Source organism: Glutamicibacter ardleyensis (assembly GCF_014644555.1).
GTDB lineage: Bacteria > Actinomycetota > Actinomycetes > Actinomycetales > Micrococcaceae > Glutamicibacter > Glutamicibacter bergerei.
The window spans coordinates 57,672-112,657 of the sequence record NZ_BMKX01000003.1 but is presented as its reverse complement, the minus strand read 5'-3'; the positions used below and the strand labels follow the sequence as shown (position 1 = coordinate 112,657).

The 54,986-nt window shown below is 54.9% G+C and carries 67 protein-coding genes and 1 tRNA gene (1 of these 68 only partly in view); 47 read left to right on the top strand and 21 right to left on the bottom strand.

The features are described 5' to 3' along the window. The 27 genes from IEX04_RS08360 to IEX04_RS08230 all read left to right on the top strand — a co-directional run. Positions 1–174, top strand: the 3' portion of a protein-coding gene (locus IEX04_RS08360) for a head decoration protein (protein WP_188685047.1). Its footprint begins 228 nt before the window's first position; 174 of the gene's 402 nt are visible here — the last part of the coding sequence; its start codon lies off the left edge, out of view; it ends in the stop codon at positions 172–174. 18 nt (positions 175–192) lie between these two features. Further along, positions 193–1,230: a major capsid protein gene (locus IEX04_RS08355; RefSeq protein ID WP_188685045.1), complete on the top strand. Its 1,038-nt coding sequence runs from the start codon at positions 193–195 to the stop codon at positions 1,228–1,230. 68 nt (positions 1,231–1,298) lie between these two features. Next, the gene (locus tag IEX04_RS08350; protein ID WP_188685043.1) at positions 1,299–1,727 is read left to right on the top strand and encodes a hypothetical protein; all 429 of its coding nucleotides are present in this window, start codon (positions 1,299–1,301) and stop codon (positions 1,725–1,727) included. A gap of 12 nt (positions 1,728–1,739) precedes the next feature. After that, the gene (locus IEX04_RS08345; RefSeq protein WP_188685042.1) at positions 1,740–2,156 is read left to right on the top strand and encodes a Gp19/Gp15/Gp42 family protein; all 417 of its coding nucleotides are present in this window, start codon (positions 1,740–1,742) and stop codon (positions 2,154–2,156) included. Then, positions 2,153–2,497, top strand: a complete 345-nt coding sequence (locus tag IEX04_RS08340) for a hypothetical protein (protein ID WP_188685040.1) — start codon at positions 2,153–2,155, stop codon at positions 2,495–2,497. The genes IEX04_RS08345 and IEX04_RS08340 overlap by 4 nt, the downstream gene beginning before the upstream one ends. A gap of 2 nt (positions 2,498–2,499) precedes the next feature. Beyond that, a complete protein-coding gene (locus IEX04_RS08335) occupies positions 2,500–2,745 on the top strand; it encodes a hypothetical protein (RefSeq protein WP_188685038.1) in 246 nt (81 codons plus the stop codon). After that, entirely contained in the window at positions 2,735–3,130 is a 396-nt protein-coding gene (locus tag IEX04_RS08330; RefSeq protein ID WP_188685036.1) for a hypothetical protein, read from the top strand. The genes IEX04_RS08335 and IEX04_RS08330 overlap by 11 nt, the downstream gene beginning before the upstream one ends. A gap of 36 nt (positions 3,131–3,166) precedes the next feature. Next, positions 3,167–3,700, top strand: a complete 534-nt coding sequence (locus IEX04_RS08325) for a phage tail tube protein (RefSeq protein WP_188685034.1) — start codon at positions 3,167–3,169, stop codon at positions 3,698–3,700. Positions 3,701–3,799: 99 nt separating this feature from the next. Further along, on the top strand, positions 3,800–4,156 hold the full coding sequence (locus tag IEX04_RS08320; RefSeq protein ID WP_188685032.1) for a hypothetical protein: 357 nt from the start codon (positions 3,800–3,802) through the stop codon (positions 4,154–4,156). Between the two features lie 71 nt (positions 4,157–4,227). Then, positions 4,228–4,629 carry a DUF5361 domain-containing protein gene (locus tag IEX04_RS08315; RefSeq protein ID WP_188685030.1) on the top strand — a complete coding sequence of 134 codons (402 nt, stop codon included), beginning with the start codon at positions 4,228–4,230 and terminating at the stop codon, positions 4,627–4,629. An 84-nt stretch (positions 4,630–4,713) separates the two neighbouring features. Further along, complete coding sequence (locus IEX04_RS08310) at positions 4,714–8,325, top strand: phage tail protein (RefSeq protein WP_188685028.1); 3,612 nt, start codon at positions 4,714–4,716, stop codon at positions 8,323–8,325. Then, positions 8,325–9,086, top strand: a complete 762-nt coding sequence (locus IEX04_RS08305; RefSeq protein WP_188685026.1) for a phage tail family protein — start codon at positions 8,325–8,327, stop codon at positions 9,084–9,086. The genes IEX04_RS08310 and IEX04_RS08305 overlap by 1 nt, the downstream gene beginning before the upstream one ends. 468 nt (positions 9,087–9,554) lie before the next feature. Then, positions 9,555–11,747: a phage tail protein gene (locus tag IEX04_RS08300; RefSeq protein WP_188685025.1), complete on the top strand. Its 2,193-nt coding sequence runs from the start codon at positions 9,555–9,557 to the stop codon at positions 11,745–11,747. 8 nt (positions 11,748–11,755) lie between these two features. Further along, complete coding sequence (locus IEX04_RS08295; RefSeq protein WP_188685023.1) at positions 11,756–12,478, top strand: hypothetical protein; 723 nt, start codon at positions 11,756–11,758, stop codon at positions 12,476–12,478. Then, positions 12,478–12,882 carry a hypothetical protein gene (locus IEX04_RS08290; RefSeq protein ID WP_188685021.1) on the top strand — a complete coding sequence of 135 codons (405 nt, stop codon included), beginning with the start codon at positions 12,478–12,480 and terminating at the stop codon, positions 12,880–12,882. The genes IEX04_RS08295 and IEX04_RS08290 overlap by 1 nt, the downstream gene beginning before the upstream one ends. Further along, a complete protein-coding gene (locus IEX04_RS08285; RefSeq protein ID WP_188685019.1) occupies positions 12,879–13,262 on the top strand; it encodes a hypothetical protein in 384 nt (127 codons plus the stop codon). Before IEX04_RS08290 ends, IEX04_RS08285 begins: the two co-directional genes overlap by 4 nt. Further along, positions 13,262–13,639: a hypothetical protein gene (locus IEX04_RS08280; RefSeq protein ID WP_188685017.1), complete on the top strand. Its 378-nt coding sequence runs from the start codon at positions 13,262–13,264 to the stop codon at positions 13,637–13,639. Before IEX04_RS08285 ends, IEX04_RS08280 begins: the two co-directional genes overlap by 1 nt. A gap of 2 nt (positions 13,640–13,641) precedes the next feature. Beyond that, positions 13,642–14,004, top strand: coding sequence for a hypothetical protein (locus tag IEX04_RS08275; RefSeq protein WP_188685015.1), 363 nt, complete (start codon positions 13,642–13,644; stop codon positions 14,002–14,004). Then, positions 14,001–14,369, top strand: coding sequence for a hypothetical protein (locus IEX04_RS08270; protein WP_188685013.1), 369 nt, complete (start codon positions 14,001–14,003; stop codon positions 14,367–14,369). The genes IEX04_RS08275 and IEX04_RS08270 overlap by 4 nt, the downstream gene beginning before the upstream one ends. Continuing rightward, positions 14,366–14,758: a hypothetical protein gene (locus IEX04_RS08265; RefSeq protein ID WP_188685011.1), complete on the top strand. Its 393-nt coding sequence runs from the start codon at positions 14,366–14,368 to the stop codon at positions 14,756–14,758. The genes IEX04_RS08270 and IEX04_RS08265 overlap by 4 nt, the downstream gene beginning before the upstream one ends. Beyond that, complete coding sequence (locus IEX04_RS08260) at positions 14,755–15,141, top strand: hypothetical protein (RefSeq protein WP_188685009.1); 387 nt, start codon at positions 14,755–14,757, stop codon at positions 15,139–15,141. The genes IEX04_RS08265 and IEX04_RS08260 overlap by 4 nt, the downstream gene beginning before the upstream one ends. Positions 15,142–15,150: 9 nt before the next feature. Further along, a complete protein-coding gene (locus IEX04_RS08255) occupies positions 15,151–15,621 on the top strand; it encodes a hypothetical protein (protein WP_188685007.1) in 471 nt (156 codons plus the stop codon). Then, a complete protein-coding gene (locus IEX04_RS08250; RefSeq protein ID WP_188685006.1) occupies positions 15,621–17,702 on the top strand; it encodes a glycosyl hydrolase family 18 protein in 2,082 nt (693 codons plus the stop codon). The genes IEX04_RS08255 and IEX04_RS08250 overlap by 1 nt, the downstream gene beginning before the upstream one ends. 96 nt (positions 17,703–17,798) lie before the next feature. Next, entirely contained in the window at positions 17,799–18,254 is a 456-nt protein-coding gene (locus IEX04_RS08245; protein ID WP_188685004.1) for a hypothetical protein, read from the top strand. A 67-nt stretch (positions 18,255–18,321) separates the two neighbouring features. Continuing rightward, entirely contained in the window at positions 18,322–19,674 is a 1,353-nt protein-coding gene (locus IEX04_RS08240) for a peptidoglycan-binding protein (RefSeq protein WP_188685001.1), read from the top strand. A 9-nt stretch (positions 19,675–19,683) separates the two neighbouring features. Beyond that, the gene (locus IEX04_RS08235) at positions 19,684–20,067 is read left to right on the top strand and encodes a holin (protein WP_188684993.1); all 384 of its coding nucleotides are present in this window, start codon (positions 19,684–19,686) and stop codon (positions 20,065–20,067) included. Positions 20,068–20,148: 81 nt separating this feature from the next. Beyond that, a complete protein-coding gene (locus IEX04_RS08230) occupies positions 20,149–20,553 on the top strand; it encodes a hypothetical protein (protein WP_096256948.1) in 405 nt (134 codons plus the stop codon). Positions 20,554–20,605: 52 nt separating this feature from the next. On the opposite strand, the gene IEX04_RS08225 is transcribed toward IEX04_RS08230, so the two are convergent. The 4 genes from IEX04_RS08225 to IEX04_RS08210 all read right to left on the bottom strand — a co-directional run bounded on the left by IEX04_RS08225 (position 20,606) and on the right by IEX04_RS08210 (position 22,415). Next, positions 20,606–21,133 (bottom strand): hypothetical protein, encoded by a 528-nt coding sequence (locus IEX04_RS08225; RefSeq protein ID WP_188684991.1) that lies wholly within the window; start codon positions 21,131–21,133, stop codon positions 20,606–20,608. Between the two features lie 51 nt (positions 21,134–21,184). Then, positions 21,185–21,619 carry a hypothetical protein gene (locus IEX04_RS08220; RefSeq protein WP_229677069.1) on the bottom strand — a complete coding sequence of 145 codons (435 nt, stop codon included), beginning with the start codon at positions 21,617–21,619 and terminating at the stop codon, positions 21,185–21,187. A gap of 163 nt (positions 21,620–21,782) precedes the next feature. Further along, complete coding sequence (locus IEX04_RS08215; protein WP_188684989.1) at positions 21,783–22,106, bottom strand: helix-turn-helix domain-containing protein; 324 nt, start codon at positions 22,104–22,106, stop codon at positions 21,783–21,785. A gap of 48 nt (positions 22,107–22,154) precedes the next feature. Then, positions 22,155–22,415: a hypothetical protein gene (locus tag IEX04_RS08210; RefSeq protein WP_188684987.1), complete on the bottom strand. Its 261-nt coding sequence runs from the start codon at positions 22,413–22,415 to the stop codon at positions 22,155–22,157. A 355-nt stretch (positions 22,416–22,770) separates the two neighbouring features. On the opposite strand from IEX04_RS08210, the gene IEX04_RS08205 reads away from it, so the two are divergent. Then, positions 22,771–23,160, top strand: coding sequence for an HIRAN domain-containing protein (locus tag IEX04_RS08205; RefSeq protein WP_188684985.1), 390 nt, complete (start codon positions 22,771–22,773; stop codon positions 23,158–23,160). An 11-nt stretch (positions 23,161–23,171) separates the two neighbouring features. On the opposite strand, the gene IEX04_RS08200 is transcribed toward IEX04_RS08205, so the two are convergent. Both IEX04_RS08200 and IEX04_RS08195 read right to left on the bottom strand, forming a co-directional pair. Next, positions 23,172–24,398 carry a tyrosine-type recombinase/integrase gene (locus tag IEX04_RS08200; RefSeq protein WP_188684983.1) on the bottom strand — a complete coding sequence of 409 codons (1,227 nt, stop codon included), beginning with the start codon at positions 24,396–24,398 and terminating at the stop codon, positions 23,172–23,174. Between the two features lie 230 nt (positions 24,399–24,628). Next, positions 24,629–25,387: a GTP pyrophosphokinase gene (locus tag IEX04_RS08195; RefSeq protein ID WP_096257079.1), complete on the bottom strand. Its 759-nt coding sequence runs from the start codon at positions 25,385–25,387 to the stop codon at positions 24,629–24,631. Between the two features lie 212 nt (positions 25,388–25,599). Here IEX04_RS08195 and IEX04_RS08190 point away from each other — a divergent pair, with 212 nt between their 5' ends. From IEX04_RS08190 to IEX04_RS08165, 6 genes are all read left to right on the top strand, one after another. Then, the gene (locus tag IEX04_RS08190; protein ID WP_229677068.1) at positions 25,600–26,541 is read left to right on the top strand and encodes a DUF2797 domain-containing protein; all 942 of its coding nucleotides are present in this window, start codon (positions 25,600–25,602) and stop codon (positions 26,539–26,541) included. Positions 26,542–26,605: 64 nt separating this feature from the next. Continuing rightward, a complete protein-coding gene (locus IEX04_RS08185; protein ID WP_096256940.1) occupies positions 26,606–26,866 on the top strand; it encodes a hypothetical protein in 261 nt (86 codons plus the stop codon). 30 nt (positions 26,867–26,896) lie between these two features. Next, complete coding sequence (locus IEX04_RS08180; protein WP_096256939.1) at positions 26,897–27,343, top strand: MaoC family dehydratase N-terminal domain-containing protein; 447 nt, start codon at positions 26,897–26,899, stop codon at positions 27,341–27,343. Between the two features lie 3 nt (positions 27,344–27,346). Beyond that, a complete protein-coding gene (locus IEX04_RS08175; RefSeq protein WP_188684981.1) occupies positions 27,347–27,787 on the top strand; it encodes a MaoC family dehydratase in 441 nt (146 codons plus the stop codon). After that, a complete protein-coding gene (locus IEX04_RS08170) occupies positions 27,763–28,971 on the top strand; it encodes an MFS transporter (RefSeq protein WP_229677067.1) in 1,209 nt (402 codons plus the stop codon). Before IEX04_RS08175 ends, IEX04_RS08170 begins: the two co-directional genes overlap by 25 nt. A 10-nt stretch (positions 28,972–28,981) precedes the next feature. After that, positions 28,982–30,061, top strand: a complete 1,080-nt coding sequence (locus IEX04_RS08165) for a UDP-N-acetylmuramate dehydrogenase (protein ID WP_268236916.1) — start codon at positions 28,982–28,984, stop codon at positions 30,059–30,061. Positions 30,062–30,111: 50 nt separating this feature from the next. On the opposite strand, the gene asd is transcribed toward IEX04_RS08165, so the two are convergent. The 9 genes from asd to IEX04_RS08120 form a co-directional block, all read right to left on the bottom strand. After that, positions 30,112–31,230: an aspartate-semialdehyde dehydrogenase gene (asd, locus tag IEX04_RS08160; protein ID WP_188684977.1), complete on the bottom strand. Its 1,119-nt coding sequence runs from the start codon at positions 31,228–31,230 to the stop codon at positions 30,112–30,114. Between the two features lie 112 nt (positions 31,231–31,342). Then, positions 31,343–31,570, bottom strand: coding sequence for an NF038396 family protein (locus IEX04_RS08155; RefSeq protein WP_096256935.1), 228 nt, complete (start codon positions 31,568–31,570; stop codon positions 31,343–31,345). A 5-nt stretch (positions 31,571–31,575) separates the two neighbouring features. Beyond that, entirely contained in the window at positions 31,576–32,124 is a 549-nt protein-coding gene (locus tag IEX04_RS08150) for a dihydrofolate reductase (protein WP_096256934.1), read from the bottom strand. Next, positions 32,121–32,936 carry a thymidylate synthase gene (locus IEX04_RS08145; RefSeq protein WP_188684975.1) on the bottom strand — a complete coding sequence of 272 codons (816 nt, stop codon included), beginning with the start codon at positions 32,934–32,936 and terminating at the stop codon, positions 32,121–32,123. Before IEX04_RS08145 ends, IEX04_RS08150 begins: the two co-directional genes overlap by 4 nt. Before the next feature lie 64 nt (positions 32,937–33,000). Then, complete coding sequence (locus IEX04_RS08140) at positions 33,001–33,330, bottom strand: GNAT family N-acetyltransferase (protein WP_188684973.1); 330 nt, start codon at positions 33,328–33,330, stop codon at positions 33,001–33,003. A gap of 81 nt (positions 33,331–33,411) precedes the next feature. Next, complete coding sequence (locus IEX04_RS08135) at positions 33,412–34,413, bottom strand: NUDIX hydrolase (protein ID WP_096256931.1); 1,002 nt, start codon at positions 34,411–34,413, stop codon at positions 33,412–33,414. After that, positions 34,413–36,629: an RNA degradosome polyphosphate kinase gene (locus IEX04_RS08130; RefSeq protein ID WP_096256930.1), complete on the bottom strand. Its 2,217-nt coding sequence runs from the start codon at positions 36,627–36,629 to the stop codon at positions 34,413–34,415. Before IEX04_RS08130 ends, IEX04_RS08135 begins: the two co-directional genes overlap by 1 nt. 85 nt (positions 36,630–36,714) lie before the next feature. Next, positions 36,715–37,674, bottom strand: coding sequence for a mycothiol synthase (gene mshD / locus IEX04_RS08125; protein WP_188684972.1), 960 nt, complete (start codon positions 37,672–37,674; stop codon positions 36,715–36,717). A 50-nt stretch (positions 37,675–37,724) separates the two neighbouring features. After that, positions 37,725–38,381 (bottom strand): winged helix-turn-helix transcriptional regulator, encoded by a 657-nt coding sequence (locus IEX04_RS08120; RefSeq protein ID WP_188684970.1) that lies wholly within the window; start codon positions 38,379–38,381, stop codon positions 37,725–37,727. A 128-nt stretch (positions 38,382–38,509) separates the two neighbouring features. On the opposite strand from IEX04_RS08120, the gene IEX04_RS08115 reads away from it, so the two are divergent. The 3 genes from IEX04_RS08115 (at position 38,510) to ygfZ (ending at position 41,203) form a co-directional block, all read left to right on the top strand. After that, on the top strand, positions 38,510–39,244 hold the full coding sequence (locus tag IEX04_RS08115; RefSeq protein WP_188684968.1) for a hypothetical protein: 735 nt from the start codon (positions 38,510–38,512) through the stop codon (positions 39,242–39,244). A gap of 256 nt (positions 39,245–39,500) precedes the next feature. Further along, complete coding sequence (locus tag IEX04_RS08110; RefSeq protein ID WP_188684966.1) at positions 39,501–40,115, top strand: heme-binding beta-barrel domain-containing protein; 615 nt, start codon at positions 39,501–39,503, stop codon at positions 40,113–40,115. Positions 40,116–40,117: 2 nt separating this feature from the next. Further along, positions 40,118–41,203: a CAF17-like 4Fe-4S cluster assembly/insertion protein YgfZ gene (gene ygfZ, locus IEX04_RS08105; protein WP_188684964.1), complete on the top strand. Its 1,086-nt coding sequence runs from the start codon at positions 40,118–40,120 to the stop codon at positions 41,201–41,203. A gap of 71 nt (positions 41,204–41,274) precedes the next feature. Here the strand turns inward: ygfZ and IEX04_RS08100 are convergent, their stop codons facing one another. From IEX04_RS08100 to IEX04_RS08085, 4 genes are all read right to left on the bottom strand, one after another. After that, positions 41,275–42,303, bottom strand: coding sequence for an ATP-dependent 6-phosphofructokinase (locus tag IEX04_RS08100; RefSeq protein WP_096256924.1), 1,029 nt, complete (start codon positions 42,301–42,303; stop codon positions 41,275–41,277). Positions 42,304–42,524: 221 nt separating this feature from the next. Beyond that, entirely contained in the window at positions 42,525–42,767 is a 243-nt protein-coding gene (locus IEX04_RS08095) for a PspC domain-containing protein (protein WP_096256923.1), read from the bottom strand. A gap of 14 nt (positions 42,768–42,781) precedes the next feature. Continuing rightward, positions 42,782–43,024 (bottom strand): hypothetical protein, encoded by a 243-nt coding sequence (locus tag IEX04_RS08090; protein ID WP_096256922.1) that lies wholly within the window; start codon positions 43,022–43,024, stop codon positions 42,782–42,784. Positions 43,025–43,036: 12 nt separating this feature from the next. After that, a complete protein-coding gene (locus IEX04_RS08085) occupies positions 43,037–44,383 on the bottom strand; it encodes a PspC domain-containing protein (RefSeq protein WP_188684962.1) in 1,347 nt (448 codons plus the stop codon). Between the two features lie 124 nt (positions 44,384–44,507). Here IEX04_RS08085 and IEX04_RS08080 point away from each other — a divergent pair, with 124 nt between their 5' ends. Both IEX04_RS08080 and IEX04_RS08075 read left to right on the top strand, forming a co-directional pair. Continuing rightward, on the top strand, positions 44,508–45,779 hold the full coding sequence (locus IEX04_RS08080; protein ID WP_188684960.1) for an ATP-binding protein: 1,272 nt from the start codon (positions 44,508–44,510) through the stop codon (positions 45,777–45,779). Continuing rightward, positions 45,772–46,449 (top strand): LuxR C-terminal-related transcriptional regulator, encoded by a 678-nt coding sequence (locus IEX04_RS08075; protein WP_188684958.1) that lies wholly within the window; start codon positions 45,772–45,774, stop codon positions 46,447–46,449. Before IEX04_RS08080 ends, IEX04_RS08075 begins: the two co-directional genes overlap by 8 nt. A gap of 65 nt (positions 46,450–46,514) precedes the next feature. Here the strand turns inward: IEX04_RS08075 and IEX04_RS08070 are convergent, their stop codons facing one another. Further along, positions 46,515–47,714, bottom strand: a complete 1,200-nt coding sequence (locus tag IEX04_RS08070) for a pyridoxal phosphate-dependent aminotransferase (RefSeq protein WP_188684956.1) — start codon at positions 47,712–47,714, stop codon at positions 46,515–46,517. A 261-nt stretch (positions 47,715–47,975) separates the two neighbouring features. On the opposite strand from IEX04_RS08070, the gene IEX04_RS08065 reads away from it, so the two are divergent. The 8 genes from IEX04_RS08065 to IEX04_RS08030 all read left to right on the top strand — a co-directional run bounded on the left by IEX04_RS08065 (position 47,976) and on the right by IEX04_RS08030 (position 53,770). After that, positions 47,976–48,048: transfer RNA gene (locus IEX04_RS08065), tRNA-Trp, on the top strand. 116 nt (positions 48,049–48,164) lie between these two features. Continuing rightward, the gene (gene secE / locus IEX04_RS08060) at positions 48,165–48,419 is read left to right on the top strand and encodes a preprotein translocase subunit SecE (RefSeq protein WP_096257076.1); all 255 of its coding nucleotides are present in this window, start codon (positions 48,165–48,167) and stop codon (positions 48,417–48,419) included. A gap of 72 nt (positions 48,420–48,491) precedes the next feature. Continuing rightward, a complete protein-coding gene (nusG, locus tag IEX04_RS08055) occupies positions 48,492–49,364 on the top strand; it encodes a transcription termination/antitermination protein NusG (protein WP_188684954.1) in 873 nt (290 codons plus the stop codon). Between the two features lie 128 nt (positions 49,365–49,492). Then, positions 49,493–49,924, top strand: a complete 432-nt coding sequence (gene rplK, locus IEX04_RS08050; protein ID WP_096256916.1) for a 50S ribosomal protein L11 — start codon at positions 49,493–49,495, stop codon at positions 49,922–49,924. Between the two features lie 136 nt (positions 49,925–50,060). Then, entirely contained in the window at positions 50,061–50,762 is a 702-nt protein-coding gene (gene rplA / locus IEX04_RS08045) for a 50S ribosomal protein L1 (protein ID WP_096256915.1), read from the top strand. A 715-nt stretch (positions 50,763–51,477) separates the two neighbouring features. After that, on the top strand, positions 51,478–52,002 hold the full coding sequence (gene rplJ, locus IEX04_RS08040) for a 50S ribosomal protein L10 (RefSeq protein ID WP_096256914.1): 525 nt from the start codon (positions 51,478–51,480) through the stop codon (positions 52,000–52,002). Between the two features lie 71 nt (positions 52,003–52,073). After that, complete coding sequence (gene rplL / locus IEX04_RS08035; RefSeq protein WP_096256913.1) at positions 52,074–52,448, top strand: 50S ribosomal protein L7/L12; 375 nt, start codon at positions 52,074–52,076, stop codon at positions 52,446–52,448. A 146-nt stretch (positions 52,449–52,594) separates the two neighbouring features. Then, positions 52,595–53,770: an acyltransferase family protein gene (locus IEX04_RS08030; RefSeq protein ID WP_188684953.1), complete on the top strand. Its 1,176-nt coding sequence runs from the start codon at positions 52,595–52,597 to the stop codon at positions 53,768–53,770. Here the strand turns inward: IEX04_RS08030 and IEX04_RS08025 are convergent. Then, positions 53,724–54,221: an aminoacyl-tRNA deacylase gene (locus IEX04_RS08025; protein WP_096256911.1), complete on the bottom strand. Its 498-nt coding sequence runs from the start codon at positions 54,219–54,221 to the stop codon at positions 53,724–53,726. The genes IEX04_RS08030 and IEX04_RS08025 overlap by 47 nt on opposite strands. Positions 54,222–54,986: the final 765 nt, after the last annotated feature.

Genomic DNA, 54,986 nt, shown 5'->3' with positions numbered 1-54,986 from the left:
GCCCCTGCCGGCTTCTTGTTCAGCTCGTTGCCAGTTGCAGACGGCCAGACCGTCGTTGGTGGCGCACTGTTCGATCACGGCTATGTGAATGCCGACCGCCTACCTGTGGATTCCGGTAAGGGCGCGCTTGATGAAGCGGCGCGCACCGCACTGACCCACATCATCTTCGACTAGAAAGGACGGTGACAGAAATTGATCGTATTTGATGCACCTGTCAGCCCTGATGCTGGCACCGAGTTCAGCCGTGCTGTGCCTGTCAATCAGGAAAACCGACTGCTGACCGCCGCGCCATTCCGAAACATTGGTAGCAATACCATCAACTTTGCGGAGATTGTGCGCCGTAATCGTACTGCCCGTTACCGTTCGTTCGATGGCCGCGTGCACGTCTCCGAGCGTGACCAGGTTGGTGGCGGTTCGGTGGGTTTGATCCCGCTGTCCACTAGCTCGAACATGGGCGAATATGAGCGCTTGCAGCTCGAATTTGCTCGCACGGAGGGCACCAACAAGGCCGCGCTGGTTGACGCTATCTATGATGACGTTGAGCAGTTGACCCTTGAAGTTCAGGCGCGCCTTGAGCAGGCTTGGGGTGACGTTCTCACCGATGGTGTTCTTACCATCAACGAGAACGGCCTTGTTGGCTTCGAAGCTGATTTTGGGGTTCCTGCCGAGCACAAGGTGACCGCTGGTGTTGCATGGGCCGGCGCTTCGACCTCCAAGCCTCTCACTGATCTGACCTTGTGGAATGACCAGTACCGCGAGACTAACGGCATCGGTGCTGGCGTGGTTCGCACTTCGCAGGCTCAGATCCGCAACGTGCTTCGTTCGCAGGAAGTCATTGGCGCTCTCTACGGTTCGGCTGCTGGCCGTACTGTGGCGCGTTTGGTGGACTTGAACGATTACCTGTCGGGCGAGGGTCTGCCGGTGTTCGCTGAGCCGTACGACACCACTGTTGATGTGGATGGCGTACTGACTCGCACGATCCCAGAAGATCGCGTGTTGCTGACTCCGGCCAGCATTGCGGATCTGGGATACACCGCATGGGGTGTCACTGTGACCGCTCTTGAGCTGGTCAATTCCAAGAAGGCTGAAATGTCCTTCCAGGAAGCTCCGGGCCTTGTGGGCATCGTAGTGAAGTCGGATGGCGTGCCATTCCGTCAGTTCACCTACGTTGATGCTGTCGCAATGCCTGTCCTGAACGCTCCTAAGCGCCTGCTGACCGCTCAGGTTTAGTGGCCATTTGCTGGCGGGCGTGCATCTTTCGAGGTGTGCGCCCATTGGCTTATCTGGAAGGTTTTGTTATGCAGATCAATAATTTTGTTCACGTGTTGCACCCCGAACTTGGTTCGAAGTGCTTGCCTCCGGGCGAGGTTCCTGAGTGGGCCGAACCGCTCATCACTAACCCGAAGCTGATTGTTGCCGGGTCCGTGGCGGTTCAGCCGAAAGAGCCTCTGACCATTATTGAAACGGGTAATTCCGGCGATGGAGAAGGCGACGATCCGGAATTGACCGCAGCGGAGTCGGAGGGTCTACCTCCTGCCGGTGACGGTGAGGGTGAAACCGAAGACCCAGATGCCGTTGAGATTCCGATCCCACCTAAGGGCGGTCGTGGCGGCTCTGCTGCCAAGTGGGCCGAGTATGCGGCAAGCAAGGGCTTTGAGATTGACGACGACGCTACAGCGTCCGATATTCGCGAAGCGCTTGAGGCCGAGGGCATACCAACCGAATAAGGCGGTACTGTCATGGCTGAACCGTTTGCTAATTCGGATGATGTTGAAGCGGTCTGGGGCGAGTTGACCGTTGCTGAAACGGTAACCGTTGATGCTTGGCTGTTGACTGCTTCGAATAATCTTCGGCTTATCGGACGCAAGAGGGGAATTGATATTGACGCGTTTATTCGCGGCGATGAGATTCTCGAGCAGGCAGCGAAGGACGCGGTTGTTGAGTCCGTTCGCCGTCGCCTGAGTAACCCTCGTGCCATTCGTCAGCGGTCAACTAATCAAGGCGCTGGCCCGTTCTCCAATACATCGTCAGAAACGGTTGATTCATCGGCTGCATCCGGCCTCCTGTACTTCACTGAGGGGGAGCTTATGTGGTTGCCCCTGCCGCGTAAAGGGCGGTTTCGAACGATTCACGCGAAATCTGGGTACTACAAATGAGCGAATTTCCTGAGCCATTTACGGTGCTGCATGAAGCGGTTTTAGTGGGTGCGGAAGACGATTGGGGAAACCCTGTTGAGGGTTTCGCTGATCCGGTCGAGGTGAATGTTTACGGGTGGGGGCCGTCTGCTCCGGATGATCCTCTGCGTGATCTTGGCACTGGCCTTGACCATGACATTGACCTGTATTGCGCTACCTCGTTTTGTGGGCATCTTGACCGGGTGATTTTGCCGAATGAGCCTTTGGCTTTGATAGTGCAGGGCAATCCGGATGATTTCAACCATGGGCCATTTGGTTTCATGCCTGGGTACCGAGTGAAGCTCAAAAGAGCGGAAGGGTAGTCGTGGCTAAAACAAGGATCAAACTCAACTTGGCGGGATTCAACGAACTTCGCAAGCGTGCGGAGGTGGAGTCAATAGTTACTTCGGAAGCCGAGAAAATCTCAGCTATCGCCGGGGAAGGGTTCGCATCTTCGACACACCAATACGGGAGCCGTGTGGTTGCGCGAGTCTATCCGATTACGGCTAAAGGCATGGCGCGTGAGGCGAAGCATGGTCTGTTGTCTAAGGCGGTGGGTGGTGGCGGGTGAGGTTATTCGCTATGGCAATCATCCGGCTTCAATTCGTGAGTATTTGCTTGGTGCTGTTGGGGTTCCGGTGGTGGTTGCTGGTGTTCCGAAGCAGCGGCCTAAATCGTTCGTGGTCTTGGAGCCGTCTGGTGGTTCGGATTCGTCGGTGGTTCATGGTTGGCGGTCGATGATCGTTGATTCGTGGGCTGAATCGCAGGGCGACGCGTTCGACTTGGCGTTGGACGTTGAAGCGCATTTGCGTGCACTCAGAAATGAGCGCATCCGGGGTGTGCTGATTTATAAGGCTCGCCCGTTGGGTGGGATTGTGTGGATGCCTGACCCTGACGCGAAGGTTCCACGTTTTAGACAAAATTTTGAATTCCTGACAAGGGGAGAAGCTATCTAGCTTCTCCCCTTTTTTATACCCAAAAGGGGGTTAGTAATGGCTAATAATGCTCAGAATGTCCGCGTTGGTACTACTGGCGCGGTGACGTTTGCGCCGATGGGAACAGTGTTGCCTACTGGTGCTGTGACTGCTTTGCCAGCGGCACACGTTGATGTTGGTTACCTTGGGCCTGATGGGGTTACCCAGTCGATTGAGACTGATGTTACCGACATTACGGCTTGGCAGAACGGTGACACTGTTCGCAAGGTTCAGACTTCGCATGACGTGACTTTCCAGCTGGTCATGCTGGAAACTACAGCGCAGTCACTCAAGATCTACTACGCGGATTCGACTGCTACTGCTACGGCTGTAAAGGTCACTGGCGCGCAGTCTCCACACAACGTTGTGGTGATTGATGTGCTCGATGAGAAGCACACGATCCGCATCGTACTGCCGGATGCTCAGGTCACTGAGCGTGGCGAAATCGTTTACCAGAACGAGGAAGCAACCGGCTACGACATTACGATGACGGCATACCCGGATTCGAACGGCGTGAAGGCGTACATCTACTTGGATGACGGCGAAGCGTAGCCAATAAATACCACCTGTCGGGCGTGCTTTTAGCGGGGCCACGCCCGACAGGCTTCTAACTCTTCTGCCCCGTTCACACACTTTTATGGAGGCCCCGCAATGGCTGATGAAGCTATCAAAGTTACCGATTCCACGAAGATCCCGGCTGGCGCTAAGAAGCCTCAGGATCGCAAAGAGAAAATCGTCATTGAGGACGGTTATCGTGTCCTGAAAATTCGGGGTGTCGAAGTGCGCATTCTTGAGGATGCTTTCGATGACTTCGAGTTCTTGGATGAGCTGTCCTACGTCGAGCAGAATCCCGGCTACTCTGGCCGTCTTTTGCGCCGCCTGGTTGGTGCAGAAACCTCGCGTGAGCTGCTTGAAAAGGTTCGTGATCCTGAGACTAAGCGCGTGAGCATTGAAGCTGGTTCGGGCCTGCTTGAAGAGATCCTGGAAGCCGCAACCCCAAACTCCTAAAGCTCGCGTATCTCCTTTCGGAGTACAGCGGGCAGGTTCGGGCTGATGTGCGCCGTTACTACGGTTTGAGCATGTCGGATTTGAGGGGTCTTGGCTTGCTTGAAGCTATCGACCTTGTTGTTTATTTGCCTGAGGATTCGGTGACGTTCACCGATGTTGCTGGCGGTTGGACGTTGGCTAATCAGTTGGCCGCGGCTCAGGTTGATGAGACTCGCGTGTTGATTTGGCAGAAAACGAAGGATGGGCAGAAGGGGCGCAAAGCTCCGAAACCTATCCCACGCCCCGGTTTCGAAGATACGTCTTCGAAGAATTTCACTGCTAAGCCGGTGTCCATCAAGGAGATGCAGCGTCGCATGGACGCTCGCCGCGCTCCTGTTCCGGATGACGGCTTGGTTGATTATCGGGCTCGTGATGGACGGATGATCCGGGTAACTCCTAAGCAAGCCGCTTATTACAATCGTAAATCCCGCTAACTATTTTTGGCTTTGAGAGGGGCTAGGCATCTGTTGTCTAGCCCCTCTTTTTTGTGCCCTTTTACGGGCGGGAAGGTGGCGAATGTGTCAACAAACCTAGCTGAGGCTTACGTCCAGATAACTGCCGTTACTCGTGGCATGGGTAAACAGATCAATAAGGATCTGGGCGGCGCTGCCGATACTGCTGGCGAAAAGGCTGGCAAGTCTTCGGGTAAGAAGTTCGGTGGCGCGTTCACTGGGATCGTGAAGAAGGCCGGCGCGATTGGTGCGGCGGTTGCTGTTGGTTTGGCGGCTAAGGGCGGTATTGATCGTGCGCTGAATATTGAGAACGCGCAGGCGAAGCTCAAGGGTTTGGGTAATGACACTCAGACTGTCTCCAAGATCATGGACAACGCTCTTGCATCCGTGTCTGGCACCTCGTTTGGTTTAGGAGAAGCAGCGACTACCGCTGCTGGTGCTGTAGCTGCTGGCATCGAGCCAGGGCAAGCCCTAGAGCGCATGCTCAAATCTGTTGCTAACTCGGCTGCATCGGCTGGCGTGGGCATGGATGAGATGGGCGCGATCTACAACAAGGTTGCGACCTCAAATAAGGCCCAGGGCGAGGTGCTTGCGCAGGTCAATGAGAAGGGCATCCCGCTTACTGCGACACTGGCCAAGCAGCTCGGTAAGACCGGCGCAGAGGTCGAAAAGATGGCTTCGAAGGGGCAGATCGGGTTCAAGGAATTCGAAGCTGCCATGACTCAGGCATCTGGCACGGTGGCCGAGGAAATGGGCAAGACCTTTACGGGCTCCATGTCTAACCTTTCGGCTGCTGGTTCGCGTATTGGCGCTACCGTGATGACTCCTTTCTTGAATATTGCGCGTGTTGGTGCGAATGCATTGATCCCTGTTTTGGATGGAATCAATAAGGCGATCGCTCCGGTGATGGCGAGCTTTGGCGAGTGGGCACAGCAGAACATGCCTGGCGTGTTTTCTGCTATGGGCGACGGGCTTTCTAGGATCGGCGATGTGCTGGGACCTATTGCGTCTCAGATTGGTGCTGCTATTGGCCCTGCCTTTGCCCAGCTTGCCGCGCAGATTGGCCCGGTTATTTCTCAGATTGGCACGGCGCTGGGTCCGGTGTTCGCGCAGATTAGTGCGGCTATCGGTCCGTTGATTCCGCAGATTATTGAGTTCGCTACGTCGTTCTCTCCTGTCTCAATTTTGATGCAGGCCTTGTTGCCGGTGTTGCCGCAGATCGCGGGGATGCTGGGCACGCTGGGTGCGGCATTTGGTCAGATTATCGCGGCGGTTTTGCCGTTGGCTACAACGTTGATGACTTCGATTGTTCCGGTCTTCACTCAGCTGATCGCTACGATCCTGCCAGTGGTTATCCAGCTGGTGACTACTTTGGTATCGGCTTTCGCGCCGTTGATCGCACAGCTGGTGACTTCGTTGGCACCGATTATTTCGCAGTTGGCTACTACTGTTTTCCCGTTGCTGGCTCAGGCGTTTACGTCGATCATGGGTGCGATCTTGCCTGTTGTGAACGTGATTCTGGCGGTGTTGATTCCGGCGTTGAAGTTCTTGATGCCGATTGTGATCAGCATTGTGCAGGGCATTGTGAATAACGTGATCGGCGCGGTTCAAGGCATCGTGAAGGTCATCACTGGCGTGATTTCACTGGTGGGCGCGCTGTTCCGTGGCGATTGGGCTCAGGTCTGGGAGTCGCTGAAACAGATCGTGACCGGTGCGGTGCAAGCCGTGTGGAATCTGATTCAGTTGTGGTTCGTCGGCAAAATGGTCAAGGGCATCATTGGTGTCATGAAGAGCATCACTGGGCTTTTCACTACTGGCTGGAATGCAGTCAAGACCACTGTGCAAAGTTCGGTCGGCACTGTGAAAACTGCGGTGCAAACTGGTTTGAACTTGGTTCGAAGCATTGTGCAAGGCGTGATGAGCGCGGTGAAGAGTTTCTTCTCCGGAACTTTCAACGCGATCAAGAGCATTGCTACTGGTGGCATGAGCGCGATTCGTGGTGCCGTTCAAACTGGGCTCGCTGCTGTGCTGAATTTCTTCAAGGCGCTACCGGGAAAGATTGTCTCCGCACTGTCAGGCCTTGCCGGAAAGCTGGGCACTGTTGGCCGGCAGATGATCGATGGCATGATCAACGGCATCAAGGCCATGGCGACGAAGGTTATCGATTCCATCGTCAATGTTGCCCAGGGTGCCATTGATGGCGCTAAGCGGTTCCTTGGCATTCACTCTCCGTCGAGGGTATTTCGTGACGAAGTGGGTAAGCAGATCAGCCGCGGCCTTGCTGCCGGTGTGACTGCCGATCAGGGCAAGGCTGTGAAAGCAGTCGAGGATTTGTCGAAGGCTGTGGCTAAGGCTGGCGAGAAGGCGATCAAGCAGGAGACTGCTAACGCTAAGGCTGACCGAACCAAGGCTAATGCTCAGATCGCTAAGCACAACAAGGCTTTGGCGGCTAAGCGTGATGCGGCGGTTGCGAAGGCTGACAAGATCAAGAATTCGAAGCAGCATGCGGCGGCTAAGAAGGCGGCGCAGTCAGCTTTCAAGGCGGCTAAGAAAGATCGGCTTCCGGCTTTGTCGAAGGCTGAGGCTGAGAAGGTTGCGAAACGCAATATTCGTGCGATCCAGTCTGCTCAGGGTAAGGCTCAGCGCATCTTGGATGCGCAGGGTCAGACTACTGGCGGTATTTGGGAGTTCGGCAATACCAAGGGTGTTCAGCGAATCGTGAATTCGCTGTCTGATTCTGGCAAGTGGACTCGTAATGCGACTCGGCAGACGCGTTCGTCTACTCTGGCTGATTTGGCTAAGGGCCGCGAGGTTATGGCTGATCGGATCGAGTCGGCTAATAAGCGTCTTGACGAAATGGTTGACTACCGCAATCAGAACGCTGATCGGATCATGGGCGAGCTTGACCTCAAACCTGTTGAGGACAAGGACGGCAAGAAGAAGAAGCTGAGCATTGCTGATGTTTCTTCTCGTGTGAAGTCGTTGGCTGCTAAGGCCCGTAAGTTTGCGTCTCGCTTGGCGGCGTTGGGTAAGGCTGGCATTCCTGCTGGTCTGATTCAGGAGATTGCTGGGTATGGCACGACTGAGGGTATCCAGGTTGCTGATGCGATTCTTTCGGGTACGAAGAAACAGCAGTCGGATCTTGGCAAGGATTGGAAGGGGCTTGAGTCTGCTTCCAGTCGTTTCGGCAGTGTGGCGGCTGAGCAGTTCTTTGGTGTTGGTGTTGCCGCGCAGCAGGGCATTATCAAGGGTTTGCAGTCTGATGATCAGAAGCTGAAAAAGGCTGCTGAGAATTTGGCTTCGAAGCTGACTAAGGCGACGCGTAAGGCGTTGGGTATTCATTCGCCGTCGCGGGTTTTCCGTGATCAGGTGGGTGCTTATATTCCGGCTGGTGTGATTGCTGGTATTGATCAGGGGCAAAGCAAACTGGATCACCGGGTTGCTGGGATGGTTGGCACGCAAGCGCCGAACATTGCCCAAATCGCACCTGCCGAATTTACTGGCGGTGCTTATGGTGCTGATCAGCCGATCATCATTCAGGGGCCGTTGGTGGAGGTGAAGGAAATGCGTGTTGATTCGGAGCGTCGGGTCAAGCAGGTTGCGCAGGATCTTCATACTCGCGCTACTCGGGCTGCTCGTTCTCGTGGTGCTGTGCAGTTGGCTGGGGTGGTGCGCTGATGTTTATTCTTGGCGGCACTTCTACGGCTTCGCTTGCTGGGGTGACGGCGACTCTCAAAGAGTGGCCGTCACTCGGTGGGCTGTCGATTTCGTCTAGGCCTGTGCCTGGTCGTGGCGGTCGCATCTTTGGTGGGGCGACGCAGGAAGCAACTGAGTTTACTTTCGATGTGATTATTGAGGGTTCTTCGGTTGCTGAGGTTGAGTCTCGTCGCGATAATTTCGTGGGCCTTATTGATCCTTCGCGTGGGCCTCGTGCCATGCGCGTGGAGATGGACACGTTGTGGCAGTGGGATGACGTGATTGTGTCTGACCAGATCGAGTGGGATCGGTTGGCTTGGGAGCGCGGTACGGGGTTCATGCTTCGTTCTGATGTGTCGTTTGAGACGGTGGGGGAGTCGCGTGCCCGTGAGGTTACCCCGCAGTCGCAGACGTTCACCACAACTTATTCGTACACTCTTTCGCGGGGTAATACTTCCGCGTATCCGACTGTTGAATTTCCTTCTGGTGCGCTGGCAACGGTGAATATTGGTGGTTTCTCGGTGGTGGTTTCGGCAACGCCGACTGGGCTGACGAATGTGCTTGATTATGAGAATTTCGAGTTTTATCAACGTAACGGTTCTGGTGTTCGGGTGCGTTCGCTCGTGCCGTATATGAGCCATTTTCGGCGTGCTGTTTTGACGCAGGGTGTTGCGGCAACTATTTCGGCTGTGGGTGCGCCGGCTGGTACGCGCCGCATTTATCCGAACGCACGACGCATTTAGGAGGTCTGCATGTGGGATAACCGTTTTTCGTGGTCTGGTGAAATCCCTCTGACTTTCCCCGGTTTGAATCCGGTGGCTTTGCAACGTGTGGCCCCGCAGGCTGGTGTGAATTATACGGACGCGGTAACTACTACTCGTCGGTGGCAGCGCATTACTGGTGGCGCGAACGATGGGTATGTTGCGGGCCAGTGGGGTTTGCAGATGGGCCTCAATAGCGTGAATCCGGCGACGGACAAGGGTGGCTTCCAGCTGCTCAACTTCGCGGGTTTGTGGCCGTCTTCGGGCAAACTGCTCATGGGCTTGTGGGTTCGCCAGAATTACGTGATGGCGCATTCGCCGCTCATGTCTACCCGCGGTGGTTCGTCGCCCTTGGCGTACATTGCTACGACTTCGACTGGTCGGTTGCGTCATCAGGTTTATAACGCTGCTGGCGCTTCGGTGCTTGACCAGTATGAGGATCATCCTTGGGTGCAGACTTCGGGCTGGCAGTTCGTTGGCCAGCTGCTCGATATGACGGCGCAGACTTCGCGCATGTTCAGCGTCGAGTTGGCGGGCAAACGCTCTTGGGTTGGGCCGGTCAGGAATTTGACTGGTGCGCCTAACCCGGCCTCGACTGCGAATCTTGACGTTTTCGCTTTGCCGTCTGGCAACGTGTGGACTACGGGCGTTTTTGATGAGGCGATTGTTGCTCATCCTGGCGCGTCTTTTGATTTGGCGAAGTTCGTTGATCAGATGGCTTTGGGGTTGTGGTCGGACGGTCAGATCACTGGCAACGCTGATCACTTCACGCTGACTGAATCGAGTATTCGCGCTAACTCTGAACGTACTTTGTCTACTGGGGCTGAGCGGGTGAACTGGAACGCTCAGCCGATTGTTCAGGGTATGCCTGCTGGTTCGACTCCGTACTGGTCAACTAATGAGGGCTTGTCGTGGAGCACTGGCGCACTCCCGGCGCAGTTGAATGGCATTCTTCGCTGGACTGTTCCGTTGGGTGCGAATCAGACGTTTAGTGGTGCGACGGTCACGGTTCCAACCGAACCGCCGCCAACGCTTGGTGCTATTTCGAATATCAGTATGGAGCAGGGCGACATTGCGAATGTGCCACTGACTTTCACTAACTTTGGTGCGCCTCGCTGGGCGGTGAGCGCACCATCAATGGTGACGGTGAGCATCGTGGGTAACACCATGTCGGTGGCGGCAGGTTTCAATACTGGTGTTGCCCCGGTGACGGTGACGTTGATTGATGAGCTTGACCGGTCGGTGGCGCGTTCGTTCAATGTCACGGTGAATGCTCGCGTGTGGGATGCTGGCGACGCGCCGGAATACCCGCACAGCCCGATCATTCTTTGGGGTGCGACACTGCCGGAATCGGTGCTGATCGATCCTCTTGAGGCGGTCATTACTAAGGAAGTCAATGGTGAAGAGAAGTTCGAGCTGACCATTGACGCGAACCATAAGCATGCTGCGTTGATCAAGTCCGAGCGTTTCATTCAGGTGGCCGGCGAAAAGTACCGTACACGGCGCATTGAGAAAGAGCGTGGCAGTGACGGCATTGTTGAGCTGGCTGTTTATGCGGAAGCCGAATTCTATGACCTGGCGACTAAGGCAAAGGTTGCTAAGAAGGAATGGAAGCAAGTCAACGCGGGCGACGTGATGACTTTGGCGCTCAAGAATACGGGCTGGACTGTTGGCGTGGTGAACGTGACTGCGTTGCGCACTTATGAGACTGATGAGTTGAATCCATTGGAGCTTCTGCGTGTGGTGCAGGAGCATCACGGCGGCGATCTGGTGTTTGATAATCCGGGTAAGCGCGTGAGTCTTGTTGTTCAGGCTGGGCACGATAACGGGGTGGCGTTCTTCTACGGCAAGGGGCTGTCTCAGTCCAAGCGTGTTGAGGACACTACAGCGTTAGTGACTCGCCTTTATGTGAAGAACGCTGACGGTCTGACGATAGCGAACTTAAACGATGGCAAACCGTACCTTGAGGATTTCAGCTTTTCGTCTGATGTAAAAGTTGCTACCTATGATTTCCCGGCTGGTACGTCGCCATTCACGATGATGGAGCGCGGACAGGATCTCATTGCTGAGCGTGCTAAGCCAGCTTATTCGTATGAGGTCACGGTCAATGATTTGTCGGCTAAGACTGGCAATCCGATTGACCGGTTCGATGTGGCTGACTTTGTGACTGTGGTTGATGAAGAGGTTGGTATTTCTGACCGGCAGCGCATTGTCCGGATGGAGTACGACGTTGTGAGTCCGTGGGATTCGCAGATTACTTTGGCAGCGATTTTGCGTGAGGTTGGTGCGGACGGCTCGATTGATTCGGGCACGCTCGATACTGGTTCCGGTGTGACTACGTTTGACCTGGTGCCTTATAACCTGCTGTTGAATGGTCGGTTTGATAATGGGCTTGCTCATTGGGCTAGTTTGGGCGGGCAGGTCGTTGAGGGTGGTGTGACTGGTGATTATGCGGTGTCGTTTAGTGGTGCGGGGGAGCGTTGGATTGAGCAGACAATTCATCCGGATAATCGCACTGCTTATGCGTTGTCGTTTGATCTTTCAAGCACTGGCCCGGATGGTTGGGTGCCTGATGTTGTGGCTCAGGTTGAGGTTACTTACGAGGATGGTTCTTCGGAGACTATCGACATTGAGTTGACCTAGGAGGTTCGATGCGCGGTGTTGTCCGTTTGGGTGGTCGTGCGGCGAAGGTGAAGCTTCGTATTCAGTCGCGTAATCAGCATGCTGCGTCGAACGTTGAGGTTACTGATGTGTTGTTTCAGCCGGGTTCGGCGGTGTCTGGTTGGTTGCCGCATGTGGCTGAGTTGCCGTGGTCGGCTGGGATTGTTCCACCGGAGGGGGCTGATGAGATGAATGATCGTATTGATGAGTTGCAGTTGCAGGTTGATCAGCAGCAGTCGTATTTGAATCGGATTATGGCTCCTGCTCAGGTGTGGCGTGGTGATTCGTCGGGTAATAATCCGTTTGTCACGACTTCTTGGGATTCTGATTTTGGTTGGATTTCTTGGGTTGATGTTGCTTCGTTGCCGGGTGCTGGGGATGTTGGTTTTTGGTTCCCGTTTGATGCGGCTTTGGCTACTGCTGCGCGTCCTTATGGTTGGTCTATGCAGGTCTTTACGCAGGGCTTGGCGGGTGTTGGTTCGTTGCGTCCGCGTGTGGATTATATGAATGGTGCGACGGTGACGGGTTCGAATGCTGAGCTTTCGTTGACGGCTTGGCCGGATTGGTCTTACCGGGTGGAGCACGATTTCATTCTTCCCGCGAGCAGGGCGGCGCGTCCGGCATTCGTGCTGGTTGGCAAGGCGGCGGGCGCGACTGGCCGTATTGGTTTGACGCGTCCGAAGCTTGGAACAAAGTCGGAACGGAGTCAGTAGTGATTGATTTGCCGGTTGCTACTCGGCAGCCTTATCCGTCGAAGAATCCTTGGTATGACGTATCGCAGTATTTAGCGGGTGGCCTTACGCCTTATGCGGATCAGTCGGTGATTGCTTGTGCTGATGGGAATTTTGTTCATTATTCGTTCCATATAGCGATTGATCGCACGTTCGTTGACCCGGATTTTGTTTATCTTTTTCGGTCTATGCATAAATCTTTTCGAGTGGCAGCGAATGCGAAAGCTACGGCATGGTTCAACCTTGGCGCGAAGAGTGACCCGCACGGTGTGGAGTTTGGAACGTCTGGCTGGATTGCTTTGCCGGTGTGGCGGTCACAAGGAATCACGCTGGCCGATTACGGCATGGTGTTCCTCAACCTGACTGCAGCTAGGAGTAAGCCATGACTCTTATCCCGAATCAGCCGTACCCGGACTTACCCGCGTGGGAGAACCTTGCCAGCACCTTGACGAACGACTGGAACGTCAACCTTGCCGGGCTTTCGATTCAAGCGTTCGCCGAGGCAAATACTGTCAGTATATTTGGGCGAGTAAATATCGGTTCGGCTCGCATTGGCGGCTATCTGCCAGGGCACTTGATGCCGAACGGTTCTCAGGGATTGACAGCGCTAATCATGAAAGGCCCGTCTTGCATCGTGGAGATTTGGGGCGGCGGTCAGATAGTCATGTCGAACTTTTCTTTAGGGCTTACCGAATCGCAGATGATTGCCCAATATCAGGGGCAGCAACTTTTCTTTTCAGGTAGCTACCCTCGAAAGGTGGCGTGATGACCGAGCTAGTGGCGCTACCTCAGCCGTACCCAGATAACCGGCCTTGGCTGGACTTGCGTGGGCATATTGGCGATACGTGGCAAATGAGTTCGGCAGCTTGGCACTTCCGCGGGCTACTGGACGGGAACACGGCGCATATCCATTTGCGTACGGCACGCGGCGCGCAAGCGGTTCTAGCCGAGCAGTTGCCCGAAGAGTTTTGGCCGCCCGGTCAATTGGTCATCGAAGCGTTCACGCCGGGCGTTGTCGGCGCGGTCGGGGCGTTGCTTAGCGCCGAGGGGCGACTAACGTTCTACGCGCCCGGCATGGCTTTACTCGACGGCAACCTATCCAACTTCGTGATGCAAGTTTCCTACGCACGAAAGGCGGTGTGATTGTGGCTATCGATCTTCCGCTCATGCCGGTTCCTTATCCTGATGCGAAGCCGGTCTATCAACTTAGATCGTTGCTTGCGCCTGGCGTGCAGGAGATTGGGTATGGCGCTTGCTGGGCTCAGGCAACCGAGAACCTGGTGACGATAAACATTCGAGTGAATCCGTCGCAGGTGGTAACCGATAACGGGAATATCTTCATTGGGTTACCAGCGGAGTTTCGGCCTATGGCTAATACGCCGGACGTTGCTCAGCAGCAAGTTTTCATGATGACCGACGGGCGCATATGGTTCCGCACGACTGTCGGGAGCTTGCGCGACAGGACAGAGTTCAACGCGGTTTTCATCGTGGCTAGGAGGGCATCATGAGTTTGGTTCGCTACCCGGATAAGGTTCGCATTGACCCGCTGGCAGATAAGTTCGTGGCCGGTATTGCAGCGCGTGGCCCCGGTATTCGCACTTTCCTTGAAGTTGAACCGAACAAGGTCACCTTGCATTTCGCGGCTGACGCGGTTTCGCCCACGTCTTCAACCCTGCTTATGCCAGTTGGAACTATCGCACCTGAGGATGCGCCAGCCTCGGCCGAGCGTGGACTTTGCGCGCTATCGGGTGAGCCTGTCTTCGCAGTCGTTGGCCCTTCCGGTTCCCTCGCAGTCGATACAGCGTCGCCACGGAAACTAGTTGCCGGTGACTGGATTATTGGCAAAGTGCAATGGGTGAGGAAACCAGCATGAGCAGTATTTACGACTTCCCGAAAATGCCGATGCCTTACCCAGAGCAAAACCCTTGGTATGACCTATCAAGTTTGGTGCTCAATAACTGGGCGGCTGACCCCAAAGATTTTCCTTTCATGGCGAAGATCGACGGCAACGAAATCAGCATCTACCTACGCACCCGGCAAGGCACTAACCGCTTCATCACGAGCGAGTTGCCAGACGAAATCATCCCGGCTGGTGACCGAGTTTTTGGGGCATATGCCGCCGCGCCCGGCGATATAGCGTTTTGGATGCGAACGGACGGGCGAACACAAATCTTCTCCATCACCGGGGATTATGCGACGCTCACCAACGGGAGCCTGAGTAACTACGTGGTGGAATCCACCTACCTACGGAGGGCATCGTGACCGAGCTAGCACTTTTGAACACGGCTTACCCAGACAACAATCCGTGGTTCGACCTACGCGAATACCTAGTCAACGGTTGGCGCTCGGCAGGTTCGCAGACATGCGGAGTCTCGGCCTTGCCGAACCTACTTTTCTGGTCAATGCGACTCGTCGGGGATGACGCAACAAGCAATCAATTCATGGCGGGTATCCCGCTAGCGCTATTGCCACCGCAAAACCTACCCTTGCCGATTTACATGCCGGTCGGGGCCGCATACTGCTACGTGAACCGCACAAGCCGACTCATAAGCTATTCGTCCAACACAATGGCCGGGTTGCCCCTGTGGGATCGAAAAGGCGAGCTAATCGTCACCGGAATGACCCCGCGAGGATTGCCGTTCTAGGAGGTCAATTTGCGCCTACAGCAACCGATATACGTTGATAAACGAGTCCTATCGATCAAGCTCAGGATCGTTGCTACCGACGTACCAACGAGCGCCGCCGTACTCGTCACAGACGTACAACTTCAAGCCGGAGAGCAAGCAACCGGCATCGTACCCAACCCCGCAGAAGTCGGCACCACAATCGACCGGGCCCAATACCGCAACGGCGTAGTGAACAACCGGATGACCCTCGTGCTCCTATCCAACGGAGACCAACCCGCACCCGCAAAACTCACCGTACAAAACGCCAAAGGCGAAACCCGAATCGGCTCCTACCGATACGGACACCTCAACGGCTCAGCAACAGCAGACGGCGTAAACAACACAGCCACACACGGCTGGGGAAAAATACCCGTCATCACACCACGCTCAGACCTAAACCTCGAAGCGTACGCCAACGGACGGCTACACCTCCGAGCATCGTGGAACGAAAGGAAATAATGGCTACCAACGCAAACGTGTGGGTCTGGGTAGGACTCACATGGACAGAACGCGTCCGGCTCGTACTCCTGAACTACGGTGACCGACTCACAGACGTTTCAATCTTCGGCTGGCGAGTAGACGAAAACGGAGCACTCACCCAAACCTTCGACCCCTCACTGCTCGATGAATACCGCGCAAAGTGGCCTCACCTCCGATTCTGGCTCGCCTTCCGAAACGACGGCTACGCCTCAATCTTCTCCGCACTGCTGGCCAGCTCCACAGCACGAACCAAACTCATTGCCGACCTAGGCGACGTACTCACGCAGTACCCTTGGCTGCACGGCATTGACATTGACCTTGAGCAAGGTGGCGCAGCATCCAACGCTGTGCCCGCAGAAGCATTGTTCAAACAGGTGGCAGACCTCGCCCACGGACGCGGTAAAAAAGTTTCAGCCGCGCTCCCCGCACTCACCGCAACCGGATCAGTCGGTGGCGAAGACTGGGTACGGTACAAGCAACTAGGCGAACTCATGGATCACGTATCCGTCATGTCCTACGACTTCGCTTGGTCAGGATCCGCACCCGGCCCAGTATCGCCAGGCTTCTGGCTAGAGGAAGTCTACGCCTGGGCAACCTCGCAAATCACGCCATCCAAAATCAGCATGGGCCTACCCCTCTACGCATACTTCTGGTCAATCCACGACTACCCCGAAACATGGGGCGCAACCCGCCGCGGCATATCCGGCACCTACTACAGCGCATGGCAGTACTTCACAGGTGCGCGCCCATGGTCAGATAGCGGATCTCATCACGCCATTGGATGGGTGGCCTACCGTGACTCATCCAGTCAATCACTCTGGGGATTCCTAGACGTCTACGACTGGAAAGAACCGGACATGTGGGAAGACTCAGCAGGGGTAGTGGCCGGAGTATTTGCGAACCGCGATTACGTGGTGCGTTACGGGCTACCCGCAGGTGTTCCGCAGTGGAGCGTTGCGGATAACTCGGTCAGAGACTCATTCATTGAATATCAGATGAACGCGGCACCGGTCATCGCGTCTAACGGTGACGTTGTATCTCCTAAGAAGGGGTACACGTTCACGACGGAAATGATTCAGCGCGAACCAATCGCCGCAACGATCATTGATGACTATGCGACTAGCACGCAGCAGTTGAACGCGGTTTACACGCAGCCAACTGGCGCATGGGCATTCCAGCAAGTCACTTCATCGTATAAGCAGTACCGCGGCGCTGGAACACTCCGCTACGCGAACGACTTCGGCAAGCAAAGCCTCTACGCGCTGGCACGATTCCAATTCGCAACCGGTGGCCGATTCGCCATCAACTCGCAAGGCATCACCGCAGACCTTGACAACAACGGTCTACTAAGGCTCATGCGCGGAACAACCGTGCTCAAGTCAATGAACGTTGGTGCGCAACGAGTCGGAGCCGCCGCGCAAGCTGGCCGGTGCGTACTCGCGTTGCGTGTCCGTGACGGATCAGCACGAGTCTACTTCTCCAACGCCGAAACGAACACACCGCTACGCCTCGAAGCATCCACGACACCGCCAGGAGGCCCGACTGAATATGTCAGCACCGGCACCGTGTGGATTGATCACTGCTACCTTGGCGACGGTATCTGGTACCAACCGCGTGAAGCCATTGAAGTGGAAATCAACGGGCAAAAACAAGTCATGGGGCGTATTCCTCGAACAGGTGTCACATGGGATTCGCAGAACCGGTTCCGTACCAATGCTGATGTTGAAGAACGCACAACGCGAGAAGCCATCATTTCTCAAGACTGGATCTATGAGCACTGGAAAGACGTACCAATCATTACCGGCGTGAATACACCGGTTAGAGTGCGTCCGCTAGATCATGATTTGTGGCTTGGCCGTGTGCACGTCATGGATCGAGACGGATCGAGCATCGTCTATTTTACTGATGCTACGACGATCAACCACTGGCGTGGACGTGCCATGAACGAGTACGGGCTGGCCGGTATCGCACTGTGGCAGCTATCCCAAGAGGACGTGCGCATGTACGAAACGTTCGAAGGTGGAGAGCTACCTGCACACACGAAGCGACTAGACGAATGATTTTGAGAGGTAACGATGCCCGGATGGGTCAATGACATTTTGCAACCTGAGCGACTTTTTACAATCGCTCTCATAGTTTTTCTTGGATACGTAACGGTGAAGTCGATTGGCAAGAACTGGAAATTCCTCAGTAAGTTCGTGAGCCTCGTCAATACTCTGGTTGGCGACGCGGACACACCGGGCATTGGTGTTCGAATGGACGTGATGACCAAGGAGTTGAAAGAGAACACTGGCAAGCTCGACGCAATGGAAAAACGCGTATCCACCATTCACCATGAGGTCACACCGAATCATGGCGGTTCGATGAATGATGCTTTACGTCGGTCGGAAGAGCAAGGTAAGAAGACTGCCGGGAAAGTTGCTGAGACTGTCGAGAAGCTTGATCAGCATATCCAGATAAGCAAGACCAAGGATGCGGAGCAGGAAGATACTGCTAGGAAGCTGGATCAGCATATTTCCGACACGGAAAAATGGTCTCCACTAATTCAGGATTTGCACGATCAGTATTACGGCAAGAAGCGTCAACAACCGCCTGAGCCTCCAACTGAATAAACCAATTATCCCGTAGCTCTGACCATTTGGTTGGGGCTATTTTTTATGCCCTTTGAGAGGTGGCCCCGTGAAAGAGCAGCTGGTTAAGAGTACGGACATGATTTACGACGGCATCAACAAGTGCACATCAATCACCGTGCACGAAACGGCGAATGAGAAGATCCGAGCCAATGCGCAGGCGCACGCAAATTTGCAGAGCTCTGGGGGAGCGCGTCAAGCATCTTGGCATATCCAAGTCGATGACGTTCAAGCGATCCGCTCTTACCCGGACACCGCGAAGTGCTGGCATGCCGGCCCCGCGGCAGCGGATTCGATCGCAGTAGAGATTTGCGTGAACGCTGACGGCGACTATGACACCGCTTTCAAACGGGCCGCGCAGGTTGTTCGTGACCTACGCGAGAAGCACAACCTGAACCGTTCCGCTATCAAGCAGCACGCCGACTGGTCAGGCAAAGACTGCCCAGCCAAGATGCGCCTTGCTGGACGGTGGCAAGAATTCCTTTCACTCACAGATGGAGCAGTAAATATGAGCACGATGGTAAGCCCGTTCGATGGGCGACTTACTCAGAATCATGGTGACAGTGGTGGCTACCGCGGGCACAAGGGTATGGACATTGCGCCACCTAAGCCCGGCCAGACTGGCATGCCCGTTTATGCCGCGTTTGCTGGCACCGTGCGCAAGATTCACCGCACTGCAAAGAACGGTGGCAAGACTTCAACATGGGCACCAGGGCGCACTGGCAACGGCGGGCTGATCAGCAACCCAGACGGCGAGGGTAACGGCTACAACCATATGAAGCCGCTCGCGTCTCTCAAGGTTGGCGACAAGGTGGAAGCTGGCGATCTGCTCGGTTACAACGACAAGTCCGGCAACCAGACTGCACCCCACCTGCACCTAGAGTTCTGGGCTGACTGGCGTAATCCGAACTCCGACTATGACCCGCAGCTGGCATTCAAAAAGTTCGGCATCAAGCCCGGTTCTGCGCCGGCTAAGACTGGCAACGTCACCCCTGTGCAGTCCAAACCGAAGCCGAAGCCTAAGCCGAGCGCCCCGAAGCCATCGACCGGTGGCAATGACAAGGGTGACTACATCGCCATTGCCAAAGCCTTGAATGCTATGGGCTTGAAAGCTGGCTACCCGGACGGCGTGAACGGGCCAATGCTCAAGAGTGCAACCAAGGCGTTCCAGAAGCAACACGGCCTTGTGCAGGACGGCAATTGGGGCGCGGTTACTCAAACCAAGTTTGAGGAAGTCAAAGCCATCCAGCGCGCCTTGCAGAAGCAGGGCTACACCAAGCAGGGCGTAGACGGCTACTACGGTGCGCAGACCACCGAGAACGTAAAAGACTTCCAGCGCCGAACCGGGCTAGTGCAAGACGGTAAAGCCGGATCAATCACCCAAAAGAAACTAGGACTCTAGGAGGGTCAAATGCTCACCATTTCATTCTGGAAGGGCGCTGCCGAACGTGCAGCGAAAACCTTCATCCAGTCATTCGTTGCCACTTTACTGGCATCGATTGGCGCAGTCGTATCCGCTTGGGAAGTGCCATGGTCTGGTGCGCTCACAGCGGCTTTGGGCGTGGCTGTCTTGTCCGCTGTGCTGTCGCTGGCAACCAGTGTCGGCAACGCGGACTTCACCGCGGGTAAAGCCCCTGATGCCACCGCTGAATCCGATGATTTCAGCATGGATCAAATTGATGAGATCACCACTGTGACCAAGTATCGACCTGCCGTAACTAAGTACCAGGCGACAGGCGGTAACAAGAGCACCACGGATTCCACAGACTTCGATTCCGTGGCCAAGGGCAACTAGCAGCCCCTAATAAACCAGCCCCGCACCAAACGGTGACGGGGTTTTTCTACGCCCAAAAACGGGCAGAAAAGAGCAACAATCATGGCAAGAACAGTTGTTTGGACGTATGACGGCGTGATCCTCCGCATCGATGCAGAATTTGGCACCGAGACGAAGAAGCAGTTTCAGCGGTATTTGAAGCTTGCTGGCACCTATAAGGGAATTGTGGACGGTGGCTGGGGCGAGATGTCTCAGAAAGCAATGCAGCAGTGGCTACGCAACTGCGGTTACTACCCTGCATCTAAGTTCAAGATCGACGGCGCAGCAGGCACGTCTACTTGGAATGAATTCTCCAAGGCCGCTGCTGTTTGGGGATTCGGTAGCTCGGCCACCATTCCAGCAAGCCGTCGCCGCTATGAACAGCTACAGAAGATGCTCAACAAGCGACGCATTGGCAAGCGTTACTCTGACGGTCGCTACTCTGTTAGCAACGGCGTTTTCATCTAGCATCTAAAGAAAATTCCGGCATTCACAATAGTGAGTGCCGGAATTTTCGCATTTAACAAACGTCTGTTTTTTTCATTTCAGCTCTGCCCCAATGAGCCCTAGCATCACCGGAAACCGTGAGTACGCGAACATTCTCTACAGTCGAATCTTTGGATACCTTGCACATGACATCCTGAGCGATACTTACCCATTCGGTAGATTCTGTATCTTCGGCATAGATTGTGAGCTCCCCGGTTTTGGAGCTACCCCAGGACTCTACGTAGTAGCTCGGCCAGGTGATAGCGTCGGGGCATCCGGCGTTGTTGTGCGCGGCGAGCCAAGCAGTGCCAAGCTTGTTTGCCCAAGCTTGGTTCTCTCCGTTATTGGACGGCAATTCCCAAGCGGCACAGTTTTTATCCCATGCTGATTCTGGCCGCCCAGCTTTGATAGCCTCGCTTTTGAGCGCGGCAATATCAGCGCTGGCAGTCTCCTTTACGGGCTTCACAGTTGGCGCTGGCGTGCTCTCTGCGGACGGCTCAGTAGAAACGCACCCAGTGAGCGCGAGTGCGGCAATAAGAGCGAGCGGGGCAAGACGTTTCACGGGTAATCTCCTAAGTTATTCGGGTGCCTCGCTTTACGCGTTTAAGTTAGGCTATGCGCAGCTATCAGGGATAGCGGACTTTCGATTCTTATTTTCCTCATTCGTGAGGCTTTCCCTAACGAGACTTCCGCTCTCACTGGAAACTACAACTTGAACCAGACCAGGATTATCCCAACCAGCAGTATCCAAAACGTTCATTCCGAGAGAATCAAGGTCACACTTAGACCAGTTCTTATCTTTGACTGTAATTGCGAGCACGCCCGGTTTCGGCTGGCTCCAAGATTCAATATAGTGGTGCGCAATTTCTGGGTTGAAATCGTCAAACGATGATTTTGAATTGCCGTTCAAAAGAGAAATCATTTGGTCATCAGCCCATGCTTGAGCTGGGTCTACGGCCTTAGTGGGCGTAGGCTTCGGCGTGCTCATCGCTTGAACGATGGGTGTCCCGGCGTTTGCTTCGGCGGTTAGTTTCGCGTCGTTCTTCAAAAACGTTGGACTCATCGCAGAGAATACGAGCACAGCGACCAACGCAACGAGCACGGTAAGAACTGAGACGTTGCCAATGACGCGCTTTGTTGCACGAGACAAGACTTCCTCCAAAAGGTTTTGATACGAGTATAACGAGGGCGGGCGACAGTTTGCCAAAGAGTTACTTTTCCCAGTCCATGCGGGCATCTGGGATTCGGTCGATAATGCGCGCCGCTATTGCGAGCCACCAGCTAGCGGGGAGGTCTTCGTCGCCACCGGGCAGGGAGACGCTATCGCCACGCTGAGCGACTTCTAGGCAAGATTGAAAGTCCAGGTCATGCGCGGCGCGAACGTCATGCAGCGCCTCGGTTGCGCCGGGGCCGGGGGAGTATTTGCCGGATTCCCAGCCGCGAATCGTGCGCGGGTTGATACTCAGCTTCGCGCCCAATTGATCAGCGGTAAGGCCAACCAGTCGGCGCGTGGCTGAAATCTGCTCTGGTGTCATTGGTATTCCTAACGGTAGTGGCGGGGCCGTAGCCCCGCCCGAGCTGATCTATTCGGCGACTACGGTGCAATAAGCGACTTCGAGGGCTTCGCGGTAGGTTCCCGAGTAATTAATATCCATGAAGATGGTTTCCATTGCTTCATTCAGCCCGTGGCGCTCTTCGATAGTGTCGGCCATAGAGGCGTAAACCATTCGCTGTTCAGGGGTTCCGAAGCCTTCCATTTGCTGATCGAGCAGGAGCATACAAGCAAAAAGCTGTTCGGTGGTCTGCTCGGCTGCCTTGGCTTTCAGCTTGTCAATGGCTTTCATTTCGGTGTCTCTTTTCCGTTCGGCCTGGGGCTGTTCCCCTTGGCTCTAAATCCAGCTTAGCACCCTCTTTTAGGGTGCGCAAGTGCCAGGTAAGCCTCAATGCTAAAACCTCCCAAATGCCCGATAGGCGGCGCTAAGTAAAGGTTTGAGCCTGATCAAAAGCCCTGTTGTCTAAGACTACAAAGCATAGAGTAAGCCTAGAGTGAGCCTAGAGAAGTTCCGCGAAATTCCGGCGATCCTAGAGGTAGCGGGCTTAGTAAAAAGGTGTTATAGGGGTTTTCAATTCTCCCCATCTAACAATGCTCCGGAACTCATTGTGAGTTCCGGAGAAGAGTTTGTTGTTTAGAATCGGAGCATGTCATTTTTCAAAACGCTCGCCGCCGCAATCGCCAGTGATGTAGCCAAAAGCAAACCTTCCGAACTGCCAATACCCGAGGTCGACACAGTGAGCTACGCCGTGGTTGGCGAAGAATATTATCTGACCGAGAGGCAGATGCGAAATCTAAAGCCTGGGTACCTGGTAGCCTCTCCTGAGCCAAAAAATAAACACGACCGGAATGCAGTAGTTATGCATGACACCACCGGCCGAAAAATCGGCTACATGTACGCATCACTAGCAAAGAAATATCAGCCACTACTCACGAAGACCGGCCCAATCAAAGTGCCCATGACGAAAAACGGGAACGTCATCAAATACCAAATCGCAACGGTTAGCGCTCTAAAAAAATACGTCGCCAACCTTTAGGCCATAGCTAGCTAGTTTTGCTTTTGATTAGCCGGTGGCTCGATGGCCTTACCTGACAAGGCCCCGCTCAGCTTCTTCATAGCGTCCTGCATTGCACGCTTATTGCCAGCTTGCCCATACCGACGTGTGACAGAAACTGTGGAGTGTCCAACGATCTGCATAATCGTGGCCTCACCAACGCCAAGCTCATAGAGTAGGCCGACTGCCGTATGGCGTGCGCCGTGGAGCTTGACCTTCTCGTTGACCCCGGCTTCCTTGAGAATTGTCTTCCACTCAATCGAAGCATCTGCTGGGTCCCAAGGCCTGCCGTCGCGCTGGAAAACTAGACCCTCAGTGCGGCCACCAATCTGCCGGCGCAGAAGTTCGGCAAGCTCTGGAACTAGTGGGGGAGTGCGCCAACCAGCTTTACTCTTGGGGCGCACGAGATAAAGGCGATTCTCGAGGTGCCGGTATTCGTAGTCTTGCGGTGCTTGCTTTATATCCTTGATCCGCTGAATCTGCCACGACAGGTCTAGATGGTCTTCGCGTACTCGATCAATCTCAAGCCCAATGATCTCGCCACGTCGCGCACCGGTCAGTAGGTAGGTAGCCCATAGGGGGCCATCCTTATGCGTGGTTAGGTATTTGAGAAGCTTTACTCCCTCATCGAAGGTAAGCACTTCCTCCACGGTGTGGCGCTTGGTTGGCTTGTCTACCAGCTCGCAGACGTTGCGTCCAATGATTCCGTCTCGCACGGCCATCTTGAGTGCACCGGATAGGGTGTTGTGCACGAGTAGCGCGTAGGTGCTCGATAGTAGCTCCGTGCCCTCGGGAGGGTCTGATAGCTCACGTAGAGCCTTGTCCTTTGGAGTCTCTAGGATCAGGTCGTGAAGTTCGCGCACATGTCCTGGCGTGAGCTTGTCTAGCTTCTTGCTACCGAACTTCGGGTTGATGTAGTCGCGGAACGCGACGCGGTATCCGCTGATGGTGTTTGGCGCTAGTTTCTTGGCTCGCTCTTTCAGCCACGTTTCAGACCAGTCCTCAAGCTTCACACTTGAGGTTGCGAGGTCGCCGGTCTTAGCAAGTTCTTTCTTTAGTTCGCGCATTTCTGCGATTGCCTCGGCTTTGCTTTTGCGTCGAATTTCTTTTCGACGGCGATTTCCATCACGGTCTGCTGGCAGTTCAATTCGGACGCGCCAGTATCCTCGACTGTCTTGCGTAAGTGATCCTTCGCCCTTGCCTCTGGTTTTCTTTGCCACGACTCTCCTTAGGTACCCCCATTAGTACCCCCTTAGGTACCATAAGTTAGCGTACTGCACCGTACCGACAACCCCAATATTCCGCGGAATCATGCGGTTTTTGCCTACTTCAAGCGTACCCTGTTCACGACTCATAATCGTGAGGTCCCGGGATCGAGTCCCGGCGCCGCTACCGACAAAAGCCTCGAAAACTCCTAGAGTTTTCGAGGCTTTCTTCGTTTAAATATTTCTTACTCTTCTTTGGATGATGACTTCATCGCCAGAGCTCTGACCTGTTCCATCAAGGTCTCGTCGAACGGTTCCCCCACCGTGGGAGACTCTGCATTAACATCGTGGCCATGAACCGCGGTATGGAGCCGTTGCATTTGCAAGTCCAACTTTTCCGCGGCGTTTGCCGCATCGGTGAGCTCTTCGACCAGATGTTCAGGAACATCACCCTCGTACTTGTAAAAAATCTTATGTTCAAGACTTGCCCAAAAATCCTGGGCGATGGTGCGTATTTGGACTTCAACGATGACCGGGACTGGACCTTCGGATAGGAAGACCGGGATCTCCAGAATTAGATGCAAGCTCTTATACCCATTGGGTTTTGGATGCTTGATGTAGTCCTTGATCTGCAACACTTTCAGATCATTTTGTGCGGTGAGCGTGTGCAGTACCTTGTAAGTGTCTTTGATGAAACTGCAAGTGATACGGATACCTGCAATATCGGTGATGTTGGCTCGAATGGATGCCAGATCCGGATTGATGCCACGTTTGACGACTTTGCGCAGAATACTCTCCGGAGATTTCACGCGTGACGAAACATGTTCGATGGGGTTGTACTTGTGCAGGTACAAAAACTCCTCGCGCAGAATCGAAACCTTAGTCAGCACTTCGTCAGCGGCGAAACGGTACTCCATCATGAACTTCGGAAGCGACTGCCGTAGCGAATGAGCGAAATCGTAGACCATGGCGCCGTTGGAATTTGAAAACTCCGTGGCAGGCATTGGAATCACCGCGTGGGGTTCATCTGAATTGGAAGAAATCTCGACCACCTCTAGCTCAGTTAGCAGACTCGAAACACACTATTTGTTCGTCTTTTCTTTCAACCCTAATCCTGTCGACTAAGAATTGCGCATGAATCCGATGCACATTGCGCGTGCAGATCCGAGATGTTCAATGCTCTAACGTTGAATGCAGAACTTGTTGAAAGGCGCAGATGATTCTCGAACGTGAAAACCGGCAGCTTTGCCATGGCATTAGCTTCTCGCCGCATGAGCCAGTCCCAGTGCTCAGACTGCGTCGCGGTGAAGAATGGGTTAACGAACCACTGAGTGAAAACCGCTCAATCAGGTTGCGCGTTGGGCAGACTAAATTTTGTTTAGGTTATGTCACCATGCGTGATGATGGCTCACGAACATTGCATAGCTGCCCCAAGCTCAAAGGACTAAATACCGGAACTCAATGCGACGGGTGCCGGCGCTTGGACCAGAGCAAATTCATGCACCAGTTTCACAAGACCGGTGAAGCACCACAGGGCCTGCGCAAATATTTAGAGCAACCACATTTCCTCTATGTCGCAAGTTTTGCCCATGGAGCCACCAAGGTTGGTACGACCTCCACGCAGAGTAAATGGACCCGTCTGGCACAGCAAGGAGCGGTGAGCGCCCGATATGTGGCGCGTGCCAGTGACGGTGGTGCGATTCGAGTGTTGGAAGATCTAGTGACTGAGCACGTGGGTCTTAAACAACAAGTCCGGCAGAAATCCAAGGTCAAGGGGCTGACCTCCTGGGAGCTAGACGAAGTAAGTTTGGACGCAGCCAATGCGTTAGAGGCGACACGTGCCAAGAAATTCTTGGAGTCCCAAGGTGAACTAGCCGCCTACGGAGTGGAACTGCTAGACCAAAAGTGGGTGCAGCCTGCCTACGCTCTGGAAGTGGTGCGAGCCTGGGATTCAAAAACAGCACATCCGTGGACGGAGCCCATTGCCGGCCATGAAATGAATCTGCGCGTGCGCGGAGTACTAGGGCAGAGCATCCTGGTCGACAGCGGGGAAAACACTACTTTGCGCTTGCTAGACGCGGCGGAGTTGAAAACCCGTGAAGTGAATGTCGAAGCGCAACGCGGTGAGTTCTTCGAAGAACAATCACCACTGTTCTGAGTTTCACCCGTGTTATCGCTTCATCTGGGCTTTGTACCGCGCACTCTGAACTAAACTGGATGCCATGACCAACACTCCATGGGAAGCGGCCTCACCGCGCTACAAAAAGTTTGTGTTCACTGCCATGGGGGTCATGGGCTTTGGCATCATATTGGCAATTATTGGCTCGAACATCCCCTCGCTGTCGCTGGTATACACGGCCATAGGCATCATGATCGTTGGCATGCTGTGCCACATCATCGGCTTGGTTATCCGTGCCAGGGACACCCGCAAGTGGCGTATCGCCAATGGGCTTGCCGTTCCGCGCGCCAAGAAGCAAAAGTAACCGAGTAACTCGCAACGTTCAGGAGAACTAATGGGTATCAACCCTGACCTCGTGGGGCATATTTACCCCGCTGGCGCGTCCTACCAGGTAGGTCGCGAAAAAATTCGTGAATTCGCCACGGCCACAAAAGCTAGCTCCCCGGCGCACTTTGACGTGCAGGCCGCCCAAGCATTGGGTTACGCAGATTTGGTGGCCCCACCAACTTTTGTCATCATTATCGCGCAGCGAGCAGATGCTCAGCTGATCGCAGATCCTGCCTCCGGAATTGACTTCTCACGTGTGGTGCACGCAGATCAGCGTTTCACCCACCACCGCCCTATCGTGGCCGGAGACGAACTGCTGGCAGAACTCTATGTGGACCAGATCCGCGAAATGGGTGCCGGTGCAATGATCACCACGCGCGCCGAAATCACCACGGTGTCCGGCGAGAAGGTCGCCACCACCACATCATCGCTACTGGTACGGGCAGGGGACTAAACCATGATCAAATTCTCTAGCCTAGAAAAAGGTCAAGTAATCGGTTCAAAGACCGTCACGGTGAACCGTGGTGACCTGGTGCGGTACGCAGGTGCCTCGGGAGACTTCAACCCGATCCACTACAGCGAACGCTTTGCAACCGAAGTTGAGCTACCCTCGGTAATCGCCCACGGCATGTTTACCATGGGTGCTGTTGTTGATCTTGTCGGCGCGTGGGTAGGAAACCCGGGCGCCATTGTGGATTACCAGACCCGCTTCACCAAGCCGGTAGTGGTAGAAGATCCCGCAGGGAGCAACCCGAGCGATGCCGAAGGTACCGCCATTGAGGTTGAGGGCAAGATCGGTGCACTGGACGAAGAAGCGCAAACGGCACGCGTGGACCTGACGGTCACCGCTAACGGCACGAAGGTACTGATGAAGTGCCAGGCGGTAGTCCAGCTCTGAACAAGCAACTAGGCGGCGAGGGCACGGTATTCGCCTGGCGCAACGGGCTACTTGCCGCCTACCTGGCCAGCGGCCTCTTGATCTCTGCCCTGGTCTCCAGGCTCCCGGCATTGCGCGATGCCTTGCAACTAGACCACGCAAATGTGGGCTTACTACTGTTGTGTCTGAGCGCCGGTTCGTTTTTGTCCGTGGCGTTGTCCGGACAGGCAGTGCTGCGGCTAGGAGCCACCAGCGTCATGCGCATCGCTTCGACCCTGGCAGGTTGTTCGTTGCTGCTGATCGGTATCAGCGCCTCGGTGTTTGAATCCACCTTGCTGACCGGGATTTTCCTGTTCACTCAAGGATTGGGTACCGCTTCGTGGAATGTGGCCTCGAATGTTCAGGGCGCAGCCATGGAACGGGCGCTAGGCCGAAGCATTATGCCGGCGCTTCATGGATTTTTCTCCATTGGCACCGTGCTGGGGGCCGGCGTTGGCGCGCTGGCAGCGGCGGCTAATCTGCCGCTCTATGTGCACTATGCGGTGATGGGCGTGATTATCGTGGTGACGGTGCTGGTCAGTGCCCGGAGCTTCGGTGAAGATTTCAGCCGTACCCCACGCAACCATTCGGGCCCGTCTCTGGCCCAAGCGTGGAAAGAACCACAAACCATCTTGCTTGGCGTGCTGGTCCTAGGCATGGCATTGGCCGAGGGAGCAGCAGGGGATTGGGTAGCCTTGGCATTGGCCGACGGTTACCAAACGAGCGAGGCCACCGGCGCGATTGGGTATGGCGTATTTGTCAGCACCATGACTCTCACGAGGCTACTATCCGGTGATCTGATCTTGCGTCTGGGACGCGTGATCATGATTCGATCCAGTGCCATTGCAGCCCTGATAGGTGTCTTGCTTTTTGCCTTTGCTGGAAACCTGCCCTTAGCATTTATTGGCTTAGCCATTTGGGGAATGGGAGTTGCCCTGACTTTCCCACTGGCCATGAGCGCCGCCTCACAGGACCCACTGCGGGCAGCGACCCGCGTCTCGGTGGTCTCCACCATTGGTTATGGCGCGTTCTTAGGCGGACCGCCGCTGCTGGGCCTTTTAGCTGGGGCAATTGGCCTGTTGCCGGCCTTAGGTTCCATCTCGATTCTGGTGGTCCTGGCCTTCTTCCTTTCTTCGAATGTAGCCGATCACCGAAGCGAAAAATAGCACCGCGAAAATATGCGAAAGTAGGAGCATGCTGAAGAATTTGACGACCTCACAGGTCGGCGGGCCCGCCGACCAGTTGGTGGTGGCAGGTACCGAAGAAGAGCTGGTCTCTGCGCTGGCTACAGCCGACGCTGCCGGGACACCGGTACTGCTCATCGGTGGAGGTTCAAACCTGGTGATCAACGATCGTGGCTTCCGGGGAACCGCCATTCAGATCGCCACCCGAGGGTTGCAGCTTGAAACTTTGGACACCAATACGGTGTTGTTGCGCGTCGCTGCCGGTGAGAATTGGGACGCTTGCGTGGAGTACAGCCTCGTAGAGGGACTGAGCGGCTTGGAGGCGCTGTCCGGCATCCCCGGTTGTGCCGGGGCCACCCCGGTGCAGAACGTGGGTGCCTACGGAGCTGACGTGTCCCAGCACCTGGCGTGGGCGCGGGTTTATGACCGCCATCTAGGTACCGGGCTGACGCTGCATCGTGAAGAGCTCGAATTTTCTTACCGGGATTCGCTGATTAAGCGCACCAGCGTTGCCGGTTCACCACGCTTTGTGGTGCTCGAAGTTGCCTTTGAGCTTACTCGTACGGATGATTCGGCGCCGATACGTTATGCGGAACTAGCTCGCCGTTTGGGCGTTGCCCCCGGTGAATCGGCCCCGGCACAGCTGGTGCGACAGCAGGTGCTTGAACTACGCCGCTCCAAAGGCATGGTTTACGAACCGAAGGACGTGGATTCGCACTCCACCGGGTCCTTCTTCACCAACCCAATTGTTGACGTATCGGTGCTTGAACGATTGCCAGAAGGTGCCCCAAATTATCCGGTGGACACTGACGGCCTGGTGAAGCTTTCCGCAGCTTGGCTGATCGATCAGGCGGGATTCTCCAAGGGCTTCGGGCTCGAAGGCACCGAGGGGTTCAGTTTGGCTCATGGCCGCGCTAGCTTGTCGACCAAGCACACCCTGGCGGTCACCAACCGGGGAAGTGCTACCGCTGAAGACCTACTGACTGTCGCCCGCGCCGTGCGTGCCGGGGTACAACAACGCTTTGGCATTGAACTGGTCAACGAACCGTTGCTCATTGATTTAACGCTTTAGCGCACAAAAAGCCCCTTCGAATCGAATTCGAAGGGGCTAAATGTTTGTCTTTACAGGCGACCCTGAGCGATGGCCAGCATGCGGCGCAACGGCTCTGCGGCGCCCCAGAGCAGCTGGTCACCGACGGTGAACGCGGAGATGTACTTAGGTCCCATTTCCAGCTTGCGAATACGGCCCACCGGGATATCCAAGGTGCCCGAGGCAGCGACCGGGGTCAGCCTATCCATGGTGGCTTCCTTTTCATTTGGCACCACCTTGGCCCACTCATTGTCCTCGTCGAGCAGCGATTCGATCTCCGAGACCGTGAGGTCATCCTTCAGCTTGATGGTCAACGCTTGCGAGTGTGAACGCATCGCGCCGATACGCACGCACAGGCCATCAACAATGATGTGATGATCCCCGGAGGTCTGCAAGATTTTGTTCGTCTCGGCTCCGGCCTTCCACTCTTCGCGGGACTGGCCGTTGCCTAGGTCCGCATCGATCCATGGGATCAGCGAGCCACCTAGCGGTACCCCAAACTGGCTGGCGTCCAGTCCACCGCGCTGAGCTTCGAGCACCTTGCGGTCAATGTCCAAGATGGCGGAGGCTGGATCAGCTAGTTCGGCGGAGACCGCCGAATTGATGTCCCCAAACTGGGTCAGCAGCTCGCGCATATGGCGTGCGCCGCCACCGGAAGCTGCCTGGTAGGTCATGGAAGTGCTCCACTCAACCAGGTTGTTCTTGAACAGCCCACCCAAACCCATAAGCATGCATGAGACGGTGCAGTTGCCGCCGACAAAGTCTTTAACGCCTGCGACCAACGACTGGTCGATGACATTTCGGTTCACCGGATCCAATACGATGACCGAGTCTTCGTTCATACGCAAGGTTGAGGCTGCATCGATCCACAGGCCATCCCAACCGGACTTACGCAGCTCGCTGTGCACCTTAGAGGTGTAATCTCCGCCCTGTGCGGTGACGATAATCGGCAGCTTGGCCAAAGTCTTAATATCGTAGGCGTCCTGCAACGGCTCGGCACCCTGCGCAAAGCTAGGGGCTGCGCCGCCGGCATTCGACGTCGAGAAAAAGACCGGGTTCAGTTGCGCAAAATCGCCCTCGTCGAGCATGCGCTGCATCAGCACGGAACCAACCATGCCACGGTAACCAACAAATCCAACAGATGAAGTCATATCTCCATGTTAGGACGCTTCACGGCAACCGGCTCGGTTCGTTACAGCAGTTAAAGCAGAATCACACCCGAGCCCCAGCAGGGTTCGAGTGTGATTTGAGTAAGCAGAAGCTTTACTTCTCCTCTAGCAACAGTTTGCGATTTTTGATCGCCCACATTGCGGCAAAGATAAATAGTTGGGTGGGAACCAACAACAAGATGAGGCCGAAGATCTTAGCGCCGTCGAGCACCATGAAGAATCCCAGCACCGCTACCACAAGGGCGAGCAACGGGAACAGCATGTATCCGAGGATAAACAGGGCGTCAGAGTGTTGTTTGAGCTCGCTCAAGTATTTTTTCACGTAGGTTAGTCCTTTTCACGGATCCAGGATTCGAAGCGGTATTCGGTTCCGCTTTTTGAACTGTGCCATTGCTCAGCCGGGTCGGCTGAGGACAGGACAAAGTCTTTAGTCAATGTGGGGGCTTTGGTATCCCCGGTGGGATTGAGGTTCAGCCGTGTAATCACGGCGATGTCCAACAAATCCAGGGTGGCGGCGTAGAGCTTGCCTCCGCCGATAATCCAAATTTCTTCGCTGCCTTCGCTTTGTTTAGCAAGAGCTAAGGCTTCGTCTACCGAGCCGACAGGAAGTGCGCCGGCGGTGCGTAGCTGCTCGTGGTCACCGGAGGTCACCACGATATTACTTCGGTTCGGTAGCGGCCGATATTTCTCCGGGAAAGAGTTCCAGGTATTGCGACCCATCACCACCGGATGACCGGCTGTGACTCGTTTAAAATGCGCGAGATCTTCTGGCACATGCCAGGGCATCGTGCCGTCAGCACCAATAATGCCGTTGGCGCCCTGCGCCCAAATGGCACCTATGAGGCTCTGAGATTCTTTGGCGTGGCGTGAACTCATACCGCAACGCTCCCCTTGATCGTTGGGTGATGCTGGTAATCCTTGAGCACAAAGTCTTCGAGCGTGTAGTCAAAAAGCGACTGTGGTTTGGACGCGAATTCCAGCGTTGGGTACGGATACGGATCGCGGCTGAGCTGTTCACGAACCTGGTCCAAATGGTTGGTGTAGATGTGTGTGTCTCCACCGGTCCAGATGAATTCGCCCGGTTCCAAATCAAGCTGTGCGGCGACCATCTTGGTCAGCAGCGCGTAGGAGGCAATATTAAAGGGGACTCCGAGGAACATGTCAGCGCTACGCTGATAAAGCTGGCAGGAGAGTTTTCCATCGGCGACATAAAATTGGAAGAACACGTGGCACGGAGGCAGCGCCATGTGCTTAATTTCCGAGACATTCCATGCCGAAACGATATGACGACGAGATTCCGGATTGCTGCGCAGGGATTCCATGACCTCGGAAATCTGGTCAATGTGCGAACCGTCCGGGGTGGGCCAGCTACGCCATTGCACACCATAAACCGGACCGAGCTCGCCGTCTGCATCGGCCCACTCGTTCCAAATGCGCACGCCTTGATCCTGCAACCACTTCACATTCGATTCGCCACGCAAAAACCACAGCAGTTCCGCGGCGACAGATTTGAAATGCACCCGCTTAGTGGTGATCAGGGGGAAAGATTCGCTCAGATCAAAGCGGAGCTGACGACCAAACACCGAAAGTGTGCCGGTGCCGGTGCGGTCCTCTTTTGCGGTGCCGTTTTCCAGCACGTCGCGCAACAGATCTTCGTATGGGGTCTCGATGTTCTGGGAAGTCACCATTACATCGTAGCTGTAGCGCGGAAGCTCGCGCGAGAGCTACAGGCGAAATGTGAGACTTCGCTAGCTATTGTGTGGCAACCATGTCGTGGTATTCCGGGTAGCGGTTCAAATAGTCCTGCACGTAGCTGCACTCCGGAACGATTTTTGCTCCCTCGGCACGTAACTTATCTAGCACCATGGTCACCAGCGCACGAGCGTAACCACGCTTGCCGAATTCCTCATTCACGATCGTGTGTTGCAAGGTCACCAGCTGATCTTCGCGCTGATAACCAATAAAACCGATGAAGGTCGAACCATGCCAAAGGCTGTAGCGCTGGCGACTCTCGTCATGATCCAGACGCAACCCTTGATGCACAATCTTCTGAACCGGCTGCTCTGGCTGATGAGCGGACATGGCATTAGCCTCCTTGGACGTGACTTCTCTCACCTCTAGTCATAGTCGCTTTTAAGGGTAGATGCAACGCGTGTCCAGCGGTTAGTCGTGATAAGGCGCGTGGATCTCCACCGAAACGAACTTATGTTTGGATCCGGGCACCTGATGGGCGACAATAACTCCGCCCGGTTCTAAGAATGGATCACTGCTCGGCAGCACCGCGGCGGCCTTCGCCGGAAGCTTAGAACGCAATACTGCAATGACTAACGGAAGCACCGGGCGATGCATGCACACCACCTGAGAGCGTGTCTTGGCAACGAGCTTCTCAAGGGCGCGGGTGGCCTTCTCTGGTTTTCGATTGGCCGCGTGCTCGGTGATCGCGTTGATGGTTTTCAGTTTGATCTCGTGCAGGGACACGTAGGGGGTCACCGTTTGGACACAACGAATCCAGGGGGAAGAAGCGACATGTGATGGACGCCAAGCTTCGAGCATCCGGGCCACCGCGAGCGCCTGCCGTCTGCCGGTAGCAGCTAACGGACGTTCCCCCTCAGCACGAGTCCATTTGCCGCGCGGCTTCGCTTTGGCATGACGCACGATGATCAGAGGCATGCTTTCTAAACGCTGATGGGCATGTGCCTTGATCAGGTCATCGAGCGGAGCGATATCCGAGGGGTTAGTTAATTGCTCCCGAGCCTGTTCTGCCTGGACCCAGAGCGACTGATCACATTCGCTCCCGTCGGGTTGCTCAATGATTCCAGCACCAACCTGTGCCGCCCAATAGTAGACAACCTTCGTTTTGTTTTTGACCGTGTATGCGGTGGCCGCTAGCGGCAGTCCCAGGGTGATATTCAGCCCGACTTCCTCGCGGACCTCCCGAATCGCGCATTCGGGGATTGATTCTCCGGCGTCAAGCTTGCCCTTGGGCCAAGACCAATCGTCATAGCGCGGACGGTGGATGAGCAACACCTGCAATTGTCCATGTTCAATTCGCCAAGGGATCGCCCCGGCCGCAATTACCTCAAATTCGCCGAGTCGGATCTCTTCGGCATCGCTGGAACGTTGCAGTGAACAAAGCACCAAGCGGGAGTCTGGAGTACTGGTCACTAGTTGTGCAGCCCGCTCATTCGACGTCGGGCATGTTCTTCCATGAGCCAAAATTGGATATCCGTCAGCGGGTTTCCATCGGCATCACGATGATGTCGGGTCCAGGCCCCGTCGGGTCCCAAATGCCAGCTCATGGTGGAGTCATCCATATAACGCTTCATCAGTCCCGTCATGGTATCGATGTCTTCCTGATCGCGGAGTGAAACCAATGCTTCCACTCGACGATCCAGGTTTCGATGCATCATGTCGGCGCTGCCGATATAGACCAAGGGGTCTCCGGAATTAGCAAAGACGAATACTCGGCTGTGTTCCAAGAATCTGCCGAGGATCGAACGAACCTCGATGTTCTCGCTCAAGCCTGGAAGACCTGGGCGCAACGCACAAATACCGCGCACGATCACATTGACTTTAACCCCGGCCTGGCTGGCTCGGTACAGCGCGTCAATAATGGCTTCATCAACCATCGAGTTGACCTTGATGTAGACCGAGGCATCTTTCCCCTCGGCGGCACTGCTGATTTCTTTTTCAATCAATTCAAGTAGCCCGGTACGTACAGTGCGTGGGGCCACCAGCAACCGGTGATAGGTGGAGCGCGGGGCGTAACCCGAGAGCTGATTGAAGAGTCTTGAAACGTCTTCGCCTACGGCTTCATCACAGGTCAGTAAGCCGAAGTCCTCGTAATAGCGGGCCGTGCGTGGGTGGTAGTTACCGGTGCCGATATGGCAGTAGCGACGTAGCTTGTCGCCTTCCTTACGAACCACCAAGGAAAGCTTGGAATGAGTTTTTAGGCCCACAATCCCGTAGACCACGTGCACTCCGGCTTGCTCCAGTTTGCGGGCCCAACTGATATTTGCCTGCTCATCAAAGCGGGCCTTAATTTCCACCAGGGCCAGGACCTGTTTGCCAGCCTCCGCAGCGTCAATCAATGCGTCAACAATGGGGGAGTCTCCACTGGTGCGGTACAGGGTCTGCTTGATCGCCATGACCTTAGGATCAGCGGCTGCTTGCTCCAAGAAGGCCTGCACCGAGGTGGAGAAGGAATCGTAGGGGTGGTGCAACAGAATGTCGCGCCGGCGGACCGCACCAAAAACGTTGGCGGCCTTCGCGGTTTCCGATTCGTTGAGGAATCGGGAGGTATGGCCAACATGCTTGGTGTAGTGCAGTTCGGTCCGGTCCAAGGATGCGATAACACCGAGCCCACGTAAGTCCAGTGGAGCGGGAAGTCTAAAGACCTCGTCGTCTTCGATATTTAGTTCGCGCACCAACAGTTCGAGGATCTGCGGATTAACATCATCGACGACTTCCAAACGAACCGGTGGGCCAAAGCGGCGGCGCAACAGTTCCTTCTCCAAAGCCTGGAGAAGATTTTCTGCATCGTCTTCTTCAACCTCTAGGTCCTCGTTACGGGTCACCCGGAAGAAATGATGCTCCACGATTTCCATACCTGGGAACAACAGATCCAAGTGCACCGCGATGAGTGCTTCAAGCGGGATGAAGCGTGCGGTGCGTTGGGAGGAGTGAGCGGCTTTGACACCATCGATGCCTACTAGCCTGGCAATGGTGTCCGGCACCTTCAGACGGGCAAACAGTTCCTTGCCGGTCAGTGGATTGCGCACTACCACTGCAAGGTTCAGCGATAGCCCCGAGATGTACGGGAACGGGTGGGCAGGATCCACGGCGAGCGGGGTGAGTACCGGGAACACCTGGGAGACGAACCATGCGGAGAGTGTTTCGCGTTCGGTATCGCCTAGCTCGTCCCAACGAGTAATGCGAATGCCTTCTTCGGCTAATGCCGGACGTACCTGGTCGGCAAAAACCATCGCATGTCGGGTCTGCAGTTCATGAGCTGAATTGAGCAGCAGTTCAAGCTGGTCTACCGGGTTCATGCTGTTGGCTGCGGGAACTGCCATGCCTGTGGCAATACGGCGTTTGAGCCCGGCCACACGCACCATGAAAAATTCGTCCAGATTTGAACCGAAGATTGAGAGAAAATTGACTCGTTCAAGCAGCGGCAGGCTGGCGTCTTCGGCGAGTTCTAGGACTCGCGCGTTGAAGTGCAACCAAGATAGTTCGCGGTCCAAGAAGCGTTCATTGTTAAAATCACCCTCGGGGTGCCGCACGGGCGATTTTATCGCCGGCTCAATGCGGTCCTCATTCATCTTGGATGCTGGCACATCACGAAGTTGTGATGCCGGCTGTTTCGGGGTGGTAGTCATCTACTTAACTCGCTTCTTTCTGCAAGTGGAAACCTCATTGCACCTCAACGCACCGTTCAAAAACTGGTTTATCGCTGGGGCACTATTATTCTATCGGCTGTGGGCCGTACATGATGTCGGTGTCCCAAAGTGTGAAGCCCAATGACCGGTACAGGTTTACCGCAGGCTCATTATCTGCGTCTACGTACAGCAGTACCGAGCCAACGCCGAGCTCCAGCAGGTAGTTCACACCCATAGCCGTCAAGATTCGGCCCAGACCCAAGCCTTGTGCCTCGGGAATCACACCGACGACATATACCTCGCCCATCGGGCGAACCTCGTCGGCTGTTGCTGGATGGATCTTGGTCCAGTGGTAGGCGACCAACTGTTCTTCTGCATCAAAAGCCAAGAAGAAGCCCGTAGGGTCAAACCAGTCCTCGGCCATGCGTGAATCTAGATCCGTCAAGGTCAGCGAGCCCTGTTCCGGGTGATGCGCGAAGGAGGCGCTATTTGCTGCCAACCAGGCAGGCTCGTCCTCGCCCACGCGGAAGGTACGCACCGTGCTGCGTTGTTTGAGTTCGGGAACTTCTAAAGCTTCGGAATCATCACGACGTAACTTGTAAAGCTCGCGCACGGTGGCAAGGCCGATGCCGGCTGCTAACTTTTTAGCTGCTGGATGTCCACCATGAGCCCAAGCCTGAATGCTGCTCAATTCAAGGTCTTCGCCTAGGCGTTCAAGCAACGCTGAACCAATTCCTTGCTCGCGGTGTTCTGGATGCACCACAAGTTCTACCACCCAGCTATTTGACGTGGTGTCACGTACCGCGACAAGCACGCCGACCAAGGCAGTTTCCCCTGGTTCTAGCTGGAGTTCTGCGCGCAGGCTGAGTACCGATTCGGCGGAATCTTCCGTGGCTAGAGCCACCAGAGTCTGGTCGCTGAGCGGGGGATTCCCATCGGATTCTTGCGCCCTGATGGCAAGTTTGCGAACGTCGGAAAGGTCGCGTTCTTCCAGTTCACCTTGCGTTTTTTGGATGGACAAAGTTGTCTGTGGCAGTTCGCTCATACCTTCACCTTAGCCCGATGATCCGCGCGTGGACTAGTAGCGGAACAAACTTAAACTTCGCTGTGGAAGCGGTAGCCGACATTTCGCACGGTGCCAATCAATTGTTCGTGATCGGTACCAAGCTTTGCGCGTAAACGACGCACGTGAACGTCCACGGTTCGAGTGCCTCCGTAGTAGTCGTAGCCCCACACCTCGTGTAGTAGCTGTTCACGGGTGAATACTCGGCCAGGAAATTGCCAGAGATATTTGAGCAGCTCAAATTCTTTGTACGTCAGATCCAGTATGCGGCGATCGATTCGAGCGGTGTAACTAAGCTCATCGATGGTTAATCCGGAAGTGTTCTTCGGAGCAACGGTTTCGGGTTGCGCCGAAAGGATCAGCCTGAGACGCGTTTCGAGTTCTCCGGGTGCCGCGGTGGGCATGATGAAATCCGAAACGTTCCATCCTGCGTTCAACACTCCAAGGCCACCCTCGCCAATGACCAAAAGCAGTGGCAGGTTGGCTGTAGAGTGTATGGTTTGCGCCAAGGTTCGGGACGCGACTAGGTCGGTGCGAGCATCAAGAATGACCGCTTCGCTCTCACCTAGTTGACTTAGAGCCTCGGAGTTTGCAGGCAGGCAACGAACTTCGTGAAGCAGTAGTTCTAACGCCGGAAGTACCTGAGCGCCGGTGTCTGCATTATTGCTCAGGAGCAGTAGGTGCGCCATGACGGACTTCCTCCTGCCAAATAGTTACAAAAATTTAGTTTTTACGTGTCACAGTATAAGGAAAGAACCATTCAAAGCGTGCATGTGGACATGCAAGTGCCCCGACTATTACCGATGGGAAATTTGGTTTGCGAATCAAGGTACTGATCAGTGGGCTGCTGGCGGCCGCCCTATTGCTTGGAGCTGCCGCTTGGAGTTCGGTGAACTTTGCAATGGCAGTTGTCGCCGTAGTGGTGCAACTAATTTTTGCCTACGCTTGGCCTCGTATGACACGTTCGGAGACTCCGTGGACCCTGAGCGTGATCCTCTCGATCTGTGCGTTAGCGTCCACCGCGGCGACCCTTTTTATGCCCGGAGCCACGCAAACTTCACATAGCGTGGAGGTCATTGCCGCCGGCGTGCTATTAATTTTCATTACGCAAGTATTGCGTGGTGCTTCCTCCGAGGGACGACTAGCCGGTGTGGTCTCTGGAGTGACCGGTTTGGCCATTGTGACCCAAGGTTCCGGGTGGGCTGCGATTGGGCTTACCGAGGGGGCCTTTGGGACCACCTTGACCACGTTGTTGGCGTTGCTCGGTGCCGGAGCTATCGCGATTACCCGCTGGCCTGACCGCATCACCTTTATCCTTGCACCGCTTATTGGTGGCGCCCTTGGTGCGCTAGCTAGCGCGTTGACCTTTGGCCCGGACTGGGCTCCGGCGCTTTGCATCGGAATTCTTTCAGGACTGCTGGTCGGTAGCTTGCGCGCGTTGGCTTTGTCCTCGCGCAGTGTGCGCACTATCTCAGGAGTACTCGCGCTAGCCTGTGGAATCTTGCTGCTGGCCGGGGCACTGAGCTGGTATGCGATGGCCCTGTTGAACTAATTGAAGAAATGTGATGCCTGCTTCGTCACGAGTGTCGGAAATGGCAAGGCGCTCGGGCTAAGATGTAGGCATGAATGAAAATTACCTTGCACTCGAAATTTTCTTCCTCGCCTTGCTGACCGTTGCAGGTCTGGGCATGGCCGGATTCGCTGGACTTGTTGTAAAGCGTCTTTTCAAGGGGCAGAAGTAAAAATAGCGCACACAAAAATGTGTGCGCTATTTTCATTTAACGAGGCTTTAAGGAGCAGCTAGTTTAATGGCTTTTGATATTCCCACGGATCTCACGCCGGAACTCGTCCCCTTTGCTTGGCTTATTGGTAGCTGGGAAGGGACCGGGCGCCTCGGTGAAGGGGAAGAGTCGGATCCGCACTTCTGGCAACATGTCGCCTTCCGCGACGTTGGCGCACCATATTTGGAATACCGTAGCGAAGCGTGGCTGACCGATGCCGATGGCACCAAGCTACGCATCCTGTCCGTGGAAAACGGCTTTTGGGCGTTAGAACGCCAACAGCAAGATGCCGACGCCGGTCCAGGAATGACGCCCGGAGATATCTTCCCGGCACTACGTTCGGCAGATGATGTGCAGAAATTGCACACCAAAGAGGGATTTAAGATCCAAGCGCATATTGTGCAGCCTGGCGGAATCTCGGAACTTTATTACGGGCTCATTGATGGCCCGCGTATCCAGCTGGCCACCGAAGCGCTACTGCGTAGCAAAAATGCTAAACAGTATGCCTCGTCCACCCGAATGTATGGACTCGTTAACGGAAACCTGTTCTGGCGGTGGGATGTTTCCTTAGGCAACAACGACCTGAAGGCACATGCCTCGGCCGCCCTCAAGCGCGTCACTGCAGAAGCGATGGAATCCTAAAGATGAGCGAAAATTCGTACCGATCGGTACTCCTAGACCGACAGTCAGCGATTGCAGGTACCGGTGCAGACGCCGGTGTGGCATCCCACTACGGTGCTCCCACCCGCGAAGCCCGTGACCTCTTTGCGGGCAAGGCCATTGCTGATCTAAGCCACCTGGATGTGTTGGAGCTACGCGGTGAGGATCGCCAAAGCTGGTTGAACACGCTCAGCAGCCAGTCGATCACCAACCTGAAGCCCGGAGAATCTAGCCAGGCGCTGCTGCTCTCGGTGCAGGGACGTATTGAGCATGAGATGAAGGTGCTCATTGACACCGATCGGGTACTGCTCATTACCGAGCTTGGCCGTGCCGAGCCACTGCGTGAATTCCTTAATTCAATGCGGTTCATGTTGCGTGTAGAGATTACGAATCTCTCCGAAACCCACGGTGTACTCGGTGCAGTGCGCGAGATTCCCACCTGTAATGACCTGGTGTGGCGTAACCCTTGGCCACAGGTCAACGCTGGTGGCTGGGCCTACTCACGCGAGGACCACCCCGGTCTGGAACGTCCTTGGTTCTTGCATATTGTTGAGCTTGATCGACTGGCTCAGGCCGTGGGCGAGGAACAGCTTGCCGGAACAATGGCCGTGGAGTCTCTTCGCATCGCGGCGTGGGAACCACGCTTCGGCTTTGAAAATGATGACAAAACCATTCCGCACGAGCTGGATTGGTTACGTACCGCGGTACACCTAGACAAGGGTTGTTACAAGGGCCAAGAGACCGTTGCCCGGGTGCACAATATTGGACACCCGCCACGTCGTCTGGTCTTTTTGCACCTAGATGGTTCGATGCATACTCTTCCAGCCGAGGGCTCGGAGATTAAGCTTGGCGAACGCACCGTTGGAAAGTTGACCTCGACGAGCCTGCACTTCGAAGCGGGTCCGATTGCCTTAGGTGTCATCAAGCGCAATGTTGATCCCGAAGCCGTGTTGACCGTGGTGGATGGCGAAAGTAATTATCCGGCCTCACAAGAAGTTATTGTGGCCCCGGACGCCGGACAAACCGCTGGCCGGTTCACCGGGTTCTTGCGTACCCCACCGAGCAAGTAACACTCCACGCATCAAAAATGGTCGTGTCCTTCCGGAATCCGGAAGCACACGACCATTTCTTTTACCGTGTTTTAGCCGAAGAGCACACGCGCCTCTTCATAACGATCGGTAGGTACACGTTTGAGGTTATTCAACGCCGCTCGCAGTGGCACCCGGTTTACCTTGGTGCCATGAATAGCCACCATGGTGCCCCATGCGGAGTCCGCCACCGAATCTACAGCTGCCATACCTAGACGCGTGGCTAACACCCGGTCGAAGGCGGTGGGGACGCCACCGCGCTGGATATGTCCCAGTACCGTGGCGCGAGTTTCTAATCCCGTCTGTTCTTCGATAAGTGGGGCGAGCATTTCACCGATGCCGCCCAGCCGTGCCCGGCCGAAACTATCCACCCCGCGCACGGAAAACGCTTCATCAAGACCTTCGGGAACAAAGCCCTCGGAGACAACAACGAGCGGGGCGCGTCCACGCTCATGTGCTTCGCGGACCCACTGGTAGATTTCCTCCATGGTCGTGGAAACCTCGGGGATCAGGATTGCGTGAGCGCCGGAGGCCATGCCAGCGTGCAGGGCAATCCAGCCCACGTGCCGTCCCATCACTTCGGCGATCATGCACCGGTGATGTGAATCGCCGGTGGTGCGCAACCTGTCGATTGCTTCAACGGCAATCTGGTTGGCGGTATCAAAACCGAAAGTGTAGTCGGTGGCATCAAGATCATTGTCGATAGTTTTGGGCACACCCACCACCGGCAAACCGGCCTCGCATAGGCGCTGTGCGCCGGCCAGAGTTCCTTCGCCACCGATGGCAATCAGTGCATCGATTTGGTGCTCTTTGAGCATTGCCGCGATATTTTCCGCCCCGCCATTTTCACCTTCAAAAGCGTTGGTGCGTGAGGTTCCCAGAATGGTTCCGCCTTGTTTGGCGATACCGCGTACTGCGGTGCGTGGCAGCTCGAAGTAGTCTGCGTCTTTGACCCCGCGCCAGCCATCGCGGAAGCCAACAAATTCATAGTCGTAACTTTTGATGCCGTTGAGCACGGCTCCACGAATCACTGCGTTGAGACCCGGGCAGTCGCCACCCGAGGTCATGATTCCAATGCGCATTAACCCTCACTTAGTAAGCAGGGAAGACCTCGAATATTCGGTGAACCTAAGAAATATTATGTGCATTAGGCGCCGGATATCCGCGGAAAACCCTTCGGACGTCTTTCGATTCCGCGCGCCATTGAGCATCGAGTTGTGTTCGATTCTACGTGTTTAAAACCACAAGAGCGAGTTGCCTCCACTACTAATGGAAAGCAACCCGCTCTATGGGGAAGAGATGATTAGAACTTGCGGAGCATCTTCTGCAACACAATGCTGTCGTCCTGCGCCGGGATGAGCAGCCACGCCACGATGTAGGCGCCAATACCAATGACCGGTAGGAGGAAGGAAAGCAGCATGCCAATGCGTACCAAGGTGACATCCCAACCGAATTTTTCGGAAATGCCGCCGGCGATCCCGGCGACCATGCGGGCTGGACCGCGGCGTAGTGGCATTGAACGGATCTGGTTAAAGAAGGTATCCATGATTTCTCCTGAAGTTATTTGTTGTTGCTAGAAAAGTTGTCGTTGTTCTTGAGTTTAGCTTTGCGTGCCGACGCAATACCCGAAAAAATCATGGCTACACCGGCCAGTGCTACGAGGCTGATGAAGAATAAGGGAGTGTCGAACTGCCAGTTAAAGACGGTCTGGCTGAGCGAGGCAAGCGCAATGACGATCAGGATCAGACCGAAAACCAGCGTGCCGGCAGGGAACTTTGATTCGCTCTGTGGTGAGGTGTTCATGGTGTCTGCTCCTTAGAAATCTGTCTTGGTTTCGGTGAGGCCCGGTGTTGAAATGCTGGTGTCAAAACTGGAAAAGACACCATCAATCTTGACCGTGAGCACCGGAGCGTCTGCTGGAAAATTCATGTTGTCCTGGGGCAACTGCGCACCATCATTGGAAAGAAAAAGCCCGTTAGTTTCGATTTGGACCGGCACGTTCGCCGGTAAGGCAATATCAAGCTTCGAAAAAACCGAATCAATTTCAACGGTTTTTGGGGCGGTGATGTTGTTCAGGCCCCGTAAATCCACGGTTGAACTGCTGAAGACCGCGCTGTACTCACTGTCCTTATCAGCTGACTGATAAATTCCGTTATTTCCCGGGCGGAAGTCTGAACCGGAAAAGACGACCGTTAGGACGAGCAGGGGGATTGCTAGTCCTAAAAGCCCGCCACTGGTGCGATTTGAAAGTGCGGCAAAGACCATGGACAGGCCCACAAGGAACAAACCGGATGCTAAGGCTACGGACCAACCGTTTCCTGGCAGATCCACCATCTTGAGGTAGTCGAGGCTGAGAATCAGTGCGACGGCTAGAACAGTCACACCGAGGATTACCGTTGAGACCCATCCGGGGATCGGAGGAGCGTTGCGTAACTTCTTTGCCGGCTTACCGAAGGGTGGATCCTCCTGTGGCGGCGTGTGGCGTGGCTCTTGGCCGGCGCCGTAAGTATCGGGTTCCACTGGCTTCTCCTCAAACTTCGGTTGCTGCTGACGTGTGGTGGCGAAGGAAGTGGTCGCCGAATCTGCGGCAGTCGGCATGGTCGCGCTGACGCTAAAAGATGACTCACCGGGATCTCGCCACGGAACTTCGATGACCGACCCAGTGCGCGGATGGGGCGCCGACGTGGTGTCCGTCGCTGGAGTTTTTGTTTTGTGATCCTCCGAATGTGTAGCTTTAGACCCGGCGAACTTACTGTTTCTGCGGCTAAAGATCACAAATGCGATACCGGCAATCACCAAGACCGGCCAGAGCACTGGTGCCACGGTACTCAGAAGCCACGGGGCAACGAAGATGCCAACACCTAGAAAAATGGAAGCACCGGTTAATGCAGCGGCCCATTCTTTGTTGACAATAGCTTGTTCCAAATGGATTTTTCCGCTGGTATCAGCCAGTAAGGCCCAAGCAATCGCGTAAATAATGAGCCCGAAGCCAGCCAACAAACTCAGTGCAACAAAAACGCCACGCACCAACACGACATCAACGTTGAGTCGAGTGGCGATACCGGCCGCGACACCGCCGAGCCACTGCGAGTCTTGGCGATTGATGCCTGCGCCGCGCAGTCGCTCAAAGATATTGCTGGGTGAAGGGTGTTCGTTGTTCATGCTTCAATCCTCTCGCGTGAAGCGTGTTGACGCTATGAGGGGCTACCCTGATTCTTCCCCTAGTGGACCCCCACTTCTGCTCCAAGCCCAGTTTTATTCTGAGGATCATGCTTGACTTGTCACTATGGAAAGTTCTGAGCAGCGCACTTCGATTGTTCGCAGCGATTCAGGGCTCATCGCGGGGGTATGCGGCGGGTTAGCGGCGCACCTTGGATTCCCGGTGAGCTATGTTCGTTTCGGATTTGTCGCACTGACCGCGTTAGGCGGGGTAGGAGTGCTGCTCTATGCCTGGTTGTGGGTTTTTACCCCTAGTGCCGAAGAATCCAAAGCAGACCAACTGCGTTCGTGGGGGACAAGCAGGCGAACGCTCGCCGAAGAAATGGGTCGTGTTCAGCAAGGGATCCCAAGCCCTAAGGAAATGACAGCGAAGCTCGCCTCCTGGCGGGAGACGCTCATGGGTACCGGCTTATTGCTTATTGCGGTGTTGGCCTTAGCGCAATGGCTGGGACTGAACATCCGCTGGGACCTGATCTGGCCGGCCATGGGCATTGTGGCTGGTGTGCTTTTGGCTTGGCTGCAGATTGATGGGCAGCGTTTATCTGGGGATAGCAAGTCCAGGGCAATGGTGCTCGGACGGTTGATCCTGGGGCTGATTCTTGCCATCGGTGGGTTACTGGCTATTTTGAGCGGTACCGTGAGCACCTCGGATCTAATCGGTGGCATGTGGGCGGCGTTAGCAATTATTGCCGGCGCGGTGGTGGTGTTGCTGCCGTGGGGTGCCCGCTTGTGGCGTGATTACCTCGCCGAGAGAAGTTCTCGCCAAGCCGCCGCACAGCGTGCTGACTTTGCCGCGCACCTACATGATTCGGTCTTGCAAACACTGGCTGTGATCCAAAAACGTAGTGATGATCCGGCGGCCGTGCGTACCTTAGCCAGGGTGCAAGAACGTGAACTGCGAGCATGGCTTTATGAGACCGAAGACCTCGATGAAGAAGACGTTGTCGTGGAGTTGCAGTCCGAAGCAGATAATATCGAAAAACTGATGTTACGTGATGTTGATGTGATTGCAGTGGGTCATGCCAAAGGATTCGACGGACAACAGGCTCTAGTCGCAGCAAGCCGCGAGGCAATGATGAACGCGGCGAAACATGCCGAAGGAAAGATTTCCGTATATCTAGAGTGCAACAAGGAACTAGTAGAAATATTTATCAGGGACCGAGGCAGTGGCTTTGATGTCGAAGCCATTGAAGAGGATCGGCATGGGGTGCGCGAATCGATTATTGGACGTATGGAGCGTGCCGGGGGCAAAGCCGTAATCCGCAGTAGTGAAACCGGCACCGAAGTGGCCTTGAGCATGCCGCGAAGCAGCGAGCAGGAAGAACAAAACAATGAGTAGCGAACTGAGCAATGAGCAGAACATTCGTGTTGTCCTAGTTGATGACCACGGAATTTTCCGCTCCGGCCTACGTGCGGATCTCAGCGAAGATCTAGTGATCGTTGGCGAGGCAGGCAGCGTCGAGAGCGCCATCGAGGTCATCGAGCGAGAGCGCCCCAACGTGGTGCTGCTCGACGTGCATTTACCTGGTGGGCGTGGTGGCGGAGGTGCAGAAGTACTTGCCGGCTGCGCGCATCTTTTGGGCAACACTAAGTTTTTGGCGCTCAGCGTTTCAGACTCCGCACAGGACGTCGTCACCGTAATTCGTGCCGGAGCGCGCGGATATGTCACCAAGAGCATTTCCGGGACAGAGATCTCTGACGCGGTCCGGCGGGTGGCCGGTGGGGATGCGGTCTTCTCGCCACGGCTAGCAGGGTTTGTGCTGGACGCCTTTGGAAGTTCCAGTGTGGCCGAGGTGATGGGCATCGATGAAGAGCTTGATCTGCTTTCGGACCGTGAACTGCAAGTGATGCGTCTGATTGCGCGCGGGTACAGCTATAAGGAAGTAGCCAAAGAACTATTCATCTCAGTGAAAACTGTTGAATCGCATGTATCTAATGTCTTGCGCAAACTACAGCTTTCAAATCGCCATGAGCTCACCCGTTGGGCAGTAGACCGAAAAATCCTCTAAGAAACCGGTAAAACACGTATGGCTCGATCCTCAAGGATCGAGCCATACGCGTTTTGCTTGAAGATTTATTCGCTGTCGCCTAGCAATTTAGCCATGCGTGAGATACCCTCGGCGAGGTCTGCATCGCCTAGCGCGTAGGACATGCGAATGTATCCCGACGGGCCAAAGGCTTCACCAGGAACGACTGCTACTTCAGCCTGCTCAAGAATGAACGCGGCTAGCTCGGCGCTCGTGTTGTTCACAACTCCGCGGATCTTGCGACCTAAGAGGCCACGCACGTCCGAGTAGGCGTAAAAAGCACCATCGGGCATTGGGCAGTGCAGCCCCTCGATAGAGTTCAACCCCTGGACAATAGCCAGACGGCGACGGTTGAAAGCCATCTTCATTTCTTCAACCGCATCCAGTGGACCGGCAACGGCGGCCAAAGCTGCCCGTTGGGATACGTTGGCCACGTTTGAAGTCGCATGGGACTGCAGGTTAGTGGCGGCCTTGATGACATCTAGTGGCCCGGCCATCCAGCCCACGCGCCAACCGGTCATGGCGTAGGTTTTGGCGACACCGTTGAGGATGACCACACGATCCTCGAGCTCGGGGACCAGCGTGGCGATCGAGTTGAAGGTAACATCCCCATAGGTGAGGTGTTCATAGATTTCATCGGTGACTACCCATAGACCCTTGGATGCAGCCCAGCGACCAATTTCGGTGATTTGCTCCGCGGTGTACACGGCGCCGGTCGGGTTAGACGGTGACACAAACAGAAGGATTTTTGTTCGTTCGGTGAGCACCGACTCTAGTTGTTCAATGGTGACCTTGTAGCCTTGCTCGGGTCCGGCAAAGATTGATACTGGCACACCACCGGCGAGCTGGACGGACTCCGGGTAGGTTGTCCAGTACGGTGCGGGGATGATGACTTCATCGCCTGGATCAAGCAGGGCTGCAAAGGTGTTGTAAACCGCTTGCTTGCCACCGTTGGTCACCAGTACCTGAGATCCGCTGAGCTCGTACCCGGAATGACGCAAGGTCTTCTCGGCGATTGCTTCGCGAAGCTCCGGCAGACCTGCTGCGGGGGAGTACCGGTGATTCTTTGGATCCTTGGCTGCCTCGACTGCTGCCTGGACTATGTAGTCCGGGGTTGGGAAGTCCGGCTCGCCGGCGCCGAATCCAATCACTGGACGGCCGGCGGCTTTGAGTGCTTTCGCCTTGGCATCTACTGCGAGGGTGGCGGACTCGGAGATGGCGCCGATGCGGCGAGAAATTCTAGACATAGAAAGTGCATCCTGACGGTACGTGAGCTGCTGTTACCTGCAATCCTAGTAGCCTGCAATTAGCTATGCTCGGCGAAGTCGGTAAATGACACGAACTGTTTATGATCAGTGGCGCGGAATGCGGTGTGCGACACACAGCGGGCAGTCAGTTCGACATTTGCTATTTCGTTGCGTAAAGTTATTTCTCGTTGCTCAGACATCGACAACGACATGGTCAAACACCTATCGGCTAAGATGTGTGTAGTAAGAGCGGTAGCTCAAAGGGTAGTGGCGCAATTGGTAGCGCAGCGGTCTCCAAAACCGCAGGTTGCAGGTTCGAGTCCTGTCTGCCCTGCGCAGTTGCGATAATAATCGCACAGCGAATCTCAAATCACGGTGTGTTGTGGTCGGTCCGGCTGCGACGCACCGTGATTGTTTCAACTGGCCAAAAAATTTGAAACGAGGATCAAGTTGAGCGAATCAGCTGCCGTTAATCCCGGAAACGGTGACAAGGCAAAGAAGGGCTTCTTCGGACGCATCTTCCTTTTCCTGCGCCAGGTAATCGCGGAACTAAAAAAAGTCGTGACCCCAACGCGGAGCGAGCTGATCAATTACACGCTCGTCGTAATCGGTTTTGTTTGCATCGTCATGTTGATCGTTACGGTGCTTGACCTCATTTTGGGCCAAGGCTCGATCCTCCTGTTCACTAATCAGCCAGAACAGTAAATTATTTGCCACGGCGGTATAATCGCCGGCAGGTAGTTAGATGTCATTCAGTCAAAGAAAGCAGGAGCTGCAGTGTCCGACAAGGAACTCGAACCGCAGATTAATGACGAGGTCGAAAACGAGTTCGTTGAAACTGAAAGCGAGCAGGTAGAAACCTCCGCTGACGTTGCGACAGACGAGACCGAAGCTCCAGCCGTTGTTGCTGAAGAAGAAGTTCAGACCGAAGTTGTTGAAGACGAATCTGTTGAAGCTGAAACTGACGAAGCTGTCACTGAGTCTGCAGAAGACGAAGTAGAAGCCGATGAAGAAGAAGCGGATTCTGAAGAAGACGTAGTCGCAAAGCTCAAGGAAGAATTCCGTTCGAAGCTGCGCCGTCAGCCAGGTGACTGGTTCGTTATTCACACCTACGCAGGTTACGAAAACCGCGTCAAGCTGAACCTTGAGACTCGTATTCAGACCCAGGACATGGATGATTTCATCTATGAAATCCAGGTTCCGATGGAAGAAGTCGTTGAGGTCAAGAACACTCAGCGCAAAATCGTTCGTCGTGTACGTATCCCGGGCTACGTCCTGGTTCGTATGGAACTGACCGACGCTTCGTGGGGTGTAGTTCGACACACTCCAGGCGTCACCGGCTTCGTAGGAAACGCTCACGATCCGAACCCTTTGAACCTTGACGAAGTGTTCTCCATGCTGGAGCACACCGTGGTTGATCCGATCGAACAACCATCGGCTTCCAAGCCAGGCCGTTCGCCAATCACCGAAGTCACCGTCGATTTTGAGGTCGGAGAAGCGGTTACCGTCAACGACGGTCCATTCGAGACCATGCCGGCGACGATTTCCGAAATCAAGCTGGAATCTGCTCAGCTGGTTGTCCTCGTTTCGATCTTCGAACGCGAGACCCCAGTGACCTTGAACTTCAATCAGGTCACCAAGATCCAGTAGTATTAAGTCTTCGTGCCCCATTCCGTTTGCTTTACGGGGTGAGGGCGCGTTCGGCTGTCGCGCCACGACAGCCACAACCCGTAACACGCTCCTGTGTTATGGGAACTGCAAGAGCATAAGGACCCGACATGGCCCCAAAGAAAAAGGTCACTGGACTCATCAAGCTGCAGATCAATGCAGGTGCCGCTAACCCGGCTCCGCCAATTGGTCCTGCACTTGGCCAGCACGGTGTCAACATCATGGAATTCTGCAAGGCTTACAACGCAGCGACTGAGTCGCAGCGCGGTAACGTTGTACCAGTTGAAATCACCGTGTACGAAGACCGTTCATTCACCTTCATCACCAAGACTCCTCCAGCTGCAGAGCTGATCAAGAAGGCTGCTGGCGTTGCTAAGGGTTCAGCTACCCCGCACACCGACAAGGTTGCAAAGCTGACCCAGGCACAGGTTGAAGAGATCGCCAACACCAAGATGGCTGACCTCAACGCTAACGACTTGGCTGCCGCCTCGTTGATCATCGCCGGTACCGCCCGTTCCATGGGCATCACCGTCGAAGGCTAATTTTTAGCTTTTCGTAGTTCACCTCGGTGACTACACCAAAGAATTTATTATCAAGGCGAGCAGGGAACCCCCAGCTTGCCCGTGGCAGGACCGGGCGCGGTCCATATGACCACGACTGCATAAGGAGATAACGCAGATGGCAAAGCGCAGCAAAGCATACGTAGCCGCCGCGGCTAAGATCGTGGCTGACAAGTTCTACGAGCCAACCGAGGCAATTGCCTTGGCCAAAGACATCGCAGGCGAAAAGACCAACTCGACCGTTGAGGTTGCTTTCCGCTTGAGTGTTGACCCACGCAAGGCAGACCAGATGGTTCGCGGTACCGTGAACCTTCCACACGGCACCGGTAAGACCGCCCGCGTGGTTGTCTTCGCCAACGGTGACAAGGCAGAAGCAGCCCGCGCAGCCGGCGCTGACTTCGTAGGCTCGGACGACCTGATCGAAAAGATCCAGGGCGGCTGGACCGACTTCGACTCGGCCGTAGCAACCCCAGACCTCATGGGTAAGGTTGGCCGCTTGGGTAAGATCTTGGGTCCTCGTAACCTGATGCCAAACCCTAAGACCGGCACCGTGACCATGGATGTGGCCAAGGCTGTTACCGACATCAAGGGTGGCAAGATCGACTTCCGCGTCGACAAGCACGCCAACCTTCACTTCATCATCGGCAAGGCTTCCTTCGAAGCCAAGCAGCTGAACGAGAACTACGCAGCAGCACTGGAAGAAGTACTTCGTTTGAAGCCTTCTTCTTCCAAGGGCCGCTACATCTCGAAGGCGACCATCTCGACTACCTTCGGTCCAGGCATCCCTGTTGACTCGAACGTAACTCGCGTCGAGGCCTAAGCCTTACGAGTACTAAAACCGCGGGGTAGATCAGAGAAATCTGATCTACCCCGCGGTTTTTGTAATTCCACGAACCAGAGGAAACCTCGGTAGCTTTGGCGAGCTAAAGTTGTGGTGAGTACCCTCTCAAAGGGGCCGTGTTTTGTGCCACCGCAGGTTTTTGGCAACCGGGGGACCAGGCCATGACTAGAGGTAAAGCAGCAGGGAAATTCTCGCAGCAGCTAGAGATGCGAATTGCCTGAGTTTTGCCGGTGATCTGTCTGAGATGTGTTCCTTTGCTTCAATAAGTGGTGATAAGGTTTAAGTACCGACTTGATCGGCAGCTTCTGCATGGGCCCCCCAAGACCATGTAGGACCTGGATATAAGAGTTTCCCCAAAACTTTTATATCGACAAGTAGCCTGTTGTCAGCGTCCCCCAAGTGCTGGCTTCAGGCCTTGTCTTTTAACAACCATTAAGTGAGTCGAATCATGGGGGCTGTGCGGCTATCGATTTGGAAGATGCCACAATCCCCGTTTAGACTAGAGATACCGAAGACCGTCGGCCGGACATATGCATGCATAAGTCCCGAAGAGCTCGCAAGAGCGGCCAACGCAGGTTTCATAGATTTGTTTTAACTTGAATTAGTTGAAATGCCCTGTGCTCCTGCGCGGGGCCTTTTTTATTGGCCTCGCCGGTTATGAAACGGTACCGAACAAATCCCCGGAAGGAGTGTTATGGCAACGCCTACCAAGACTGTAGCGATTGAAGCAATCGCTGCAGACTTCAAGGAATCAACTGCGGCTGTCTTGACCGAATACCGTGGGCTTACCGTTGCACAGCTCAAGGAACTTCGCCGCTCACTTGGTCAGGATACCAAGTACGCAGTTGTGAAGAACACCTTGACCGCTATCGCAGCGAAGGAAGTTGGCATCGATGCATTCGATGGTCAGCTTTCCGGTCCGACTGCAATCGCCTTCATCAAGGGTGACGCAGTTGCTGCCGCAAAGAGCCTCACGGAGTTCGCAAAGGCTAATGAGAAGCTTGTCGTCAAGACTGGCTTCTTCGAGGGCAAGGCCCTTGACCAGGCCGGCATCGCCGCTCTGGCAGCCCTGGAATCCCGCGAAACTCAGCTCGCTCGCGTTGCTGCAGTACTGCAGGCTCCGGCCTCCGCTGCTGTGCGCATCGTGGACGCATTGCGTCTGAAGCTAGAAGAAGAGAACGGTGGCGCAGCTGCCGAGGAAGCTCCGGCAGAAGCCTAAGCTTTCGCGACTCTTTCGCATCGTAACCCCAATTCATAGGCCTCAGGGCCAAAACCGAAAGGACGCCGACCATGGCGAAGCTCAGCACTGAAGAGCTGCTTTCAGCATTCAAGGAAATGACCATCATCGAGCTCTCGGAGTTCGTGAAGGAATTCGAAGAGACCTTCGACGTAACTGCAGCTGCAGTTGCCGTTGCAGGCCCAGCAGGCGGCGCAGCTGCTGCTGAAGAAGAGCAGACCGAATTCGATGTCGTTCTTGAGTCGGCTGGCGACAAGAAGATCGCAGTCATCAAGGAAGTTCGTGCATTGACTTCCCTCGGCCTGAAGGAAGCCAAGGAGGTCGTTGATTCGGCTCCAAAGGCTGTCCTTGAGGGTGCAACCAAGGAAGCTGCAGAAAAGGCAAAGGAAGCTCTCGAAGCTGCCGGCGCAACTGTAACCGTAAAGTAAGTACCGCGGTCACTCGCAACTTATTGCCAAAGGGTTCATGGACTTCGTGTCCATGGGCCCTTTGGTCGTTAAAGTCAAATAATGTGTCTAATGCTTTATAACGTTTCTATTAACAGGGTTTATTCAAGTTCATTGTTTACAGTGAAATGGTGTCAACAACTCAAACTCAGGAAACGAAGAAGACAGGTGCACGGCTAGGTTTACTAGACGGCCTACGAATCAGCGCTGCCTTAATCGTGGTTCTTTACCACTACACCGCGTGGGGACACAGCCACTGGGGACTTAAAGCTCCAGATGCTTGGCCGATACTCTCGCAGTTCAGCCGCTATGGCTTGATTGGTGTACAGCTCTTCTTCTTGATCTCTGGCTTCGTGATCTTGATGTCCGTCCAAGGCAAGAACCTGATCCACTTCATTGGTTCACGTTTAGGCCGGTTATATCCAGCCTACTGGCTTGCGGTGATTGCAGCGGCAGTTCTCACCTTCAAAATTTGGCCTGACGCGCAGGACGGACGAAGCCGCGAGGATATCGTCCCAAACCTCACCATGGTCCAACAGGGCATGGGAGTGCGAGACCTTGACGGGGTGTACTGGACCCTGTGGGTGGAGTTCCGCTTTTATGTGTTGCTTGCACTGCTGTTAGTTGTCGGACTAGTTAAAATCAAAAACATCATGTGGCTGTCGTTTATCTGGCCGACTCTCGGAATCCTCCTGCACGTAGCTGGCATGGACAAAGCCCAGGAGTGGATTGCTGGGCAATACGCGGCACAATTCGCCGCCGGCATGGTTCTGTTTTTGATTTACCAGAACGGGCACACCATCGGGCGTTGGGCTATGGTCGCATTCAACACCGTAGTCTCTGCTTACTTCACCGGATTGAAGGGTAGCTTCGACAACGACTACCTCTCTGGATTAACTGTCCCCGCCTGGCACTTCTCGCTGCTGGCAGTCCTCTGCGTAGCCTTGTTGGCAGTATGTACGCTGACGCCACTGAAAAATGTCCAGGCGCGATGGCTAGTCGTGGCAGGGTCGCTGACCTACCCGTTGTACCTCTTCCACCAAATCTGGGGATGGTGGATCATCCATAGCCTGAGCGACACCATGAACAAATATGTGTTGCTTGCGTTGACCTTCGCCATCATGCTTCTCGTGGCCTACCTGGTGGCTCGCTTTATTGAAAAGCCAGTAGGTCTCTGGCTACGCAATGAATCCATCAAGTCCCTGACTGCTTTGAGCGCTTGGGCTCAAAGACTTCCGGTTTCAGGCCTTGGCTCGGCTACTCGGAAATCGAAATATCGGCAATCGTGGCATCAAATCCGTTAACCAGGTCCTGAGGATCAACCAGTAGTCCGTGCTCGGGTTCACCGCATCCTAGAGCTACTGCCTCGGGGACAGGCTCTGTGAAAACGCTGGCATCGATATATACCGGAAGCACTGAATGAGAGCCGAACGGAGTAATCGTTCCGCGTACGTAGCGCGTGACGTCGTAGGCAATATCAGCATCTGGCAGTGAAAGCTTGTTAACTCCTACTACTTCGCGTAGTTTCGGCCAGCTTAGTTTCCGTCCGCCTGGCACCAAAGCAAATAGGTACGTGTCGTCGGAACGCTTAATAACAAGAGTCTTCAACAAATGGGCTGGAATCACACCGAGTAGTTCTGCGGCGTGCTCTAGAGAATTGGCCGGCTCACGCGGAACTATCTCAATAGGTATATCCCGACGTGAAGCATCGAGGCTGACTCGGGTAAGTGCTTCGTTAACCTTTGACTGATTCATGCTTCTGCACTCCTAGCTTTTGACTGCTATCTTCTGCGCCGGCTCAAGGCTTGCTGCCCATGGAGGGTTCAGCAGAAAATAAGACTTCAATTTCCACTGATGCTCCTGCCACTTGGGTTTAGCCTTCCCCCGAGGCTAGCTCATAATCTTGAACTTTTGGAGATCTAGGACACACAGTCAGGCAATGGTAAGTCGAGCTTTACGTCTAATGGCTTGTTCTGCGTCTACGGTCTGCGAAGACTGTGGGTGGCGTGCGGGACCAAGGAGAACGGAAAAATCTTCAGACGGTGCACGTGAATCCTATTGCGCATCCCTGCCGGGGGCATTAAGGCGGAAGGTGCTCAATGGGAATGAGCGCACTATTGTTGGCTCGGTGCGAAGGCACAATGACCTAAAAGCAGCAGCCAAAAAAGATTTCATGAAAATTACGGTGCGATAGCGGACGCGATACTCCGTAGAGGTCGAAGTTGGTGAATTATTGCCACTGTGAGTAACTGCACACTGACGATAGACCGCGACGATTCTGTTTTCACTGCGGGGGAGTCCAGGTAGGCGGCCGATATTCGCCTAAGGTCCCGTTTTTGTTCTCTCACGTGGGTGAATGTGAGCGGAATTGCGACCAGAAAGGCATTCTGGGTATCGCCGGTGACAACCGCGAATGGCAGAAATGTGCCTGAAATCCGGTCGCTTCAAAAAGTAGCAAGAAACTATAGCATGAATTTCTCTCGCGGATATCGACAAGCTTAAAATACTCCGGTAGAGTAG

Excerpts from the sequence above, each read along its gene's own strand:
- IEX04_RS08350 (WP_188685043.1), top strand. The coding sequence starts at position 1,299 with ATGCAGATCAATAATTTTGTTCACGTGTTGCACCCCGAACTTGGTTCG.
- IEX04_RS08345 (WP_188685042.1), top strand. The coding sequence starts at position 1,740 with ATGGCTGAACCGTTTGCTAATTCGGATGATGTTGAAGCGGTCTGGGGC.
- IEX04_RS08340 (WP_188685040.1), top strand. The coding sequence starts at position 2,153 with ATGAGCGAATTTCCTGAGCCATTTACGGTGCTGCATGAAGCGGTTTTA.
- IEX04_RS08325 (WP_188685034.1), top strand. The coding sequence starts at position 3,167 with ATGGCTAATAATGCTCAGAATGTCCGCGTTGGTACTACTGGCGCGGTG.
- IEX04_RS08320 (WP_188685032.1), top strand. The coding sequence starts at position 3,800 with ATGGCTGATGAAGCTATCAAAGTTACCGATTCCACGAAGATCCCGGCT.
- IEX04_RS08315 (WP_188685030.1), top strand. The coding sequence starts at position 4,228 with ATGTCGGATTTGAGGGGTCTTGGCTTGCTTGAAGCTATCGACCTTGTT.
- IEX04_RS08305 (WP_188685026.1), top strand. The coding sequence starts at position 8,325 with ATGTTTATTCTTGGCGGCACTTCTACGGCTTCGCTTGCTGGGGTGACG.
- IEX04_RS08295 (WP_188685023.1), top strand. The coding sequence starts at position 11,756 with ATGCGCGGTGTTGTCCGTTTGGGTGGTCGTGCGGCGAAGGTGAAGCTT.
- IEX04_RS08285 (WP_188685019.1), top strand. The coding sequence starts at position 12,879 with ATGACTCTTATCCCGAATCAGCCGTACCCGGACTTACCCGCGTGGGAG.
- IEX04_RS08280 (WP_188685017.1), top strand. The coding sequence starts at position 13,262 with ATGACCGAGCTAGTGGCGCTACCTCAGCCGTACCCAGATAACCGGCCT.
- IEX04_RS08270 (WP_188685013.1), top strand. The coding sequence starts at position 14,001 with ATGAGTTTGGTTCGCTACCCGGATAAGGTTCGCATTGACCCGCTGGCA.
- IEX04_RS08265 (WP_188685011.1), top strand. The coding sequence starts at position 14,366 with ATGAGCAGTATTTACGACTTCCCGAAAATGCCGATGCCTTACCCAGAG.
- IEX04_RS08250 (WP_188685006.1), top strand. The coding sequence starts at position 15,621 with ATGGCTACCAACGCAAACGTGTGGGTCTGGGTAGGACTCACATGGACA.
- IEX04_RS08235 (WP_188684993.1), top strand. The coding sequence starts at position 19,684 with ATGCTCACCATTTCATTCTGGAAGGGCGCTGCCGAACGTGCAGCGAAA.
- IEX04_RS08230 (WP_096256948.1), top strand. The coding sequence starts at position 20,149 with ATGGCAAGAACAGTTGTTTGGACGTATGACGGCGTGATCCTCCGCATC.
- IEX04_RS08215 (WP_188684989.1), bottom strand. The coding sequence starts at position 22,106 with ATGACACCAGAGCAGATTTCAGCCACGCGCCGACTGGTTGGCCTTACC.
- IEX04_RS08210 (WP_188684987.1), bottom strand. The coding sequence starts at position 22,415 with ATGAAAGCCATTGACAAGCTGAAAGCCAAGGCAGCCGAGCAGACCACC.
- IEX04_RS08205 (WP_188684985.1), top strand. The coding sequence starts at position 22,771 with ATGTCATTTTTCAAAACGCTCGCCGCCGCAATCGCCAGTGATGTAGCC.
- IEX04_RS08195 (WP_096257079.1), bottom strand. The coding sequence starts at position 25,387 with ATGCCTGCCACGGAGTTTTCAAATTCCAACGGCGCCATGGTCTACGAT.
- IEX04_RS08190 (WP_229677068.1), top strand. The coding sequence starts at position 25,600 with ATGATTCTCGAACGTGAAAACCGGCAGCTTTGCCATGGCATTAGCTTC.
- IEX04_RS08185 (WP_096256940.1), top strand. The coding sequence starts at position 26,606 with ATGACCAACACTCCATGGGAAGCGGCCTCACCGCGCTACAAAAAGTTT.
- IEX04_RS08180 (WP_096256939.1), top strand. The coding sequence starts at position 26,897 with ATGGGTATCAACCCTGACCTCGTGGGGCATATTTACCCCGCTGGCGCG.
- IEX04_RS08175 (WP_188684981.1), top strand. The coding sequence starts at position 27,347 with ATGATCAAATTCTCTAGCCTAGAAAAAGGTCAAGTAATCGGTTCAAAG.
- asd (WP_188684977.1), bottom strand. The coding sequence starts at position 31,230 with ATGACTTCATCTGTTGGATTTGTTGGTTACCGTGGCATGGTTGGTTCC.
- IEX04_RS08150 (WP_096256934.1), bottom strand. The coding sequence starts at position 32,124 with ATGAGTTCACGCCACGCCAAAGAATCTCAGAGCCTCATAGGTGCCATT.
- IEX04_RS08145 (WP_188684975.1), bottom strand. The coding sequence starts at position 32,936 with ATGGTGACTTCCCAGAACATCGAGACCCCATACGAAGATCTGTTGCGC.
- IEX04_RS08140 (WP_188684973.1), bottom strand. The coding sequence starts at position 33,330 with ATGTCCGCTCATCAGCCAGAGCAGCCGGTTCAGAAGATTGTGCATCAA.
- IEX04_RS08130 (WP_096256930.1), bottom strand. The coding sequence starts at position 36,629 with ATGACTACCACCCCGAAACAGCCGGCATCACAACTTCGTGATGTGCCA.
- mshD (WP_188684972.1), bottom strand. The coding sequence starts at position 37,674 with ATGAGCGAACTGCCACAGACAACTTTGTCCATCCAAAAAACGCAAGGT.
- IEX04_RS08120 (WP_188684970.1), bottom strand. The coding sequence starts at position 38,381 with ATGGCGCACCTACTGCTCCTGAGCAATAATGCAGACACCGGCGCTCAG.
- IEX04_RS08110 (WP_188684966.1), top strand. The coding sequence starts at position 39,501 with ATGGCTTTTGATATTCCCACGGATCTCACGCCGGAACTCGTCCCCTTT.
- ygfZ (WP_188684964.1), top strand. The coding sequence starts at position 40,118 with ATGAGCGAAAATTCGTACCGATCGGTACTCCTAGACCGACAGTCAGCG.
- IEX04_RS08100 (WP_096256924.1), bottom strand. The coding sequence starts at position 42,303 with ATGCGCATTGGAATCATGACCTCGGGTGGCGACTGCCCGGGTCTCAAC.
- IEX04_RS08095 (WP_096256923.1), bottom strand. The coding sequence starts at position 42,767 with ATGGATACCTTCTTTAACCAGATCCGTTCAATGCCACTACGCCGCGGT.
- IEX04_RS08090 (WP_096256922.1), bottom strand. The coding sequence starts at position 43,024 with ATGAACACCTCACCACAGAGCGAATCAAAGTTCCCTGCCGGCACGCTG.
- IEX04_RS08085 (WP_188684962.1), bottom strand. The coding sequence starts at position 44,383 with ATGAACAACGAACACCCTTCACCCAGCAATATCTTTGAGCGACTGCGC.
- IEX04_RS08080 (WP_188684960.1), top strand. The coding sequence starts at position 44,508 with ATGGAAAGTTCTGAGCAGCGCACTTCGATTGTTCGCAGCGATTCAGGG.
- IEX04_RS08075 (WP_188684958.1), top strand. The coding sequence starts at position 45,772 with ATGAGTAGCGAACTGAGCAATGAGCAGAACATTCGTGTTGTCCTAGTT.
- IEX04_RS08070 (WP_188684956.1), bottom strand. The coding sequence starts at position 47,714 with ATGTCTAGAATTTCTCGCCGCATCGGCGCCATCTCCGAGTCCGCCACC.
- rplK (WP_096256916.1), top strand. The coding sequence starts at position 49,493 with ATGGCCCCAAAGAAAAAGGTCACTGGACTCATCAAGCTGCAGATCAAT.
- rplA (WP_096256915.1), top strand. The coding sequence starts at position 50,061 with ATGGCAAAGCGCAGCAAAGCATACGTAGCCGCCGCGGCTAAGATCGTG.
- rplJ (WP_096256914.1), top strand. The coding sequence starts at position 51,478 with ATGGCAACGCCTACCAAGACTGTAGCGATTGAAGCAATCGCTGCAGAC.
- rplL (WP_096256913.1), top strand. The coding sequence starts at position 52,074 with ATGGCGAAGCTCAGCACTGAAGAGCTGCTTTCAGCATTCAAGGAAATG.
- IEX04_RS08030 (WP_188684953.1), top strand. The coding sequence starts at position 52,595 with ATGGTGTCAACAACTCAAACTCAGGAAACGAAGAAGACAGGTGCACGG.
- IEX04_RS08025 (WP_096256911.1), bottom strand. The coding sequence starts at position 54,221 with ATGAATCAGTCAAAGGTTAACGAAGCACTTACCCGAGTCAGCCTCGAT.